The organism is Bacillus sp. TH13 (assembly GCF_016651175.1).
Lineage (GTDB): Bacteria > Bacillota > Bacilli > Bacillales > Bacillaceae_G > Bacillus_A > Bacillus_A thuringiensis_S.
Genome location: NZ_JAEKEJ010000025.1, coordinates 576717 through 634387, shown reverse-complemented (window position 1 = coordinate 634387; position 57671 = coordinate 576717). Strand labels below are relative to the sequence as shown.

Genomic DNA, 57671 nt, shown 5'->3' with positions numbered 1-57671 from the left:
TTCAAAGCTAGATTACTTAAAAGAGTTAGGGATTGATGTGATTTGGTTATCACCAGTCTATGAATCTCCAAATGATGATAATGGTTACGATATAAGTGATTATTGTAAAATTATGAACGAGTTCGGAACAATGGAAGATTGGGATGAACTATTACATGAAATGCATGAACGTAATATGAAATTGATGATGGATTTAGTTGTTAATCATACATCTGATGAACATAATTGGTTTATTGAATCACGTAAATCAAAAGATAATAAATATAGAGATTACTATATATGGCGTCCTGGAAAAGAAGGGAAAGAACCGAACAACTGGGGAGCTGCTTTTAGTGGATCTGCATGGAAGTATGATGAAATGACGGATGAATATTATTTACATCTGTTTTCTAAAAAACAACCGGATTTAAACTGGGATAATGAAAAGGTAAGACAAGATGTTTATGAGATGATGAAGTTTTGGTTAGAAAAAGGAATTGATGGATTCCGCATGGATGTTATCAATTTTATTTCTAAAGAAGAAGGGTTACCAACAGTTGAAACAGATGAAGATGGTTATGTTTCAGGTCATAAACATTTTATGAACGGTCCAAACATTCATAAATATTTGCATGAAATGAATGAGGAAGTATTATCGAATTATGATATTATGACGGTTGGTGAAATGCCTGGTGTAACGACAGAAGAAGCCAAATTGTATACTGGAGAAGAACGAAAAGAGTTGCAAATGGTATTCCAATTTGAACATATGGATTTAGATTCAGGAGAAGGTGGAAAGTGGGATGTAAAACCATGTTCACTTCTTACTTTAAAAGAGAATTTAACAAAGTGGCAAAAAGCATTAGAGCATACCGGATGGAATAGCCTTTATTGGAATAACCATGATCAGCCCCGCGTTGTATCTCGTTTTGGTAATGATGGAATGTATCGCATTGAATCTGCGAAAATGTTAGCGACAGTTCTTCATATGATGAAAGGAACGCCATATATTTATCAAGGTGAAGAAATCGGAATGACGAATGTTCGATTCCAATCAATTGATGAATATCGAGATATTGAAACGTTAAATATGTATAAAGAAAAAGTGATAGACCATGGTGAAGATATAGAAAAAGTAATGGATTCTATTTATATAAAGGGTCGTGATAATGCTAGAACTCCAATGCAGTGGGATGATCAGAATCACGCTGGATTTACAACAGGTGAGCCTTGGATTACTGTAAATCCTAACTATAAAGAGATTAATGTGAAACAAGCAATCCAAGATGAAGGTTCAATTTTTTATTACTATAAGAAATTAATTGAGCTACGCAAAAATAATGAAATAGTTGTATATGGATCATATGATTTAATATTAGAGAATAATCCTTCTATTTTTGCTTATGTAAGAACATATGGAGACGAAAAACTACTTGTTATTGCAAACTTTACTGCGGATGAAAGTGTATTTGAAATGCCTGAGGATATTAGTTATAGTGAATCAGAATTATTCATACACAATTACGATGTAGAAATCGGATCGATAGATAACATTACATTACGTCCGTATGAAGCGATGGTATTCAAATTGAAATAAGAAAAATCCTTATGCCACCTTGGCATAAGGATTTTTTGGGTTACCATTTTAATATGGAGAATCCATATGGAGGAAGTGTAACTTGTAATACACTTGCTTCTGCTGAAAATTCTTCATTTGTATAAATGTTAATTATTTTCTTACCAGTAACATGAAGAGGGAGTGAAACTGTAACTTCACTATTAGTAGGGTTTAAAACGAAAAAGATAGTTTCATCCTCATATGTTTTCGTATAAGAAATATAATTATGTTCATCATTTGCTTCGATGAATTGAAAAGTACCATGTCCTCCAAAAGCTGCATGTTGTTTTCGTAATGAAATCAATGTTTGTATATGTGTAAATAATGCATGATCTTGTTCTTTAGTATCCCAAATCATACATTTACGGCAATCGGGGTCCATACCACCATCCATGCCGATTTCATCTCCGTAATAAATACATGGAGAGCCGATGAAAGAAAGATGGAATACATAGAGCAATTTCAACTTATTTTTATCTCCATTGCATGTTGTTAAAATTCTTGGAGTATCATGGCTATCTAATAAATGAAAGGCTGCTTCATTTACATTCATAGAGTAGGAATGTAGAGATTCTGTAATTTGCTTCATGAATTCACTTGCTTTAATGGAATCGTTAGCAAAGTAAGAAAGTAGAGCGTTTGTAACAGGGTAGCTCATGACAGCATCAAATTGATCGCCTTGTAGCCACGGAAGGGCATCGTGCCAAATTTCTCCCAAAATATATACTTCAGGATTTAATGTCTTTATTTCAGTTCGGAATTCTCTCCAAAAGTTGTGATCGACTTCATTTGCGACATCAAGACGCCAGCCATCTATATTGAATTCTCGTACCCAATAACGTCCTACTTCAAGTAAGTATTCTTTTACATCTGGATGAGCTGTATTTAATTTAGGCATATACGGTGTAAAGGCGAAAGTATCATAATTTGGAAGTGGCTTGGTTATAATCGGGAATTCATGAATGTGGAACCACTCTTTATATGCGGACTTCTCACCGTTCTCTAGAACGTCTTGAAATTTCTCGAAAAAGTATCCACTATGATTAAACACAGCATCGAGCATTACTTTTATACCGTGCTTATGACATTCTTCAACGAGCTCTTTGAAAGTTTCTTTCGTCCCAAATTGTGGATCAATTTCCATATAGTCAATTGTGTCATATTTATGGTTTGAATGAGCTTTGAAAATAGGTGTGAAATATATTCCGGAAATGCCAAGCTTAACAAGGTAATCAAGGTTTTGAATAACACCAGCAAAATCTCCACCGAAAAAATTAGTTGGAGTTGGATTCGTACTTCCCCAAGGAAGAGTGTTTTCTGGATTCAGCGTACTATCGCCATTAGCGAATCGTTCAGGGAAAATCTGATACCAAACGGTGTCTTTAATCCAGGATGGTGCTTTGAATACATCATCTGCATGAATAAATGGAAAACAGAAAAAGTTACCAACATCATCATTTGGAATGTTAGAAAAGAATCCTCGCTCTGTATAAATAAGAGTGTCTGTTTCAGATTTTAATTCAAATCCATAACGTAAGCGCTTAAATTTTGGTTCGATTGAAATGGACCAATAATCAAATAATGCAGTAGAACCCGTTTTTTTCATTGGTGTACTTAATGAAATCCATTTCCCGTCTTTCCATTCGTAAGGATCACCGTAAATAAGATCGGCGTTTTGAATATCATCTTTCTTAGTACGTATGCGGATGTGAATTGTTTGTTCATTGTAAGCGTATGCATAATTATCTTTCGGCCTATGATAAATGGCTTCTTTAAACATATAGAAAATCCCCCTTCAATATCTCTATACATAGTATTCCCTTAAGTGTAATAATAAAGCCTATATTGCAAACGATTGCCTTTCTCGTAGCTTTAATATTGCTTATAAGAGTAGTATTCATTTCATATAAAGTCAATGCATAAAGAGTATAATGACATAATTTTTAAATTAATATTTGCAAAATGAATAAAAGAATGTATAATGATAGACAAATAGCGCAAACGTTTTCATAAATTTGAAATATTGTTTGCGCTTCAATTAAACTATTAAATGCAAACGTTTTCAGTTACTAAGGTACATAGACAATTTAGGGAGGTTTTTGGGATGAAGAAAGCATTATCATTATTAACGGTTTCCGCATTATCTATTGGTATGTTATCTGCATGTGGACCGAAAGATTCAGGGAAAAAAGAGGAAAGTAAAGCGAAAAAAGACTATGACCTTCTTGTTTGGGAAGATGAGAAAAAAGGTGTGGGTCTAGAGCCAGCGGTGAAAAGTTTTGAAAAGAAATATAATGTGAAAGTAAAAGTTGAAGAGGTTCAGATGACGAAACAAATAGAAAAACTTCGTCTCGACGGTCCAGCTGGCACAGGGCCAGATGTTGTAACATTGCCACATGATCATATTGGTAATGCGGTAACAGAAGGGCTACTTTCAGAAGTGAAAGTAGATGATACAGTAAAAAGTAAATTTACAGATTTATCAATAGAAGCACAAACATATAACGGAAAAATATACGGTTTACCAAAAGCGATTGAAACACCAATCTTTATTTATAATAAAAAAATGATGCAAAAAGCACCCGAAACGATGGATGAACTGTTTAACTTCTCAAAAGACTTTACGAAAGATGGAAAATACGGATTTTTAGCACTAGGAGATAACTTCTACTTCGCTAATGCATTTATGGCAGGTATGGGTGGTTATGTATTTGGTGAAAAAGATGGAAAGCCAAATGCAAATGATATTGGATTAAATAATAGCGGTGCGGTACAAGGTGCTGAATATATTCAAAAATGGTACAAAGAAAAGTTATTCCCGAAAGGTATTATCGGTGAATCTGGTGGTTCAGCTGCAGATGGATTGTTTAATGAAGGAAAAGCAGCATCTATTATGAATGGTCCATGGGCATTCCAAGCGATGGAAAAGGCTGGAATAGATTATGGTGTTGCTCCAATGCCGAAATTACCAAATGGTCAACCGATGAAAACGTTCGTTGGCGTAAAAGGATGGCATGTAACAAGCTTCTCTAAACAAAATGATTTAGCTACAAAATTTACTGAGTGGGTTACAAATGAAGAAAATGCTAAAATTCGCTTTGAGAAAACGAAAGAAATTCCACCAGTAAAATCAGTAATGGAAGATCCAATCATTAAAGAAAATGAGGCTGCAAAAGCGGTTGCGACGCAATCGGAAAATGGAATTCCAATGCCGAATATTCCAGAAATGCAGGAAGTTTGGAAACCAGCTGGGGATGCGCTTCAATTAGTTGTATCAGATAAAGAAGCACCAAAATCCGCACTTGATAGTGCAGTGAAACAAATTAAAGGTAATATTGAGGCAAATCATAGTAAGAAAAAATAAGGTGAAATTCGTGCCTCTAATATGAGGGGCACGAATTCTCTCCCTTCCATGTGGGAAGAAAAAAGGGGGAAGGAACATGCAAACATCTATGGAACCTGCAAAGGGGTTAAACCATTCAAAGCATAGGAAAATGGCAACCGTGTTATCAATCATTCCGGGCATGGGCCAAATATATAATAAACAATTTGTAAAAGGTCTTATTTTTCTAGTATTAACAGGTTCATTTATTGTAGCCTTTGCTGATTTATTAAATATGGGATTATGGGGCATTGTAACGCTCGGTACAGAAGTTCCACGTGACCATTCTGTCTTTCTATTAGTAGAAGGGATCTTGGCACTTATCGTTATCGCGTTTGGGCTCGGCATATATGCATTTAACTTATATGATGCATATCAAAATGGAAAGAAACGTGATATAGGAACACCGTTAAATTCTGTAAAAGAGCAATACCGTAATTTGTTAGATCAAGGCTTTCCTTATTTAATGGTTTCACCAGGTTTTCTACTACTTATCTTTGTTGTCGTATTTCCAATCATCTTCGTAATTTTAATTGGATTTACAAACTATGATTTATATCATTCTCCTCCAGCTAAATTAGTAGATTGGGTGGGTTTTAAAAACTTTATTGATATTTTCACATTACCGATGTGGAGAGATACATTTTTAAGTGTATTTTCTTGGACTGTCATTTGGACATTCGTTGCAACAACATTACAAGTTGCACTTGGTATTTTTTTAGCGATTATCGTAAATCAGCCTGGTATTAAAGGTAAGGCAATTATTCGAACAATCTTTATTTTACCGTGGGCTGTTCCAGCATTCGTATCTATTCTTGTATTTGCTGGTATGTTTAATGAAACATTTGGAGCAATTAATAACCAAGTATTAGCTTTATTCGGGATTGAAAAGATTGCTTGGATGACAGACCCGTTTTGGTCAAAGATTGCTTTAATTATGATTCAAACATGGCTTGGTTTCCCGTTCGTCTTTGCAATGACAACAGGTATATTGCAATCGATTCCAGGAGAATTATATGAAGCGGCTACAGTAGATGGAGCAACTGCTTGGCAACAGTTCCGCAAAATTACATTGCCACTTGTGTTATATGCAACAGCGCCAATATTAATTACGCAATATACGTTTAACTTTAATAATTTTAGTATTATTTATCTATTTAATAACGGAGGACCTGCTGTGTCTGGACAAAATGCAGGTGGAACGGATATTTTAATTTCATGGATCTATAAGTTAACGATGACTTCGGCTCAGTACGGAAAAGCAGCAGCTCTTACAATGATTTTATCGTTAATTGTTATTACAGTTGCGTTATGGCAATTTAAGAGAACAAAATCATTCCAAGAAGAGGATATGATGTAAATGAATATTAAACGACAAAAGATGCTACGTCTTTCATTAAGTTATTTAGTTATCTTCATAATGTGTGCGATTATTTTCTATCCATTACTATGGATAATTGGCTCATCGTTTAATCCAGGGGATAGTTTATCTGGGTCAAGTATTATTCCGAAAAATGCCACATTAGATCATTATCGCAAGCTACTTGATCTCGATTCAAGTAATTACTTACTTTGGTATAAAAATACTTTGAAAGTTAGCGTAATGACGATGATTTTCTCTGTACTAGCCATTAGTTTTACTGCTTATGCATTTTCGAGATATCGTTTTGTTGGAAGAAAGAATGGTTTATTAACATTTTTAATTTTGCAAATGATCCCGAATTTTGCAGCGTTAATCGCACTATATATATTAGCTCAGTTAACAGGATTACTTGATACACATCTTGCATTAATTTTAATTTATGTGGGCGGAGCAATTCCGATGAATACATGGCTTATGAAAGGGTATTTTGATACGATTCCGAAAGAGTTGGATGAATCAGCTCGAATGGATGGAGCAGGGCATTTCCGTATTTTCTGGCAAATCATTATGCCACTTGCAAAGCCAATCGTAGCGGTTGTAGCGTTATTTACTTTCATTGGTCCATTTACAGATTTCATTTTAGCGAGTATTATTTTGCGAACACCAGAAAATTATACTTTGGCAGTTGGATTATATGAAATGGTTGCGAAGAAATTCGGTAATGAATTTACAACGTTTGCAGCGGGTTCTGTGTTAATTGCGATCCCGATTTCAATTTTATTCCTATCACTACAAAAATATTTTGTTTCCGGTTTAACAGCTGGAGGTACGAAAGGATGAAAAATGGGACATTACGTCCCATTTTTCTTTTCATCTCCCTATAAATAACTTTATAGGGAGATGAAAAGAGATTTGACATCACATGTGAAAAGATGTCAAATAAATAGTATATTATAGTATAGGAAAAAATAGCTATATCCCTTACAATACATGAAGAGGGAGAATAGGATTAGTTTTGCAAGATATAAGAAATAAAAGTTTATGACTTGCAATGAGTGCGAGATAAAATATATGAAAAATGGCAGAGAAATGAGAGGAGGGGGATTTTTATGACAGTTACAATTAAAGATGTGGCGAAGCAAGCGAATGTTGCACCATCAACAGTTTCTCGTGTAATTGCTGATAATCCAAGTATAAGTGAAAAGACAAAGCGCCGTGTTAGGAAAGTAATGAGTGAATTAGGGTATCATCCTAATTTAAATGCGAGAAATCTTGCGAACCAAACGACGAAAACACTTGGTCTTGTTATGCCAAGTTCTGCAAGTAAAGCTTTTCAAAATCCATTTTTCCCAGAAGTTATAAGAGGGATTAGTTCATTTGCACACGTAGAAGGTTATGCGCTTTACATGTCGACAGGTGAAACGGAAGAAGAAATTTTTAATGGTGTCGTAAAGATGGTACAGGGACGCCAAATTGGTGGCATTATTCTTTTATATTCAAGAGAGAATGATCGGATTATTCAATATTTACATGAACAAAATTTCCCGTTTGTTTTAATAGGAAAACCATATGATCGAAAAGATGAAATTACATATGTAGATAATGACAATTATACAGCTGCAAGAGAAGTGGCAGAATATTTAATTTCATTAGGGCATAAGCAAATCGCGTTCATTGGTGGTGGTTCAGATTTACTTGTAACGAGAGATCGTTTAGCTGGTATGAGTGATGCCTTGAAATTAGCAGACATTGTATTACCAAAAGAATATATTTTACATTTTGATTTTTCGAGGGAAAGTGGTCAACAAGCGGTTGAGGAATTAATGGGACTGCAGCAACCGCCGACGGCAATTATGGCAACGGATGACTTAATTGGACTTGGTGTGTTAAGTGCTCTTTCTAAAAAAGGATTCGTTGTACCGAAGGATGTTTCTATTGTAAGCTTTAATAATGCTTTATTATCAGAAATTGCGAGCCCTCCACTTTCGACAGTTGATGTGAATATTTATCAGCTAGGATATGAGGGAGCAAAAGCTTTAGTTGATAAAGTAGAGAATGCAGAATCCACTGCAAAGTGTATCATTATTCCTCATAAATTACTAAAACGTCAAACTTGTGATCATTATGCATAAAAAAAAGCTAAGAGTTTAACTCTTAGCTTTTTTCTTTAGAAAGGCTTCTAATCGGTCGCAGCCTTCTTTTAAAGTTTCAATACTATACGCATAGGACAAGCGAAGGTAGCCTTCACCGTATTCAGAGAATGCTGTTCCAGGAACTACAGCTAGTCCAGCTTCTTTGACAAGATCAAGTGCAAAATCAAATGATGAAGATGTCAAATGACCAACATATGGGAATAAGTAAAATGCACCTGTTGGCTTTTCAACTGTTAATCCCATTTGAGTGAGTCTATTATATACGTAATCACGGCGTTTTTTATATTGGTGGCGCATCATTTTGGGTGCGTCTTTAGCTGCTGTTAATGCTTCAATTGCAGCGTATTGAGCGATTGAAGTAGCACACGTTACATTGTATTGATGAACTTTTAATATGTGTCCAGCTAAATAGCTTGGTGCAAATAAAAGTCCAACACGCCAGCCAGTCATAGAATGTGATTTAGATAAACCGTTAATGACAATTGTCTTTTCACGCATTTCTGGGAAATGAGCGATAGATGTGTGCTTTTGTTCATATACCAGCTCGCTATAAATTTCATCTGAAAGGACGAAAATATTTTTGTCTTTTAAAACATCTACAATATCTTTTAGTTCTTCTGTTGATAAAGTTACACCGGTCGGGTTAGAAGGATACGGTAGTACGATACATCTTGTTTTTTCTGTAATAGCATTTTTAAGCGCTTCAGCTGTTAAACGGAATCCAGTTTTACGAACATCTACAAAAATAGGTGTTGCACCGCATAATCGAATAATAGGTTCGTAACCTGGATAAATAGGAGCAGGTAAAATTACTTCTGTTCCTGGCTCTAAAATCGTTCGAAATGTAACATCAATTGCTTCGCTAGCACCGATTGTAACGATGGTTTCGTTTTCAGGTGAGTAATGTAAATCGTAGTTATCTTTTACGAAGTTACAAGCTGCCTTGCGTAATTCTAGTAAACCAGCGTTATGTGTATAGCTTGTATAGTTTTCTGTAATAGCCCGTTTTGCAGCTTCTTTTACGAGAGAAGGTGTAGGGAAATCGGGTTGTCCGATTGTTAAAGAAATCAAATTATCATAGTTTTGAATCATGTTAGAGAATTGACGGATTCCAGAAATTTGGATGTCCTTCACTCTAGGGTTAATGAATTGTTCCATTGTATCTCCCTTTCTTCCGTTTGAAAATTAAGTTCATTTTATCATATTTTCTATGATCGCGCTTTGTATATGTAATTTAGAAAGAGAGAGAAAAGAGAAAAAAGCCGCTATAAGCGACTTTTTAATATCCGTATTCCCAATCTATTTCATCTTCATTCCAGAGTACAGAGGATACCTTGCCAAGGTGAACAACTGATTCGTTCACAGCACATGTGCAATTTTCATCTCCTGCTTTATGCTGTAATTCTTCATATACTGATTTTTCAACATTTTCTAGAACAACCAAATTTTCTTCTTTTAAAACAAGCGTAGTACCCGCCATATTTATCTTCCTCCTACTAAAGTAATGATCACTTATTTGTAAACATAGATAGTATGGATTATATGCTGTATTTTGCTATAGTTGTCCGTCTAAAAAAGTATTTTTATATTTTCTTTGTAATCCGTATTCATTGTATACTGCACGAAGGAAATTTGGTACAGGGTTTACAATCATTTCGAAAATCTGTAACAATTATGATGAGTTGTTAACAAAGAATTAACAAATATGTTAAGAAAAATCAAAATTTTAAAACAAATACACCTATAAAATGATATAATCATATCAAAATACATATAGGGGATGAGAGGTTATGGAGCTTATCCGTGATTTATTGATTCAAATTGCCATCATAATTTTGCCACTATTTTTATATGAAGCGATTCGTTTAAATCGCTATCAAGAAATGCCTCCGAAGCCAAATCGTTACTTTATTATGTTTTTATCTAGCGTTACGCTCGTTCTCTCCATGACATACTCTATTTGTTTTGGCAATGTGTGTGGGTATAACTTTCACCCCATTCCAATTGTCAGTGGTTTTTTATATGGTGGGATTGTTGGTTTAATCCCAGCGGTTATTTTTGTTGCATATGAATGGTTACTAAAGGGAATGAGCTTTCTTCCAGTTTTAGAAGTAATATTTCTATTGATAGTTCCGCTGTTTTTATCAAAGAAATGGTCTCTTTTTTCAAGGGATAAGAAATTAATTTTAGCATTTATGATTTCATCATTTTATGTGTTTGTTTCTTTAGTATTAGGCATGATTAATGTTCTTTTGGAAACAGGATTTACACCGTATATTTCGCAAATATATAGCGGATTTATATTTGCCTCGCTTATCATGGTCATGACAATGGTATTTCAGGTGTATTTAACTGAATATTTAAACGAAAATGCATTGCTACGTACAGAGATGCAAAAATCAGAAAAGCTTAATATTGTAAGTGAGTTAGCAGCAAGTGTGGCACATGAAGTTCGAAATCCACTTACTGTTGTTCGTGGATTTATCCAATTGTTAGAAAGTACGGAAGATGTGAAGAATAAGGATTATATGCGCCTCGTATTAGCTGAATTGGATCGGGCGGAACAAATTATTTCAGATTACTTGAATTTAGCAAGGCCGCAAATTGAGAAAAAAGAACACATTTGTTTATCAGCCCAATTAATAGAAATGACCACTCTCATGTCGTCATTTGCAGCGATGCAAGGTGTATATTTACAAGTTGAAATTTCAGAAAGTCTTTATACGATTGGTGATAAGACAAAATTGAAGCAAGCTATTATGAATGTTGTTAAAAATGGTATTGAAGCAATTCAAGGAAATAAAGGATATTTAAAAGTAACAGCTATTCAAAAAGACGAAACAATCATAATAAGAGTTAAAGATAGTGGTGTTGGTATGACAAAAGAACAGTTAGCAAGACTGGGACAACCATATTATTCTTTAAAAGAAAAAGGGACAGGATTAGGGCTTATGGTAACATTTAGTATTTTACAAGCGCATAATGGTACATTGGAATATAAGAGTGAAAGTGGAAAAGGCACTGAAGCAATTATTATATTACCAAGCTGTACAAAATAAGGAATAAAAGTTACCGATGGAAGGTAACTTTTTATTTTATATTGTTTATTCATTTGTTTTTTCTTGTTTTGCTCGGTTAAATAAACTTTTAAATGATTGAAAGAAGCTTTGCTCTTTTGAGGCAGCAACCATTCTTTTTGTTTCTTGAATTTCTCGAATAACTTGCATAAGCTGTGCATCACGGTTACTGTCCTTGTTATAAATTTGACTAACAAGTTTATTCATTTTTTCTTCCTGTTTGGATTCTCGTTTATACATATGATTCATTAATAAGTCCATCTTTTCTTTTTGCAATGCATCTGTTTGAGCGGCGTGATCGACTAACTCTTGGAGCATTTTTTCTTGAGAGCCTTCTTTTACATAAACTTGTTGCATCAATTCGTCTAGTTTCTCATCCTTTAAACGATTTTGTGTAATTAGAGTAGAATTTTGATGAATAATTGCCTCATTTAATTGAGCTAGCATTTCAAGTTTTAACATGAACTCCTCAAAGTTACGCCCATCTTCTTTTTCTTTCGGTTGTATCTCTTGTTTATCTTGTATAACTGGTACAGGTGGGGCCTCTTTTTCTTTTAAAATAATCGGTATCGTTTCTGAAATATCTTCTTGTAATGTAGCAGCTCTTTCATGTATAGATTTCAATAGTTTTAAATCATCAAGTTTATAAATACGAGCATCAGCTGTTTTGGAAATCATATAACCATGTTCCTCTAACAGTTGACTATATTTGCGGACTATATGTTTTGGGATGCCTGTTTTATTCGTAACATCTTTCGTTTTATAGGTAGCTTCCATGATATTTCCTCCCCAAAAAGTATCGTATATATCATTTCAATCTTTTATGAGGACTTCCTTTGAAAAAGAATGTCGGAAGTCTATTAGTTTTCTACAGCATTAGTGAAAAAATGAAAGTTTTTGGCGGAATGGCAAGGAATAACTAAGATAATGTCTGAAAACATATACAGGAGAAGTTTGTTATAATAACGGAGGAAAAAAGAAACTGGTAGAAACATGGAGGTATACATGAAGCAATTAAAAGGTATTATCATTTCAATTATCGCAATTCTGTCTATTGTAGTAGCAGTTTATGAAGTACTTGTGCCAGAGGAAACAAGTGTAAAGAAAACGAATACGTATGATCAAGTGTTAGAATTTCCGAAAGAACGTTATCCAGAGACAGGAAAACATATTACGGATGCTATAAAAGAAGGGCATTCAGAAGTTTGTACAATCGATCGTGGTGGTGCTGCAGATAGAAGGAAATTGTCGTTAGCACCATATCCTTCAAAAAAAGGGTATGATCGTGATGAATGGCCAATGGCGATGTGCAAGGAAGGCGGAAAAGGAGCACATATTGAATATATAAGTCCGGCGGATAACCGCGGAGCAGGCTCTTGGGTAGGGAATAAGTTAGATAAATATCCAGATGGTACGCGTGTGAAATTTGAAGTGAAGTAGTAGTTGTACATTTCATAATGAAGGAGAATGGGAACTATGGAGTTAACAATTTCTTATTCGCAATTAATGTTGATGAACTATGACGGTGAGCAGCCTTATGTAGACTGGACGGATGAAGATTTTGAAAGAGGTTATGCTCAGGCAGAGGGAACTGTTATTTTTGAAGCACTTTCTGATTATACTTGTGAAGTGAAAGTGACTTGCGAGAAACATATTGAAAAAGAAGAAGTGGTTAGAACGATTACGGTTCCTTTTACAGTTGAAAATGAAAGTATCGTTATAACGAGTATTCTTTCAAATAAATTTCAAATACCTATTCCAAATGGTGAGTATACAGTGGTCTTACAAGCAATTCCTCTTGAAGAGCCAACGGATGATGAATTATATAAAATACAATACGAATTCTTTTTTGAAAGTAAAGAATAAAAAATGGGTTATCCTGAGAAAAGGATAACCCATTTTTGTTATGCGTTTGTTTTTAAAAGGGAACGAGCATCTTTCGCTGCTTGCACCATATGTTCTAAAGCTGGAATAACTTCTTCTGTTCTTCTCGTTTTTAAACCACAATCAGGATTAATCCAGAAATATTTAGGATCGCATACTTCTAAAGATTGTTCTACAATTTTATACATTTCATCTTTACTCGGTACACGTGGGCTATGAATATCATATACACCTAGGCCGATGCCTTTTTCATATGTTGTATGTTTTAAAGTATCAATAAATTCTCCGTGACTTCTTGATGTTTCAATAGAAATCACATCTGCATCTAATGCGCGAATCGCGTCAACAATATCTTCGAAGTTACTGTAACACATATGAGTATGAATTTGTGTTTCATTTGCTACAGAAGAAGTTGCTAAAAGGAAGGATTGTACTGCCCATGTAATATAAGCATCCCAATCTTTTTCTTTTAGTGGCATTCCTTCACGAAGTGCGGGCTCATCGACTTGGATTACTCTAATTCCGGAAGATTCAAGTAGTTCAATTTCGTGACGAAGAGCTAGTGCAATTTGATACGAAACTTCTTTTCTTGGAATGTCATTTCGAACGAAGGACCAATTTAAAATTGTAACAGGGCCAGTTAACATTCCTTTTACAACTTTCTCCGTTAAGCTTTGTGCATAAACTGTTTCCTTAATAGTCATTCCGTTAATAAAGGCTACATCACCATAGATAACAGGTGGTTTTACGCAACGGGAACCGTATGATTGTACCCAACCGTTTTTAGTGAATGAGAAACCAGCAAGGCGCTCACCAAAATATTCGACCATGTCAGTTCTTTCAAATTCACCATGTACAAGGACATCAAGCCCAATTTCTTCTTGGTAACGAATCCATTTTTCTGTCTCTTTTTCAATAAATTGTTCATATTGTTCATTTGAAATAACACCGTTACGCCATTCTTTTCGCGTTTGACGAACTTCAGTTGTTTGCGGGAAGCTACCAATAGTCGTTGTTGGTAATAGCGGTAACTCCAGGGCAACTTGTTGTAATTCGTATCGTTTTTCAAATGGAAGAGGACGTGAAAAATCTTCTTCTTTTAGTGCTGTTCGTGCTGCTTTGACATCTTCACGGTTACGTGCAGCAGATGAACGAATTGTATGATGTACATTTCGGTATGTTTCCAGCTCATTACTAATGCTTTCTGTACCTTGAGTGAGAGCGGAATGAATAAGAACTAACTCTTCTAATTTTTGATTTGCAAATGCTAACGCATCAAACAGCTCACTCGATAAGTGAGTTTCTTCTGTTTTATCGATTGGTGTATGCAATAAGCTACAAGAAGGCTGAACGATGAAATCTTTCGTTTGGACTTGTTTTTGTAACGTTGTAAATAACGCAAGAACTTCATCAAGGTCAGCTCTCCAAATGTTACGGCCGTCTATACAACCGACAGCTAAAGTTTTATCAGCTGGGAATCCATATTTTGAAATAGCATGTAAATTACCTTCTTTACCATGAATGAAATCTAATCCAATACCGGATACCGGGAATGTAATAATTTCTTCATAGTTTTCTTCTACGCTATCAAAATATGTTTGTAAAAGAAGAGTCGCATTTGGAACTTCTTTACGAATAGCTTCATAAATTTCTTTTGCTTGTTGAACTTCTTCTTTAGTTAAAGAAGCGAAAATCGGTTCATCAACTTGAATGGCTTGTGCACCAGCTGCATGTAGTTCTGAAAGCAGTTGTACGTAAGGTGCAACTAACTGTTTTAAAATGGTAGAAAATTGTTCTTGTGTATAGCCTTTTGCTAATTTTAAGAAAGTATATGGTCCTAAAATAACAGGCTTGCCATCTACTCCTAATTCTTGTTTTGCCTCTTCGTATAAGCGAAGTGGACGATTATCTTTTAAAGAGATTTGTAATCCCTCTTCATATTCAGGAACGATATAGTGATAGTTTGTGTTAAACCATTTTGTCATTTCGGAAGCTACGTGATCTTTAGAGCCACGCGCCATTGCGAAATATACATCAAGGTAAGATGTAAACTCAGAAAAACGTGATGGGATAAATCCTAGCATATAGGCAGTATCCAAAACGTGATCATAATATGTAAAGTCGCCAATTGGAATGAGTTCAATCCCTTTTTCTTGCTGTACTTTTACGTGTTGAAGGCGAATTTCTTTCATTGTTGTTAAAAATTGTTCTTCATCGATTTTATTGGACCAAAAAGCTTCCAATGTTTTTTTCCACTCTCGTTGTAGTCCGATACGTGGATAACCTAAGTTACTTGTTTGAATTGCCATTTTAAATTCCTCCCTAATTGAAAGTAAGCATTTCCGTTTACTAGGAAATACCTATAACAAAAAGTACAAAGACATAGAAAATAAGCCTTCCTTTTTGTTTTAACACCTCATCATCATCCGTGAATCTATCAGTGTTGTTAAAACAGGCAGGTCTCCTGACTTATGCTTCATATAATTTCTTTCACCTTCCCGTTTTCACAGTGGCACTAAAAAGAAATCTCAGCATTTACAGTGGCGGGACCGTGTTGGAGTTTCACCAAGCTTCCCTTTTAAACACGAAACGAAACTTTCGTGTACCTATTTTCCTTTTGAAAGGAATTTAACAAGCGATATGATATTGAAACAAATTCTAACACAATTTTTGGAATTTTGTCTACTGTTTTAAAATAAGAAAATTCCAAAGTTTTTATTTCTTATTATTCTGACTTTTTTATTCTGAAGTAACTAATAATATTACAGTATAAAAAGAGAAATTGAGCTATGAAAGAAGTAGGGATGTCTTCTTTCATAGCTCAATTTTCATCTATAGCAACTTCTGAAAGTCGGCCTGCTATAGCATCTTTAAGGAGGGTGTTTAGCCATTTTAATTCAACTGTAATATGCTCAATTACACTTTGTAAAATATATAGTTGTGCACGTGGAACTTTTCCTTTATTACAATCATATATCGTTTGCATAGTATGTAAATATTGAAGAGTATCGTTTTTCTTTTTTTCTAAAATAGGAACTAATTCGTGATCATTGCTAAAGTGAGCGAAAGATAAGGCTGAATAAATAGGTTTATATATTTGGTTTTTTGCTTCGAATTGTTTTAATAGTAAAGTGTGGAATAGTTTTTTGCCTTCTTCTGTTATATGAAAAATCGTTTTGTCAGGTCGATTTGTGTCTCTAATTACATTTGTAATATGAATTGCGCTTTGCTTTTCTAATTGCTCGAAGGCGTAATAAAGTGATCCTTTAGCATATTTAATGTAACAATCCATTTGTCGTTCTTTCATAATATGCTGCACTTCATATGGATGTTTATCTCCTTCGAGTAGCAAGCCGAGAATGACTAATTTCATGCTCATGCTGTCTCAACTCCTGTATATAAAAACTTTATCCGGCATTAACGGGCAGCAAGACACCCACCCAAAAATTCAGCAGAACCAAAGAAGTTAGGTGGGGGGGCGGGCTGTCCATAAAAGCCCGATTGGTTCAATTAATAATCAGTGGGGGATGAACAAAACCGCCACTGATTAAAGATTCACTTTATACATATTATAAACGGCATATCCTTTTTCATAAAGGGATATGCCGCTTCTTTTTTATATTAACTGACTTGCTTTTGTTTTTCTTTCTTTTTAGGGCCTGTAAAGAGGCGTTCATTTCCCATAAGTAAAATACAAATAATACTTAGTACAGCCGGAATAAGTGCCCAGAAGAATGTGTTCGCAATAGATGTAGCGAGAGCTTCTTTAATACCCGCTAATATTTCAGCAGGAATTTTTGCGGTAGCGCCTGGTGATAATAAGAAACTTGTGTCTCCACCTTTTGGAGCTAATTTTGCTAGTTCAGGGGGGAACACAGAGTTTAGTTTATCTGTAAAAATATGATTTTGAATTGTACCGAAAATCGTTACACCAAGAGTCATACCGAGTGATCGGAAGAATGAGTTTGTTGATGTCGCCGAACCACGGTCTCGCATTTCTAACTTGTGAATAGAAGACATACTTAATACTGAGAATGAGAAGCCAACACCAAGCCCAGCGAGAATCATAAATAGTGTTACGAGTAAACGAGGTGTGTCCATTGTTAAAGTACTTAATAAATAAATACCAAGAACGAAGAAGACGCCAGATACCATCATAATGTTACGATAGCTTGTTCGAGAAGCTAATTGTCCTCCTGTTTGACTTCCAATTACAGAACCAACCATCATTGGTGTTAAAATTAATCCAGCATTAGAGGCGGAACCTCCAAGAACGCCTTGAATGAAGATTGGAATATAAACTGTACAGATAATAAAAGCGGCACCATAGAAAAAGGCAACTCCTTGACTAGCTGCGAATAAAGGTTTTTTAAATAGATGGAACGAAATAATAGGCTCGGTTGCTTTTCGTTCTACAAAGAAGAAAATAATAAGCGTAATAACTACTGTTGTAAATAAGCCAATAATTACATTGGAATTCCAGGCATACTCCTTACCACCAAGTTCTAATGCGAACATTAAGCAAACGATACTTATGACAAGTGTAATAGCACCAGCCCAATCAATTTTTTGTTTTCTAAATTCTAGAGACTCACTGTAGTATTTAGTAATGAAGAAAAAGGAGATAAGTCCTAATGGAATATTGATATAGAAGACCCAATGCCAACTTATATAGTCTGTAATATAAGCGCCTAATAAAGGACCGAATACACTAGAGGTCCCGAAAACAGCACCGAATAGTCCTGTCATCTTCCCGCGTTTTTCTGGTGGGAAGATATCGTACATAATTGTGAAGGCGATAGGCATAAGAGCACCACCACCGATACCTTGAATAGCTCTATAAATACTTAATTGCTCAATACTTGAAGCTGTTCCGCAGAGCGCAGAACCGAATAAGAAAAGAATGAGGCCACCAATATAAAAACGTTTCCGCCCATACATATCAGAAAGTTTCCCGAAGATAGGCATCCCTGCCATTGTTGCTACCATATAAGCTGATGTGACCCAAACAAACTTATCAAATCCTCCTAAGTCTCCAACAATTGTTGCCATTGCGGTTGCAACGATTGTATTATCCATTGCGGCCATTAATATACCAAGCAGTAAACCAGCAACAACAAATTTTGTCTTGTTGGCGTCTTTTTTTAATGGTTGAGTTTCCAAATATAACCCTCCTTTAGAAATAAGTAAACTATATTAAGTTTTGAGTGCAGTGGATAAAAAATTTAAATGTATAGTTGATTTTAATTTCTTTTCCATAAGTGCACTGATATGCCATAAAGAATATTATAGTCAAATTTGACTATAAGGCAAACTTTTTCTTCCGTCAAAATATTCTTTCGTATGAGTAGAGAACGAGTGAGCCATACTGAATATTGCCATAAAGTAAATTGTAAAAAAATTTCATTAAGAACACCTTCTGTTAATAGATGAAAAATGGTTTTTTCTTCATATTGTCGAATAGGATAAAAGGAAGAGAAATATTAAACATTGCTTGTAGTAAGCTTTAGTAATTTGGGGAATTCATTGTGTGTATGATACATCTGAAATGAGGTGAATATATATTATGAAAATATGGGGGCGAATTTCGGATACAGGAAAGTATTCAATACCGCTACAACCAGTATTGTGGATTGACGGATCGAAAAAGGAAAATGAATTTCCTCAAGTAGCCGTTACATTAAAAATTGGTAGTATGTATACAGAACAATTTTCGTATGAATTGACCTACGATGTAAACGACATACTTATTATGAGAATTGAAGTGGAAAATAAAGGGGTAGAAATGATTTCGAGAGTTGTTGTAAGTCATATGATTCGAGATTACTTTGCTTATATTCCTAATTCTTTAAAAGTTGATAAGGGGATAAGTGAGTTTTTATTCCAGCTTGTAAGGTGGCGAATTGATGATTTGTTACCGAATGAAAAGGTGGAACTACGTTGTAAAATAAAAGCTAATAAAGATAAAGCTCTTAAACAAGCATTCTTTCAGGCTACATATACATTTCAAGATAAAGAGATATCATATGGTCCACTGCAAACAAATGAAGTTGTTGTGCGTCAATAATAAAAAGGAACCTGTACAAAAGGTTCCTTTTTTTAGTGAAGGTTGTGTTTTTTGAGTATTTTCTTTTGCTCCATTCCTTTTTTCCTACATAGTTATTTTTGTAGCCAAAGTATAGAATAAATAAAAATGAAACAACATTAACAATAGCGTCGATTTGATCGTTTGTAATAAAGTGTATGCCGAAAGAGGTAAATAATAATTTTAATGATAATAGAAAACCAGCTAGTAAACGCATAGCATCTGATAGATTCTCTTTTTGTAGCATATAGATTACTCCTTTCTATAAAAGTTATATATTATATATATGAAATAGAGTAGAAAAGGTATACAAGCTTAAGCAGAAATGTACATTGGATATGTACATTTTTTATTTTGTAGAAAAACATTATTGATATAGAAACATATATTGGTATAAAAGGGGGAGAAGTATGAAACATAAAGGGAAAATTAGTGGATTATTACTTGGAAATACAGTGGCAGTTACAGAATGGATTGCACTTCAGGATGTAATTGCAAAACTGGATTCACGATCATTTTATACCGTCTTTATTATTTATATATTGCAAATGATACTAAGTTATTATTTTGGACATTGGTACGATAAAAGAGCGAACAAGCGTATGAATGTAGAAGTAGGAGGAATGGCAAGCAACGATTTTGTTGTTGATTTTTTTGGGAAAGTAGCCGCTTTATCTGAAAGAGCTTCCCGTAATATTACAGTTTACATTCTTTCTGTAAAAGAATGGGAAGGATTAAAAGACGCGTTGCAAGAAAAAAAATTGGGAGTGTTAGTACAAAAATTAGAGAGTACCATTGTAAAGTCAATTCGGAAGGGAGATGTTGTTACAAAGTGGGATGAAAATAAGTATGTTATTGTAGCAATTGATAATGGTCATGAAACATCAACAATAACAAACAGATTAATGAAAAATATTGAAAGTGAAATAGAAGGTGATTTACTCAGTGTCACTCTTTTATTTGGAGCAGCTAGCTATCCAGTAGAAGGAAAAACGTTTGAAGAACTGTTGAGAAAGTCGCAAAATCAATTGTACCAGTATAGAAATTTGCAAGAAAATGAGTGAAGCTTTGATTTGAAGATATTTGATAGGAAGAAGTTTTATTTGTAACATTTTTTTGACTTTTATTACAAAAAACGCTTCGTTTGTAATAAAAGTCTTTAAAAATATATGAAATAAGCATATAATTATGATGGTAGTGCCAATGCAATTTGCACAATGTGTTTTATTTTAAAAGTGTAGAGGAAAGCAAGCTCTACACTTTTCCTTTTAGGAAATGAAAAGAATATTTGTAAGTTGTTGCGAGATATCGATTGTACTGTGTAAAATGAACAAAGAGATTATTTGATAGAAAGCTGGAAAGGGAATGATAGACGTGAGAGCGGAACGATCACCTTTTATCAGGTGAACTATTATAGTCTTATTAAGACTGAGGTGAAATTCTGTGGCCATTAAGGTAATACATAGTGTGAACAGGTTTTAAAAAACACGAAGTACTATACTTAAAGATGGAGATGGAACTGCTAAATACTTCAAAAAGAATAATGTAATATTAAGTAATAATTTGTACAAACAATATTAATGATCTTCGTAAAAAAGATGCGAGTGTATAGAACAATTACATATTTTATAACTTTTTTATATTACACGATGGTCGTTTATAAGTAGGAGGAAGAGATGTTGAAATATAGTAAATTAGCAATTATAACTGCATTATCAATGACTTTATTAGCTGGTTGTTTTGGACCGAAACCAGAAGAAGAATTATATGTAGCGTTTGAAAACGCTGCTAAACAAGAAAAAACAATGTTTGAAGATGCAAAAAAACTTGAGGCTTTAGAGAAAGAAGGACAAGAATTATATAACCAGATTGTGCAAGAAGGAAAAGATAATAATCAAACTGTTAAAGAAAAACTGAATCAAGCAGAAAAGAATACAACTGAACGAGAAAAAGTACTTACAAAAGAAAAAGAGGCCTTAAATAAAGCGCAAGAAGAAGTGAAGTCAGCTGATAAGTATGTGAAGAAAATTGAAGATAATAAGTTGAAAGATCAAGCTGATAAAGTGAAAAGTATGTATGAGAAACGACACGATTCATTTAATAAAATGTATGACAGCTATAATAAATCTTTAAAACAAGAAAAAGAGTTATATACAATGTTACAAGATAAAGGTACTAAATTAAAAGATATTAGTGAAAAAGTAAAAGTAGTAAATCAATCTTATAAGGATATTGAGTCAGAAAAAGATAAATTTAATGAATTCACAAAGTCTTATAATACAGAAAAAGTAGCTTTTTATAAACAAGCAAATATTAAAATTAAAGAAGAGAAAAAATAAAACAGTTTGGCCTACACTTGGCCAAACTGTTTTATTTTTTTGTATAAGTACGACTATACCATGGAACCGGTTCACTTAATTTTTTTTCTTGTTTCAATGCTTCAGGCCCAATATAATCTTGAAGTGTTTTTTTTGCTACTGTTAAAGATAAGGTTGTTTTCGGATTTCGATAGGAGGATTCAAGATGACCAAGATGCGGTAGAATTCGAAAATCTTCTTTCGTAGGAGGGATGTGGAAAAAATAATCGCCTAAACGTATAAGGACATCAGATTGTTGTTGGCTAAAACGTGGGTTTCTAGAAAAATGTAATCCTTCTTTAATTGCTTTTTTTTCAGCAATCAAACGCTCTAAAGCTGTCTTTTTTAACCAGTATAAATATTTAGGATTAGTAGCTGCTTTAGCATGACGATTCACAACGAAAATAGATTGAGCTAGTCGATTAATAGAATGTTGGTTTTGTAATTGAGATTGTGGTTGTGAAGGTTTCATATTGAATCTCCTTTCAATTTTTCATTATTATAGCATAAATAAAATAGGTTTTTATTATATGCAAAAAGTGATTGTATATATTTTCAATATTAAAGCAATATTGTTACAAAAAACAACTATTTTGTATAATAGTAATAGAATATGTTTTTGAAATTTGATAATGAAAGAGTGAGAAGTTTGAAAGAAATATTAAAACAACAGTATGCCATTATAGATATTGGATCTAATACAATGCGTTTAGTTATTTATGAAAAGCAAAATGGAGGTTTTTATAAAGAGATTGAAAATACGAAAGTGGTTGCTAGGTTAAGAAATTACTTAATTGATGGTGTGTTGAATGAAGAGGGAATAGAAGTATTATTACAGACATTATTTCAATTTCAAGAAAGTACAAGGTTCCATCAGTTGCATCATGTACTTTGTGTTGCAACAGCAACAATTAGACAGTCTGAGAATCAAGAGGAAATTAAGAAGCTTATTGAAGGACAAACGGACTTTACTCTTAGAGTATTATCAGAATATGAGGAAGCGCGTTACGGATACTTGGCGGTTATGAATTCTACATCGTTTTCAGAAGGAATAACGGTAGATATTGGTGGGGGAAGTACGGAAGTTACATACTTTAGAAATAGAGAGATTTTAGAGTACCATAGTTTTCCTTTTGGGGCACTTTCTTTAAAGCAACAATTTATTAAAGGTGATATTCCTACTAAAGATGAGTTAGAGGGAATGCAACAGTATTTAGAATTTCAATTTCAAACGTTACCATGGTTAATCAATAAGAAATTGCCTCTTATTGCAATTGGTGGTAGTGCGAGGAACTTAGTAAAAATCCATCAAAATTTAATATGTTATCCTATAGCAGGATTACATTTATACAAGATGAAAGAAGAAGATATTGAAAATGTAAAAGATGAATTGGAAAAATTGTCGTTCATAGAACTTCAGAAATTGGAAGGATTGGCAAAAGATCGAGCGGATACGATTATTCCAGCGGTTGAAGTATTTCATACACTTGCTAATGTTATAGAGGCACCGGCATTTGTATTAAGTAGAAAAGGGTTAAGAGAAGGTGTTTTCTATGAAGAGTTGACAAAAGATTTGGGGATTTCATATTATCCGAACGTAGTTGAAGAAAGTTTGCATTTATTATCACATGAATACGAAATGGATATGGAATTTGTTATTCAACTTATTAAACATGGAAGACTAATTTGCAAACAACTTGAGGAAATAGGGCTTATTTCTATGTCAGTAAAAGACTGGGAAGTGTTCCATCAAGCAGCGAAAGTATTTAATATAGGCAAATATATAGACGAAGAAGCGAGCCGTTTACATACGTTTTATTTATTGGCGAATAAAACAATTGATGGCATGATGCATAAAGATAGAGTGAGGTTAGCGCTTATTGCATCTTATAAATCAAAAATGCTATTTAAACAACATTTATCTCCATTTGAAGGTTGGTTTGATAAAAGTGAACAAAAAAAAATCCGCCTATTAGGAGCTGTTTTACAATTTTCAGCTGCTTTAAATGCAAGGCAACGATCGCTTGTTGAAACCATATCTATAACAGAAAGCAAAGAGGCATTAACGTTTAAAGTTTTATGTGAACAGTCTGCATTAGCAGAAAAAGTGCAAGCTGAAAAACAAAAAAAACAGTTAGAAAGAGTATTAAAAACGAATATTAACTTGTTATTTGAACTAAAACATTAGGTCGTACGGATGTCTTTACGAAAAATTTACACTTTGTAATATTGTAATTTGATAAAATAAAATTAACTAAATTATAGTAAAAAAGTTTCAAGGGGAAGTGTGAAGAGAATGGAATTATCGAAGGGGAATGCAGTAAATTTAAATGATACAGCTTATTACAATAATCGAGAGTTAAGCTGGCTAGCATTTAATGAACGTGTACTACAAGAAGCGCAAGATGGAAATAATCCACTTTTGGAAAGATTGAAATTTATTAGTATTTTTAGTTCGAATTTAGATGAATTCTTTATGGTACGTGTAGCTGGATTAAAGGATCAAGTGAGTGCTGGATTTAATCAGCCAGAAAATAAAGCTGGCTTAACACCAAAAAAGCAACTAAATAAAATTGCGATAAAAGCCCATGAACTAATGACAGTACAATATGATACATTTAAAAATTATGTATTGCCAGCGCTTGAGTTAGAGGGAATTGAACGTTTAACATTCCATGATTTGACGAAAGAGCAGCGAGAATTTATAGAAGAGTATTTTGATGAGCAAATTTTTCCGGTGTTAACCCCTGTAGCTATTGATGCATATCGCCCATTTCCAATGTTATTAAATAAAAGTTTGAATTTAGCTACTCTTTTATATGATGAGAAGCAAGCGGAGGAAGAGAATCGGACGAAGCTAGGAATTGTACAAGTTCCTTCATTACTTGAGCGCTTCATATTTTTACCGAGCGAAGGGCAAAAGTATAAATTTATTTTATTAGAAGACGTAATTAGTAGTTTTACTCATAAATTATTTACGGGATATACAGTATCATCTGTTACTCGTTTCCGTATTACACGCAATGCAGATTTAACGATTCATGAAGAAGGTGCGAGAGATTTATTAAAGGTAATTGAAAAAGAATTAAAAAAGCGTAAGTGGGGGGCTGTACGTTTAGAAGTTGGGAAAGAACACATTGATGAAAGAGTATTAGCGTTATTATATGAGGTTCTGGAAGTAAAAGATGAAGATGTATATATAATGGATGGGCCATTAGATTTAACATGTTTGTTTTCTTTATATAAAAAACTAGCTCCTTTATATGAACATCTTGTATATCCGGCTCTTATTCCGCAACCGCCTCAAGATTTAGGTGATGAAGAAGATGTATTTGAAAAAGCAATTGAGCATGATATTTTATTACATCATCCTTTTGAATCATTTCAGCCGGTAGTTGATTTTGTCCGTGATGCGGCAGACGATCCGAATGTACTTGCGATTAAACAAACGTTATATCGAGTAAGTGGTGATTCACCAATTATTCAGGCGTTAAAGATAGCGGCTGAAAAGGGAAAACAAGTGACGGTATTAGTTGAATTAAAGGCAAGATTTGATGAAGAAAACAATGTTCATTGGGCTAAAGAATTGGAACAGGCAGGCTGTCATGTTATTTACGGTGTAAGTCACTTGAAAACACATAGTAAAATTACGTTAGTTGTAAGAAGAAAAAACGGAAAAATTGAAAGGTTCGTACATCTTGGAACTGGAAACTATAATGATGCAACAGCGAAGTTATATACTGATTTTGGATATATTACATCAAGAAAAGACTTTGGGGTTGATGCAACCAATTTCTTTAATTATTTAAGTGGTTATACAACAAAGCCACATTTTCATCATTTATCGGTTGCTCCATTTGATATAAGAGAACAATTTATGGATTTAATAGATGAAGAAATCCGTTATCATAGGCAATATGGAAATGGATATATTATCGCTAAGATGAATTCATTAACAGATAAACCATTAATTAAAAAAATGTACGAAGCATCACAAGCTGGAGTAAAGGTAGAGCTCATTGTTCGAGGAACATGTTGTTTAAGACCTGGTATTCCAAATGTAAGTGAAAATATTCGTGTAGTTAGTGTTGTTGGAAGATATTTAGAACATAGCCGTATTTATTATTTCCATCATAATGGGGAGGAGAAAATATATTTATCTTCAGCTGATTGGATGACGCGAAATATGGAGAAGCGAGTGGAAATATCTTTCCCGATATTAGATATTGAAATGAAGGCACGAATTAAGGCGATTTTACAGCTTACATTAGCTGATAATGTGAAAACACGTGAACAAAATAAAGATGGTGATTACTATTATGTTATTAATGGTAGTACAGAAGAAATTGATAGCCAAGTGAAGTTGTTTAAGATGGCGTATCAAAATACAGATGCTGAATAATGAAAAAAGTAAAAACCTCTTATGTCTATAAGAGGTTTTTACTTTTTTCTACTCATATGCTCCCAAAATGGAAGGATGAGTAGAAACAATAGTTTTATTATAAGCGTGTAATAAGATGGCTCGTTGAGAGAATAACATTTGAAATAATCGTTATTTTAACTTAGTAATAGTATGGTTGTTGACATGGTCCACCGTAACAAGGATAAGGTGCTGGCGGCGGGAAAGGTGGTGGATAAGGTGGGTAAAATGGTCGAGGGCCGAAAGCTAATGCTCCGCCGAGTAATCCACCAGCAATTCCAGCTAGAAAGGGAACGCCAAAAAACGGGAAGAAGCGTGAGTCGCCTACTGGACCAATAGGTGCTGAACGGACTGGGATTGGTTGATAATATGGATACATGAACATACCTCCTTTATTGGACTCACTTTCATCATATGGTAAATGAAACGTGGATGAGCGCGTACAAGAAAGGATGTGCAAGAAAATAGGCGAATTATTACGAATGTTGGAGTGTAAAAAGTGTAATTTCAGGTTTTGACATAAAACGAAATGGGACACGTGTTCTTCCCAGGCCTCGATTAACATAGAGAGTTAAATCCTGAATTGTATAGAAGCCTTCAATATAGTCTTTGGCGAGTGAAGGTGTAATAATAGCTCCTAAAAAAGGAATTTGTACTTGTCCGCCGTGACTATGACCAGAAAGTTGCAAGTTGATTGGATATCTAGAAACTTGGGGCGCGATATCTGGTTCGTGAACAAGAACAATGTTATAAGTATTTTGCCGTGCATGCGCTAATGTTTTCTCTATTTTTGGTTTGCCTAGTAGTATATCATCGAGACCGAAAATAGAAATTTCACTATTATCCATTAGACGAATTCTTTTTTCACTATTTAGCAATAGTTCAAATCCTGATTCACGCATGATGTGCTCATAGTATTCAGTTCCATATCCACCGTGATCATGGTTACCATAAATAGCGAATTTACCGAAGGGGGCTTGTATATTTTTTAAAATGGATGCAACGAAAGGAGTGTCAGTATACGTTTGATAATTATCAATGAGATCTCCAGTAAAAAGGACAATATCTGGATTTACAGCATTAATTTTAGAAACAACTTGAGATAAATGTTGAAGCGAGAAATAGTATCCGAGATGTAAATCGCTGAATTGAAGAATTTTCATCCCATGAAAACTTTTTGGGATGAGTTGTGATTTTAATGTGTGCTGTGTAAAAGAAATGAAATGGGGCTCTATATATTTAGCATAGTAGTATCCGATGCTACTGGTTATAAATGAATAGAGACAAGTACGCATACCAATTTTTAAAAAATTTCTTCTTGTAATGTGCTTCATAAAAATATGAGTATACCTCAATGTTTTCATTCTATTTATAGGCTACTCAAATCTCCTTTCAGTTTATTTAAAATATACTTTACATAATAAAAAGTAGTATAGATTACGAAAAAAATGAGTAAAAAGAAAGTTCTTTACGCTAAAATATCAGAAAAGTTTAAAAATATAAAGATTTCTATTAAATAAAGTGATAAAATGAATGTGTATTCATTTTTTGGAGGGGATGTATGTGAAAGAAAAGGTAGTTATTATAACAGGTGGATCGAGTGGAATGGGAAAAGGAATGGCGACTCGTTTTGCAAAAGAAGGGGCACGAGTTGTTATTACAGGACGTACAAAGGAAAAACTAGAGGAAACAAAGTTGGAAATTGAACAATTTCCAGGGCAAGTATTACCTGTACAAATGGATGTAAGAAATACGGATGACATTCAGAAAATGATTGAACAGATTGATGAGAAGTTTGGTAGAATTGATGTTTTAATAAATAATGCAGCTGGAAACTTTATTTGTCCGGCAGAAGATTTATCTGTGAATGGCTGGAATTCAGTCATTAATATTGTATTAAACGGTACGTTTTACTGTAGTCATGCTGTCGGAAAATATTGGATTGAAAAAGGTATAAAAGGGAATATCATTAACATGGTAGCAACATATGCATGGGATGCTGGTCCAGGAGTTATTCATTCGGCTGCAGCGAAGGCAGGAGTATTAGCGATGACGAAGACGCTCGCTGTTGAGTGGGGACGTAAATATGGAATACGAGTTAACGCTATCGCGCCAGGACCAATTGAACGTACGGGCGGTGCTGATAAATTATGGATTTCAGAAGAAATGGCTAAACGTACGATACAAAGTGTTCCGCTTGGAAGGCTGGGTACGCCAGAAGAAATCGCTGGTCTAGCTTATTATTTATGTTCAGATGAAGCTGCGTACATAAATGGAACTTGCATGACAATGGATGGAGGACAACATTTACATCAATATCCATTTTAAAAGGGATAAAAAAATGAATATTTGATTCATTTTTTTATGGCTAAATGTGACGGAATTGTGACATATGAAAGAAAAGTGTTTACAAGAGGTCATATATACGTTATATTTAAGACCTCTTTTTTCTTCATAGTAGAATTGCTAATTCCCCTTAGCATTTTACCCCTCTAATCCCTTCAGGAAAACTGAAGGGATTTTTTATTATTTTTCCGTAAATATCATGTTATAATTTTGAAAAGTAAAGGGAGGGAAGCACGTTGATAGATGCATTAGATGTAATGAGTAACTTGGATAAAGTCCTTCCTTATTATCAAGCTATTTTTAGTGCTGATGAGCATACTGTAATTGGATACGAAGTAGTAGGACGTATTCAAACAGAAGAGGGCATACAAAGTTTAGCTTCTTTCTTTCACGATGATTCGATTCCAAGTGAATTTCAACTGGAAGCGGATAATATTATAGTAGAAAAAGCTTTAAATCGTTATTTAGAAAGCAATCAAAAATTATTATTATTTATACATCGGAATGCTAATGTATTAATGAATGATGATGATGAAAGCTTGCTTCAACTTTTATTGAGGTATGAAGAACAAGGTTTAAATTTAAAACAAATTGTTTTAGAGATTACAGAGCATGAATGTAAAGAAGATATAGAGCAATTTAATCATTTGCTTATGTATTATCGTACATATGGTATTCAAATTTCGATTAATAAAGTCGGAACGGGCACAAGTAATTTAGAGCGTATTAGCGTGTTAGCACCTGATATTTTAAAAGTAGATTTAACGAACTTAAGGCAAACAGCACTTTTACAATCTTATCAAGATATTTTATATTCTTTATCATTACTTGCTAGAAGAATTGGTGCAACTTTGTTATATGAAGAAATAGATGCTTTTTATCAACTGCAATATGCTTGGAAGAACGGCGGAAGATATTATCAAGGTAATTATTTGAAAGAATGTTTACCTGATTTTATTGAAACGAATGTTTTGAAAGAGCGACTTGGTAATGAATGTCATCAGTTTATTCAGCATGAAAAGAAGAAGTTACAAAAAATTTATAATTTAACAGAGATGTTACGCGATCGCATTGGCGATGTTTTATCAAAACAAAAAAAGAATGAAGATATAAATGATTGGTTATTACAATTTAGTCAAAGTGTATCACAGTGTAGTTTTCGTATATTTATTTGTAATGAAGATGGTTTCCAACAATCAGGAAATGTTATGAAAAAAGATGGAGAATGGATTGTGATGCCGGATTATTATATGAAGAACTGGAGTTGGCGCCCGTATTTTCTCGAGAATATCATGAAAATGCGTTTTGAGAATAAGGCGAGGCTTTCAGATTTATATGCAGATATTGAAACGGGAGAAATGGTACGAACATTTTCTTTCCCGATTGATGATGACAACTTTTTATTTATAGATTTATCTTATGAATATTTATATGAAGAAGATGTTTTATTTTAATGCACGAAGAGATTCGTGCATTTTTTGTTTGTTTTTATCATAAATTGGTAATAGTGAAAATGGTGATGAAAATGCTGTCTATCGTTGTAAAGATTTTACGAACGAAATCTGTCCTGTCTTTGCATAATCATTGTTACAATGAATACTACAAAGACAAGTTCTTTTAAAAGGAAGGTGAAAAAATGAGGAAATATGGAATATGGCTTGTTCTATTTGTATGTGTTGCCTTTCTAGTTGGTTATAGTGTTACGACTGTTTTAGGAAAAGAGGAAGTGGAAGTCGATCGGAAAGAAGTATTTACAACGATACAAAAAGGCTATGAAACCCAGTTTTCAATTCGTGGGAAGCATTTGCCGATGAATAAGATGATAGAGACGTTATCACCGTATTTTACAGATAATTTCCTTCAAGTATTTACAGATGAAAATAGCAGAAGTGATAAACAAAGTGGTGAATATTTACTTCCGGCAAAAGAAGCACCGTTTTCTTTTAATTCAGAAACGAAAATGTCGTATGATGAAGAACATAAAAATTTATATGTATATGAGCGGACAAAAAGTGGACAATATCAAATTGTAACATTGAAAAGGGATCAAGATAAATGGAAGTTAGCAGGATATCATGAAAGTCAGGAACTCTTAACTGAAATAAAAAGGTTGCAACAATTATAAAGTGAAACTTTTAACCAGTGGGAGGGATTACTAGCCCATCTAACTCCTTTGCTTTAGCTAAATTTTTTGGGTTTTACTACCTACAAATAGCGGGATAAGAATAGGAATAGGCATTTACCTATTCCTATTCTATATTGAGTAGTTTTTGTAACTTTTCAATTTGAAAACCTGCAACTACTTCGCCATCAATTACGACTGTTGGAGTTGAATAAGAATCATAGTCGTTTAAAAGACGATTGCGAGCAGCAGCGTCTTTTTTTACGTCAAATTCTTCATATGCAACGTTATTATGCTTCAAAAATTCTTTAACAATAACACATGGCGGACAATCAGGTTGTGTATAAACCTCAATTTTTTTCATTGTAATTCCTCCTTTTTTCTGTTTTTTATTATATTCTTCCAGTATAAAAACCGCAATAAAGAAGGGGAAATATGTTCTTTCTGTTTTTTCCTTCGCATTTCGACAAATTTTTAGTTGAGTTTCTGGCCAATAACCTTTATCCTAGAGTGTGGAACATTTTTTCTGTTATGACGGATAGAATGAGTATAGCTGTAAAACCTATTGGTAGGAAGATCAGAGAAAGGAGAGATTTCATGTCTCTACTCCAAGGAATTTTAACTCGACTTGTTAGTCTACAAGAACAAGCTGAAAGCGGTGAAGTAGCACAACGCTATTTTGAAGTGAACGGTGAGCGCAAATGTAGCGTGAAATTTTTCGATAAAAGTGAAATGTATGAGTTAGAAGTGTATCAACAAGGTGAAAAACCTCAAGTGTACCAATTCGATAATATCGACATGGTTGCAATTGAGATTTACGATATCATTTCTTGATACATATAAAAAAGGTACTGCCATGTGGCAGTACCTTTTTTAGTTCTATTACTTTCCAGCGTAATGTATAGAAGTTTTTTATTTTTCCTACAATGGTATTAAAATGAAAATTTAATCTGTGTAAGTTTGCCTATCTATGTGGATAAGTAGTCCCGCTAACCGGATGAATATGTGAAGCTAAACTTCTCACAATTGCTGGGTTCTGCAAATAGTGGGAGAAATATAACTAGGAGGTTATCGTATGGAACATTTACCAATTGTGATTTGTCCTAATTGTCAAAGTTCTGCTGAGATTATTCATGTATTAACGGCTCAATCTAATCAAAATGTAATTTATACGTGCCAAGTTTGTCACTTTGTAATTCGAAATATTGAAACGAATAAAGGATAGGAAGTTATAATTTTAGTTTTTGTCCCATACAATGAGAATACGAAAAGTCTGTCTAATTGAAAGGACGTGACTCTGTGGACGGTGCACATAAATTTTACAATGTTTCAGAGAGACATTTAAATTTTGATATGGTCTTTAACCGTATTTGTAGTTTCATTGAAAAGGATCCACGAAATTTATATCGATTATCCATTGGGACAGACTCGCAAGCACATCAAAAGGATACGAGGTTTATTACAGCAATCCATATTCATCGTGTTGGAAAAGGTGCCTGGGGTTGTTTACACCATAGATCAGTAAAAGATAAGCCAGCAACCTTACGTGAGAAAATATATTTAGAAACGCAGTTTAGTCAAGAAATCGCATGTCTATTTACACCTACTCATATACAAACAATATGGGAGTTATTGCATCCTTATGCTCAAGATGGGGCTGGATTCATAATGGAAATTCATTTAGACATTGGGAATGATGGTTTAACAAAGGAATTTATTTTAGATATGACAGAAAAAATTCGAGCGATGGGATTAACTGCAAAAATTAAGCCGGATGCTTATGCGGCGTTTAGCTATGCAAATCGATATACGAAATGATTTTTTGTATGTTTACAATTGCTACATATCTTTTGGTAAAAACTGAATATTACATCTATTAAATAGGTTAAATTTTTTATATAATAAGAGTAACGATGCGATTGTAAGGAGAGGGGTATATGCAAAGGGAAGTTGTTTTAACGAAGGAAGAAGAAAGTTTACTACTAGATATTTTATTTCAGCAAAATTATGCAAGTGAAATTTTAGCTGTGGAACTTACAGATATTGAGAATGGTTTGAAACAGACGGATGTGATGCAATATAAAAAAATCACAAGGTTATTTTACAGATTAAAAAATAAAGGGTATTAAGCGCTACCGGAATGGTAGTCTTTTTTTTGTGCTGTATGCTAAAATAGCTGTGTGATTGTATTTTTATTGAAATAAATTTAGGACAAAATAATAATATGAAAACGCTGTCATAAAATGTGAATAGAGTTATGAACATAAGCAGGAAAAAGGGAAAATGGGGGATGTAATATGATTAGTATTCCGAAAGACGAATTTCAACAAATTCTTGTGAAGGATTTAATGATTTCATCGGAAAAAGTAGCTCATGTCCAAATTGGAAATGGTTTAGAACATGCTTTACTCGTTCTTGTGAAATCTGGATATTCGGCGATACCTGTCTTAGATCCAATGTATAAATTACATGGTTTGATTAGTACTGCCATGATATTAGATGGTATGTTAGGATTAGAGCGTATTGAGTTTGAAAGACTTGATGATATGAAAGTAGAGCAGGTGATGAAGGAAGATATACCTTTTCTTAAATTAGAAGATTCATTTGCAAAAGCTTTAGAAATGACAATTGATCATCCTTTTATTTGTGCTGTTAATGAAGAAGGCTATTTTGAGGGGATTTTAACACGTCGTGCTATTTTAAAATTGTTGAATAAGAAAGTAAGGCAACATAATCGATAACGTGAGAAAAGTGACTTCATGGAAACGAAGAAGTCACTTTTTTTCGTGCATATCACTTGTGTATGTATTATATTTAAAAAGACATAAAACATAAGGAAAGTTTGCGCTGGAAAATTGTATTTTCTGAATGAAAGCTTGTTGAAATAAGGTGTATGGAAGCTAAGGAAAGAGGGAGAAAGTTGCAAATTGATGATTTTCAAATGATGGTTGTGTTAGCTCAGGAATCAAATATGAGAAAAGCGGCGGAACGTTTATTTGTTTCCCAACCTGCGCTGAGTCAACGATTACAATCTATGGAGAAACAATGGGGAATGAAGTTTTTTATTCGCTCACAAAAAGGATTGACAATTACACCTGAAGGGGAAAAAGTTGCAAATTATGCCAAAGAAATGTTGCAAAAGGAAGAGGATATAAAAAGTGAGCTAGCTGTTTTTAGAACGGAAACTCATGGAACGTTAAAAATAGCTGTTGCATCAGTTATTGGTCAATATTGGCTTCCTCCTGTTTTGAAAAAGTTTGTGCATAAATATCCTTCTGTAAAGATATCACTGTTTACTGGTTGGAGTAGTGAAGTGCAAAAGCAGTTTTATGAAGGAGACGTTCATGTTGCTATACTGAGGGGAACACAAGAATATAAAGGTCAAAAGCAAAAATTATTTGAAGATGAACTGTATTTAGTTGATAAAGAAATAAAAGATATTTCGATGCTAAAAGAAACAAATAGGCCGTTCATTCAATTTAAAAGTGACTCGACTTATTATGGACAAATACAAAATTGGTGGTATGGTTTATTTTCTAATCCGCCTAAGCGAACGATTGTAGTTGACCAAATTGAAACATGCAAACAACTTGTTTTAAATGGTATAGGTTATGCCCTTTTACCTTCTACTGTTTTAAAGGAAGTACAGGAAAATATGTATAAAACACCTGTTCAATTGACGAGAGAAACATGGTTGTTAACAAGTGACTCAGCAAGGCAGTTGAAGCAAGTACAAGCATTTTTAGAAATTATAGAAGAAATTCAAAGGGAAAAATAAGATTATTATCTTGCTACTCGCTCTTTCGTTTGGTAGAGTAACATTATAAATGGATTTAGGAGGCAACAAGAATGAAAATGATGGACGCTAACGAAATTATTTCGTTTATTCAAAAAAGTGAAAAGAAAACTCCTGTAAAGGTATACATAAAAGGGGATTTAAAAGAAGTAACATTCCCTGAAACAGTACAAGCATTTGTGAATAAAAAATCAGGTGTATTATTCGGAGAATGGTCTGAAATTAAGACAATTCTTGATGAGAATAATAAGCACATCGTTGACTACGTTGTAGAAAACGATCGTCGTAATTCTGCAATCCCAATGCTTGATTTAAAAGGTATTAAAGCTCGCATCGAGCCAGGTGCTATTATTCGTGACCATGTTGAAATTGGTGACAACGCTGTAATTATGATGAATGCAACAATTAACATTGGTGCTGTAATTGGTGAAGGTTCTATGATCGACATGAACGCAGTACTTGGTGGACGTGCAACAGTCGGTAAAAACTGTCACGTAGGTGCAGGTGCTGTACTTGCAGGTGTTATTGAGCCACCTTCTGCGAAACCAGTTATCGTTGAAGATGATGTAGTAATCGGTGCAAACGTAGTTGTTTTAGAGGGTGTTACAGTAGGTAAAGGTGCAGTTGTAGCAGCGGGAGCTGTTGTAACAGAAGATGTGCCTCCATACACAGTTGTTGCAGGTACTCCAGCACGTGTAATTAAAGAAATTGATGAGAAGACAAAAGCAAAAACAGAAATTAAACAAGAGCTTCGTCAATTAAACCCAGAGAAATAAAAAGCAAAAAAAGCGTAAGAGCGTAAATGGGCTCTTACGCTTTTTATAGATAGAGGTGCAAAAATGACAGTAAGCAAATTTGTCCAAATTCGTAGAGATCTACATAGAATTCCAGAAATCGGATTTAAGGAATGGAAAACACAACAGTATATTTTAGATTATATAGGAACGCTTTCTCATGAATTTGTGGAAGTGAAGACATGGAAAACGGGTGTAATCGTTAAAGTAAATGGAAAAAATCCAGAAAAAATAATAGGTTATCGTGCAGATATAGACGGTTTACCAATTACAGAGGAAACTGGATATGAGTTTGCTTCTATTCATGAAGGAATGATGCATGCATGTGGCCATGATGTACATACAACAATCGGTTTAGGCCTTCTAACGAAAGCTGTGAGCGAAAGAATAGATGATGACCTTGTATTTCTATTCCAGCCAGCAGAAGAAGGACCAGGCGGTGCTCTTCCTATGTTAGAAAGTGAAGAGTTAAAAGGATGGAAACCAAATATAATTCTTGGTCTTCATATTGCACCAGAATACGCTGTAGGGACAATTGCAACGAAAGAAGGACTGTTATTTGCCAATACTTCAGAATTATATATTGATTTAAAAGGGAAAGGTGGCCATGCTGCCTATCCGCATACTGCAAATGATATGATTGTTGCAGCGAGTCATCTTGTTACACAGCTTCAATCCGTTATTAGCCGCAATGTAAATCCTCTTGATAGTGCAGTAATTACAATCGGGAAAATTACAGGTGGTACGGTTCAAAATATTATTGCAGAAAAATCTCGTTTAGAAGGAACGATTCGAACATTATCAGTAGAATCAATGAAGCGTGTGAAAAGCAGAATTGAGGCAATTGTTGCAGGTATCGAAGCTTCTTTCCAGTGTGAGGCGATTATAGATTACGGAGCAATGTATCATCAAGTATATAACCATGAAGAGTTAACGAGAGAGTTTATGCAATTTGTACATAAACAAACAGATATGAATGTTATTACATGTACTGAGGCAATGACAGGTGAAGATTTTGGTTATATGCTTCGAGAAATCCCTGGATTTATGTTTTGGCTTGGAGTAAATTCAGAATATGGTTTACATCATGCGAAATTAAAGCCAGATGAAGAAGTGATTGAAAAGGCAATTACATTTTTAAGCCAATATGTAAAGTGGAAAGGGAATAGAAAATAAAACTTCCGCTTTCTTGAAGTTTCCAAAATTTTTTTTGTTCTGAGGTGTAAGTAACGCTCGTATAGATTGATTTTAGACATTTACATACAAATGAAAGAATAAAGTTAATTGGACTGTTTTAATAATGAGCAGGGGGTTTTTAGCCACTGCTCATTATTAATTATTTGACTAACTTATATATGTTTACTTTTAGTATGAAAAGTGTGTAAAATCAATGTGAAACATAGAAAAAAGGGTGGGGAATTACGTGCAAATTAGCAGTGCGATTTTATGTTTCGTCTTATATGCGTATGTTATTATTGCGGCGGTTTATTTTGGGATAAGTTTTTATGCCTATCGTCTAGTAGATAATAATGAATATGACGAAACATACAAATGGGTGAAGAGATATTTATCACCTGTACTAGAAATTATGAATGGGTTTGTGCTCTTTTTATTTATTGGATTAATTGCTTTCTCAACGAGTTTAGTAGGGAATAAAACTACGTTATTTGTATTGGGTATCATTATTTTTATGCTGTTAGGAATAAGGATTGGTAATACGGTCTTTTGGAATGAAAGAAAAGTAGATGGTTGGACGGGAATGTTAATTCCGTGTATGTTAGCTGCAATCGTGACAAATATAGAACATGAATATTATCAATTACATTTTTGGCTCATTATCGTTTTAACAATTCTTTCTGTTTTGTATATAAGCACAGTAGTACTAACATATATTGCACATGAAAAAGGAGATGTTAAAGGCACTCGTTTCTTTAGAGGACGGGCATTATTTTGGAGTGTGCCGACGATGGCAGTTATCGCGCTTATTGCGATATTAGTAAATGGATATCAATTTACTAATTGGCAACTATTTTTAGAAAATTGGTGGATCTTTATCTTTTCGTTTATTGCTTTTTTAGGTGCAACGCATTATTTATTTCATCAACATCATTACATATGGGCGTTGTTATTTGCATTCACACAGCTGCTATTTGCCTTTTTTGGTCAAGAAACATTATTATTCGTTTTTGAAACATTTAGTTCGTTTGGAAATATATTTGTATTTGCTATGTTACTTGTTGGTATCGCTTTTTACTTGCAACAATATTTTTATATACAAAAACAGAAATAAGAGCTAATTACAGTTTTTGTGACGCATATAAAGTGTGTTACACTGAAAATAAATAGTACTTGAAGTTATTGGAGGAATTCCTGTGGGTGAGAAAGAAAAAGAATTTGCTGTCATTGGACTTGGTCGCTTTGGTGGAAGTATTTGCCGAGAACTAGCTCAATTAGGTATGGAAGTAATGGCAATCGATTCAGATGAGGATAAAATTAATGAATTTGCAAATATAGCTTCGCATGCTGTAATTGCAGATTCAACAGATGAGATGGTATTAAAAAGCCTTGGTATTCGAAATTTTGATCATGTAGTCGTTGCTATTGGAGATAATTTAAATTCAAGTATTTTAACGACTTTGATTTTGAAAGAGTTGGGTGTAAAAAATATTACTGTAAAAGCTCAAAATGATTATCATGAAAAAGTGTTAAGTAAAATAGGTGCAGATCATATTGTGCATCCAGAACGTGATATGGGAAAAAGGATTGCTAATAATATTGCATCAAGCAATGTGTTAGATTACCTTGAGCTTTCAGATGAGCATAGTATTGTAGAGATTATTGCGAATAAAAAAATTGATGGGCACTCTTTAATTGAATTAGATATTCGTGCGAAGTTTGGATTGAATATTGTAGCAATTAAACGAGGTAAAGAAGTTATCGTATCCCCTCGGGCTACGGAGAATATTCAAGCAGGAGATATATTAATTGTCATTGGTCATGACGATGAAGTGGATCGATTTAAACACTTTTTAAGATAAGAGAAAAGAAAAGGACAATGCCTTCATAGCATTGTCCTTTTTCTTATATTTCCATAATGATTGGTAAAATCATTGGACGGCGTTTCGTTTTCTCATATAGGAATGGAGCTAATGTGTCTGTAATTTCATTTTTAATTTCAGACCATTGTGTTGTTTTACGCTCCATTACTTTTTCTAAATGAGTTGTAATTAATGTTTGTGCATCATTGATTAAATCACTGCTTTCACGCATGTAAACGAAACCGCGTGAGATGATATCAGGTCCTGCTGCAACTTTAAATTCTTTCATATCAATGCTTACAACTACAATTACAAGTCCTTCTTCAGAAAGGATACGACGATCTCGTAATACGATATTGCCGATATCTCCAATACCGTTTCCATCAATGTAGACCGAACCAGATGGGATTTTTCCAGCTACGCTAGCTTCATCCGAACGTAAAGCAAGAACATCGCCATTATCCATAATGAAGCAATTTTCTTCAGGGATACCACAATCATTTGCTATGTTCATATGCATACGCTGCATACGATATTCACCATGAATTGGCATGAAGTACTTCGGTTTAATTAGACGTAACATTAACTTTTGTTCTTCTTGCCCACCGTGTCCACTTGTATGGATATTTGAAAGTTTCCCGTGAATTACATCAGCGCCAGCGCGGTACAACATGTTAATTGTACGACTTACGCTAATTGTATTTCCTGGAATTGGTGAAGAAGAGAAAACAACTGTATCTCCAGGAATAATTTGAATTTGGCGGTGTGTACCGTTTGCAATACGTGAAAGTGCTGCCATCGGTTCACCTTGACTACCTGTACATAAAATAACAACTTTATTAGCTGGTAAGCGGTTTAGTTGAGATGCATCTATGAATGTATCTTTCGGGCAACGAATATAACCAAGGTTTTGTCCGATTTCAATCGCTGCTTCCATACTTCGACCAAACACAGCTACTTTACGGTTGTTTTCAACAGCAGCTTCAATAACTTGTTGTAAGCGGTGAATATTTGATGCAAAGGTTGCGAATATAATCCGTCCGTCTACTTTACGGAAAATGTCTTGAATGCTATCACCAACGCGACGCTCAGACATAGTAAAGTTTGGAACTTCACTGTTCGTACTATCAGATAATAGACATAGCACGCCATCTTTACCGATTTCAGCCATTTTTGTTAAATCAGCTGGTTCACCAACTGGTGTGAAATCAAATTTGAAATCACCTGTATGAACAACTTGACCTTGAGGTGTTTTCACAACAACGCCGTACGAATCTGGAATACTGTGAGTTGTACGGAAGAAGGATACAGACGTTTTTTTGAATTTAATAACGTCATCTTCTTGAATTTCGTAAAGTTTTGCTTTACGAAGTAAGCCGTGTTCTTCTAATTTATTTTTGATGAGTGCAATTGCTAATTTTCCGCCGTAAATCGGAATGTTCACTTGACGTAATAGATAAGGAATTCCGCCGATATGATCTTCGTGACCATGTGTAATGAATAACCCTTTAATTTTATCTTCGTTTCGCACAAAATAAGTGTAGTCTGGTATTACATAATCGATTCCGAGGAGTTCGTCCTCTGGAAATTTAATTCCAGCATCAATTATAATAATTTCATCTTGAAATTGAACAGCGTATGTATTTTTACCGATTTCACCAAGCCCACCGAGAGCAAATACAGCAACTTGGTCGTTTTTTAGAAATTTCATATCGCTATACGATTTCCGCTAATGTTAAATCAGCGTTTTCTTTTTCATATTCAAGATGAGCGCCAGTAACAGACTGAACAAACTCGATATTATATGCGAACTTATTTAATTTTGTACGAACATCTTTTTCAGACGTAGCCTCTAAATATAAAACTTTTGTATTTTCACGTACTGGAACCTCAGTTAATTTTTCTTGATAAAATACTTTAAAAATCATTTGGAAAACCTCTCCTTGTCTATGTTTTGCATTATCTGTTACTTATTATAAAGCAAACAGTCACGATTTTCATGTTTTTTCGAATGAGAATGAAGAAAAAGCCCGAAATGGGCACAAGTTAAGCGATTGTCTTTTTACGGACTAGACCGTTTAAATAACGCTTGAGCTTTTTCTTCAGCTTCTTCAGCATGATTACTCCTTCCTTTCCTTATTTTAAACATGCCTATTACTAGTGAAAACTCTATCTCTGATATAAGAGATAGGACAAAAGTGAATGGTGAATCTTGTCCTTTCCCATACAGTGAAAGTTATTCTATAGTAACGATTAGTAGCCGTTAGTTATAGGTATAGTATGAGGAAGAATGGAAAAGAAAATTCATCCGAACAAGTATCCACATGTTTTACTAATATATATATGCAAAGTTTATAAATAAGGTCAGAAAGGGAACGCTTTCTTCACAGATGTTTAATATGTTATACTTTTTTTTAGAATTTGAAAAGCGATATTCAAAATAGGAATATAGAGTGCCAGAAAGGATTTTGACAAATGAATGATAAAATTGTTTTTTTTGATATTGATGGAACATTATTAGATCATGATAAAAAAATTCCGCAATCTACACGAGATGCAGTAAAACAGTTACAAGAAAAAGGTGTACATGTAGCAATTGCGACAGGGCGCGCGCCATTTATGTTCGAAGATATTCGCAAGGAACTTAATATACATAATTATGTTAGTTTTAATGGACAATATGTTGTCTTTGAAGATGAGGTAATATTTAATAATCCGTTACATCCAGATGCTTTACATAAGTTTACTCAGTTTGCAAAACAAGAAGGATATCCACTTGTATACCTTGACCATCAAGATATGAGAGCATCAGTGGAATATCATGATTATGTGAAAGAAGGCTTTGGAAGCTTAAACTTCGAGCATCCCGCATATGAGCCTAATTTTTATGAGGAACGTAATATTTATCAAACACTACTTTTTTGTGAAGTAAATGAAGAGGAAAAGTTTATTAATCATTATCCAGATTTTCATTTTATTCGTTGGCATGCATATTCAATGGATATCATTCCGAATGGTGGTTCTAAGGCAAAAGGAATTGAGAAATATATTGAAAAGTTAGGTTTTAATCGTAATCAAGTGTATGCATTTGGAGATGGCTTAAATGATTTAGAAATGATCGAAGCCGTTGGCACAGGTATTGTGATGGGAAATGGCCATGAAGACTTGAAAAAACTTGCAAATCATGTGACAAAGGACGTTAGTGAAGACGGTATATATCATGGACTAAAGTGGGCTGGATTGCTGTAAGTGAATATGGAACCCATTTCATAATAAAAAGGCGGAAGATTAACTTCCGCCTTTTTATCCCGCTATTTGCCGGGTAGTAAGACCCCCACCTCAAAATTCAGCGAAAGCAAAGAAGTTAGGTGGGGGGGCTGCTGCCCGTAAAAGCCCGATTGGTGAGGGCTAATAATCAGTGGGGGATGAACAAAACCCCCACTGATTAAAGTTTCACTTTATTATTATCGCTCTAGAGGTTTGGAATCATCAGGAGCGACAAATGGATTTTCTTTATTAATATGGTCATAGAACATAACGCCATTTAAATGGTCAATCTCGTGCTGGAATACGATTGCTGGTAAACCTTTTAAACGTAATTTTACTTCTTCCCCGTTAATAGAAGTTGCTTTTACTGTAATTCTTGTATAACGAGGAACATAACCAGGTACTTCGCGGTCTACAGATAGACAGCCTTCACCGCCCTGTAAATATGTACGTTCAACAGAATGGCTAATGATTTTTGGATTGAATAATGCATGGCTATATAATGTACCGTCCGCATCGGTTACATGAACTGCAATCATTTTTTTTGAAACACCGATTTGCGGAGCCGCTAATCCGATTCCAGGGCGTAAACTATATTTTTCAGCCATTTCAGGATCTTGGCTATTTATTACAAATTCAATCATTTCTTTTAAGGTAGTTGTATCTTCTTCGCTTGCCGGTAATGACACCTCTTCTGCAACGTTGCGCAAAATAGGATCTCCTTCGCGAATAACATCTTTCATTGTAAGCATATGTAATCTCTCCTTTCCTCTTTAGTCTACCAAAGGAGATGGAAAAAGTCATCGGCAAGAAAGGGAAGGCATTTTGGAAATCGTTCTATTATAGAGTAGTTATGTATGTAATAAAAAGAAAAAGACGGCAAAGCCGTCTTTTTCTTTCCATAGTTGTTTCGTTTTACATTAGCGAATGCAAGCAGCACCAACGATAATTAAAAGAATAAACAACACAACGATTAAGGCGAAGCCGCGTCCAGATCCGCCACAAGAACCGCCATAACCGTAGGAAGGATATGAACAAGTTGGATAGCAATATGAGTATCCGTACATGAGATGACCTCCTTTATCATTTCCCGCTAATACTGCGGTTATTATAATGTATGGAAGAGAGGGTAGGAATGTATAGGTATTTACCTAAAAAAGGAAGAGTAGTTTGTATATTTTTGTTACGAAGAGAGAAAAACTAAAGAGAATTAAATCGTTTACATATTATTCTAAGAGAAAAAATAAGTGAAAAAGGGAATAATATAACAGTAGGTCAATGCTTACTAATACAGATGTAAAAAATAAAAACACGTTTGTGTAGTAGAAACCTGCATATTATTTATAAAAAAACGTATTCAAAGTAATTGACATCGTAATTAGAATAGTTGTAAACTAAAAAACGTGATCAAGATTGTATTAATATGTTTCTGAAAAAACATTAGTACAGATTGTTAGGTACACAAAATTATTCTCAACCGACAGACAAACATGTTGGTTTACATCGTTGCGCTTTTTAAACTGGAAAATAGCCAGTGAAAGCGTTTCAGAATATGGTTCAAGAGAGGAAGAGGTGAACGGAATGGGTACTAAAACAAAAAAGACCCTATTTAATGTTGATGAGCAAATGAAAGCTATCGCAGCTCAATTTGAAACATTACAAATTTTAAATGAAAACGGTGAAGTTGTGAATGAAGCAGCTATGCCTGAATTATCTGATGATCAATTAAAAGAATTAATGCGTCGTATGGTGTATACTCGCGTATTAGATCAACGTTCTATTTCTTTAAACCGTCAAGGACGTTTAGGTTTTTACGCACCTACAGCTGGACAAGAAGCTTCTCAATTAGCGAGTCATTTCGCACTTGAAGCAGAAGACTTCATCTTACCAGGATACCGTGATGTACCACAATTAGTATGGCACGGATTACCATTATACCAAGCATTCTTATTCTCTCGTGGACACTTCATGGGTAACCAAATGCCTGAGAATGTAAATGCATTAGCTCCACAAATCATTATCGGTGCGCAAATCATCCAAACTGCTGGTGTTGCGTTAGGTATGAAACTACGTGGTAAAAAATCTGTTGCAATTACTTACACTGGTGACGGTGGTGCTTCACAAGGTGACTTCTACGAAGGTATGAACTTTGCAGGTGCATTCAAAGCTCCAGCGATCTTCGTTGTTCAAAACAACCGTTATGCAATCTCTACTCCAGTAGAAAAGCAATCTGCAGCTAAAACTGTAGCACAAAAAGCAGTAGCAGCAGGTATTTACGGAATTCAAGTAGACGGTATGGATCCATTAGCTGTATATGCAGCAACTGCTTTCGCTCGTGAGCGCGCAGTAAATGGCGAAGGCCCTACTTTAATCGAGACTTTAACATTCCGTTACGGTCCACATACAATGGCTGGTGATGACCCAACTCGTTACCGTACAAAAGATATCGAAAACGAATGGGAACAAAAAGACCCAATCGTACGCTTCCGTAAGTTCTTAGAAGCTAAAGGCCTATGGTCTCAAGAAGTTGAAGAGACAGTAATCGAAGAAGCAAAAGAAGATATCAAACAAGCAATTGCTAAGGCTGACCAAGCTCCAAAACAAAAAGTAACTGATTTAATGGAAATCATGTACGAAAAAATGCCTTACAACTTAGCTGAACAATATGAAATCTACAAAGAAAAGGAGTCGAAGTAAGCCATGGCTCAAATGACAATGATTCAAGCAATCACTGATGCTTTACGCGTTGAAATGAAAAATGATCCTAACGTACTTGTATTTGGTGAAGACGTTGGTGTAAACGGCGGTGTATTCCGTGCTACTGAAGGTTTACAAGCTGAATTTGGTGAAGATCGTGTAATGGATACTCCACTTGCAGAGTCTGGTATTGGTGGACTTGCAGTTGGTCTTGCACTTGAAGGATTCCGTCCAGTTCCAGAAATCCAATTCTTCGGTTTCGTTTTTGAAGTAATGGATTCAATTTCTGGTCAATTGGCTCGTATGCGTTACCGTTCTGGTGGACGTTGGACTGCTCCAGTAACAGTTCGTTCTCCATTCGGTGGTGGTGTTCATACTCCTGAACTACATGCTGATAGCTTAGAAGGATTAGTGGCTCAACAACCTGGTCTAAAAGTTGTTATTCCATCTACTCCATACGATGCTAAAGGTCTTTTAATCTCTGCGATTCGTGACAACGATCCAGTAATCTACTTAGAGCATATGAAATTGTATCGTTCATTCCGTCAAGATGTACCAGAAGGCGAATACACAATTGATTTAGGTAAAGCTGATATCAAACGTGAAGGTACAGATGTATCTGTTATCGCTTACGGTGCTATGGTTCACGCTGCATTAAAAGCTGCTGAAGAACTTGAAAAAGAAGGTATCTCTTTAGAGGTTGTTGACTTACGTACAGTTCAACCATTAGATATTGAAACAATCATCGCTTCTGTTGAAAAAACAGGTCGCGTAGTTGTAGTTCAAGAAGCTCAAAAACAAGCTGGTATTGCAGCTAACGTTGTAGCGGAAATTAACGACCGTGCAATCTTAAACTTAGAAGCTCCAGTTGTACGTGTTGCAGCTGCTGACACAGTATTCCCATTCTCTCAAGCAGAGAGCGTATGGTTACCAAACCACAAAGATATTGTTGAAGCTGTAAACAAAGTAATGAACTTCTAATTTTTAGCTTTTCATGTGCAAAAGAAATCAGCACATGCTGGTTTCTTTTGTACATATTCCATAATAATGAAATGAATCAGGGGGCTGAATTCCGTGGCATTTGAATTTAAACTACCAGATATCGGTGAAGGTATCCACGAAGGTGAAATCGTAAAATGGTTTATTAAACCAGGCGATGAAGTAAACGAAGACGATGTACTTCTTGAAGTACAAAATGATAAAGCAGTAGTAGAAATCCCTTCTCCTGTTAAAGGTAAAGTACTTGAAGTACTTGTAGAAGAAGGAACAGTTGCAATCGTAGGAGATACATTAATTAAATTTGATGCTCCTGGATACGAAAACCTTAAATTTAAAGGTGACGATCATGATGAAGCTCCAAAAGCTGAAGAAGCAGCAGTAGAAGCTCCAGCAGCGGAAGCTACTCCAGCAGCAACTGCAGAAGTAGTAAATGAGCGCGTAATCGCTATGCCATCTGTTCGTAAATACGCTCGTGAAAAAGGTGTAGACATTCATAAAGTAGCTGGTACTGGTAAGAATGGCCGTATCGTAAAAGCTGACATCGATGCATTTGCAAATGGTGGACAAACTGTAGCAGCAACTGAGGCTCCAGCAGCAGTAGAAGCTACTCCAGCAGCAGCGAAAGAAGAAGCACCAAAAGCACAACCAATTCCAGCTGGTGAATATCCAGAAACTCGTGAGAAAATGAGTGGTATCCGTAAAGCGATTGCGAAAGCAATGGTTAACTCTAAGCATACAGCTCCTCACGTAACATTAATGGATGAAGTTGATGTAACTGAGCTTGTTGCTCACCGTAAGAAGTTCAAAGCAGTAGCAGCTGACAAAGGTATTAAATTAACTTACCTTCCATACGTTGTTAAAGCTTTAACATCTGCATTACGTGAATACCCAATGTTAAACACTTCTTTAGACGATGCATCTCAAGAAGTAGTTCATAAACATTACTTCAACATCGGTATCGCAGCTGATACAGACAAAGGTCTATTAGTACCAGTTGTTAAAGATACAGATCGCAAGTCTATCTTCACTATTTCTAACGAGATCAATGATCTTGCTGGTAAAGCACGTGAAGGTCGTCTAGCTCCAACTGAAATGAAAGGTGCTTCTTGCACAATTACAAACATTGGTTCTGCAGGTGGACAATGGTTCACTCCAGTTATCAATCACCCAGAAGTAGCAATCCTTGGTATCGGCCGTATCGCTGAAAAACCAGTTGTGAAAAATGGTGAAATCGTTGCAGCTCCAGTATTAGCATTATCTCTAAGCTTTGACCATCGTTTAATTGACGGCGCAACTGCTCAAAAAGCGTTAAACCAAATTAAACGTCTATTGAATGACCCACAATTATTAGTAATGGAGGCGTAATAACAATGGTAGTAGGAGATTTCCCAATTGAATTAGATACAGTCGTTGTTGGTGCAGGTCCTGGTGGATACGTTGCGGCAATTCGTGCAGCACAATTAGGTCAAAAGGTAGCAATCATTGAAAAAGCTAACCTTGGTGGCGTATGCTTAAACGTTGGATGTATTCCTTCAAAAGCGTTAATCAATGCAGGTCATCGTTATGAGAATGCAATGCATTCTGATGACATGGGTATCACTGCAGAGAACGTAAAAGTTGACTTTACAAAAGTTCAAGAATGGAAAAACGGCGTAGTTAAGAAATTAACTGGCGGTGTTGAAGGCCTTCTTAAAGGTAACAAAGTTGAAATCATTCGCGGTGAAGCTTACTTCGTAGATGCTAATACATTACGCGTTATGACTGAAGATGCAGCTCAAACTTATACGTTTAAAAATGCTGTTCTTGCAACTGGTTCTACACCAATCGAAATTCCAGGATTCAAATACTCTAAACGTGTTATCAACTCTACAGGTGCTTTAAGCTTACCTGAAATTCCTAAAAAACTTGTTGTAATCGGCGGCGGTTACATCGGTATGGAATTAGGTACTGCATATGCTAACTTCGGTACAGAAGTTACTGTAGTAGAAGCTGGCGACGAAATCTTAGCTGGTTTCGAAAAAGCTATGAGCTCTGTTGTTAAACGTGCTCTACAGAAAAAAGGTAACGTAAATATCCATACAAAAGCTATGGCTAAAGGCGTTGAAGAAACAGAAACTGGCGTAAAAGTTAGCTTTGAAGTTAAAGGTGAAATCCAAACTGTAGAAGCAGATTACGTATTAGTAACTGTAGGTCGTCGTCCAAACACTCAAGAAATCGGTCTTGAGCAAGTTGGAGTTAAAATGACAGACCGCGGCATCATCGAAATCGATGAGCAATGTCGTACAAATGTACCAAACATATATGCAATCGGTGATATCGTTCCTGGACCACCATTAGCTCACAAAGCTTCTTACGAAGGTAAAGTAGCTGTAGAAGCAATTAGTGGCCATGCATCAGCTATCGATTACATCGGAATTCCTGCAGTATGCTTCACTGATCCAGAATTAGCATCTGTTGGTTACACTAAAAAACAAGCTGAAGAAGCTGGAATGACTGTAACTGTATCTAAGTTCCCATTCGCTGCTAACGGTCGTGCATTATCATTAAACAGCACTGACGGTTTCCTACAACTTGTAACACGTAAAGAAGATGGCCTTCTTGTAGGTGCTCAAGTTGCAGGTGCAGGTGCTTCTGATATTATCTCTGAGATTGGTTTAGCTATCGAAGCTGGAATGACAGCTGAAGATATCGCTCAAACAATCCATGCTCACCCAACATTAGGTGAAATCACAATGGAAGCAGCTGAAGTTGCTCTTGGAATGCCAATTCACATTGTAAAATAATTTAATTAATAAAAATAGCCCCTCTCTTATTGTAAGAGAGGGGCTATTTTTATTTTCATCAAATGACTTGCAAGGTCTTTAAACGTACTTGTCGAATGAATATATAATACTTTAACAAATGATTCATGCGTAATTTACTTCAAAGGTAATATGTATCATCCTATAATATGTAATTGATTCAAACTTAACCCCATATATTAATAAAATAGAGCATGTCAAAGGAGAAGGTTCCATGAAAATATTACATGTTATATTTTATCATTTACTACTATGGAGTGGCTTTTCCACTGTGTTAACATTATCGAATGGTGATAAGCTTCATTATAAAGTCATTCTTTTTTTCGTATTCCTGTATTTAGCCTATGTAATAGCATATTTTGTATTACACGTAAGAAAGCAAGCTTTATTTCTTACATGTTCGAATTGTATACTATTTTTAATCATATTATCTATTTTTTAAATTAACGTTTATAAAAATACATTGTTCTTCCATTAAATAATTGTAACTCTCCTTCTAATTTCTTCGCTAAAAAACGGCAAAATTCATTTGCTTTCCCTTTGTCACCATATGTTGCATTAGGTGGTAAAGAAACTTGGATGAAAGATTGTTCATTTTCTATACCAACACCAATATAAATTGAGTCATACCGGTCGTGATTGGATTGAAGTTTTAATGTTGTTGTAGATGTATCTAAAATTTCATAAGGAAAAGCGGTATTTGTATACGTGTAATTAATTTGGGCCCCAGTTTTATAAGTAACTGTTTTATAATAATGAAAAAGTTGTTTTATATCATCTATTGAAACAGATTGTTGATTGGATTTAGGTACAAGCGTAATAAAGGCATGTTGCATAGAACTTCCCCCTAACTTAGTAGAATACTATCATTCTACATCCTACTGAATTTTTTGACAATTAAAAGGAGTATTACATGTTTTGTTTAATATACTAGTAATGAAACGTGATGTAGAAAGGTGGAAACCAATGTTTGAAAAATTGTATGATGAGCATGAAAGTGTGAAGGTACGATTTTTAGGGTTTATGACACATGATACACGTTATGATTTTGGTGTTATTTATACAAATATGTTTTTTGGAAAGCCGCTCATTGTTTGTATGCAAACAGGAAGGTCTACTTTACTCGGACGAGATGATGTAGAGAATGTTCAATATATACAGGAGATTTTTAAATTAGGATCAGAAGAGGAAGCAAAGGAGTTAGCTCAGTTTTTCAAATTTCTAGTTCCGTCAACTTCTTTACATGCGGAATATGAAGAATAATTAATGTGAAACAGTCGTACTTATAAATATGGCTGTTTTTTTATTTTAATATCGCATACTAATTTAAATTTAAAATATTTAATGTGTTATACTAAAAACCTATTGACGTAAAAAGTATAACATATTAAAATGAAGACAGAAAGTTAAGCGGTTACAAAAAAGTTTTTGGGATTATAAACTTAGGGGAAATGAAAAATGGGAACAATCGTATGTCAAGATTGTGAAGGTACAATTGCACACTTCGAAGATGAGAAAGTAACGGTACTTTACGGGAAATGTGGATCTTGCGGATGTGATCACACAGAGCATACAAAAGCCCAATAATTGATAGGAAATGGACAGCTAAAAGTTTTTAGGACCATAAACTTAGGAGGAAATGAAAAATGGGAACAATCGTATGCCAAGTATGTGAAGGAACAATCGGACATTTTGAAGATGAGAAAACGACGGTACTTTACGGAAAATGTGGAACAAATTGTGACTGTGCTAGAAAAGATAATGCGAAAGCTTAATGATAAATAAATAGATTACTATTAAAACTCAGGGGGAAATGAAAATGGGAACAATCGTATGCCAAGTATGTGAAGGAACAATTGGACATTTTGAAGATGAAAAATCAACAGTACTATACGGGAAATGTGGATCTCATTGCGAATGTGACCATAAAGAACATACAAAAGCTTAATAATAAGAAAAAGCGCCTACATGTGTAGGCGCTTTTTTTAATAAATTGTAGTTGTATGGCCAACTGTTGCAACGATTGCATCATCTCTAATTGGAATAAAGCTTATGGATGTCTGTGGTGTACTAGAAGAAGCGTATTGGCTCATTATACGGCTATCGATACGGGTAATAGTATCGGTCAAGAAAGCTGAAATAAAAGCGTAAGGGACTCGTCGTTCATTTAATGAATAAATAATTTCTTCTTTTGTTTTTACACCTACGCCATGTCCGTAAAAAAAGAAATTTCCTAAATAGATTGTGTTTTCTCCTTGCCACTCAATCGTAGCTGGATTCACTTGTGGGTTTTTAAAGTAAACGAGGTCACCTGGAACAAGATCGCCACCGGTTTTTGTTATGAGCCTTAGATCTTGATCGTAGTCCCATGTATAAAGTAAAAGGTTTGCAAATAGACGATTGAAAGTTTCTTCCTCATACAATGATAATAAAGCTTTATAAAAAATAATGATCATAGCGGTTGCGCATTCAGTTCCATATAGTTTTCCGTTTTTGAAAATATCTTGTATGGCAATAGAAGGTGGTATGTTTGGAAGAAGCTCGAATCCTCCAAGGGACGTTCTTTTCCAATACTGGGGGTTGCAAAAGGATTGTTGAAATGTGCGAAACTGAAATCCACTTTGAAAAAGTTCTAGTGCAGAGATAATAATATTAACTCGTAAATTGAGATCAAAGCTGAGTTCATCAGCTGTTCGGAAGGAATAAACTTCTTGATTTCCTGCCATTATTGATAAAATTTGTTGTTTCTCTGCTGCAAATGGCTCATATTCATTTGTAATATAAGGATGTACAATAGAACGGCCTATTACAATCATAATAGTATCCCCACCTATACGTTACATTCTTTAGTATCGTATGAAGAATAGGAAAAAAGGTGAAAAAAAAGCCTATCAACTGATAGGCTTGTACTCTTTAATAACACGTAATGTTTGTAATGTCATATCTTCAGGACCTTGTACAGGTAAACCTGCTTCTAAGTTTTTACGAATATACTCTAAGTTTTCTTGTGTAATAATTTCCCCCGGAGTAAAGATTGGAATCCCTGGCGGATAAACCATAACAAAATCAGCTATAATACGACCCGCTGCATTTTCAAATGGAATGACTTCTGTTTCCGAATAAAAAGCATCTCGAGGAGAAAGTGCTAGCACTGGAATTTCTGGAATCTCTACTTGTACTTGAACACCTTTATCTGCCCTATTTCTAAATGTTGCTGCTAAATCTTGTAATGCTGCAATAAGTGTATTTGTATCACTTTCTGTATCTCCCAAAGTGATAAGACATAGTATGTTGTATAGATCTGAGAGTTCTACTTCAATGTTATATTTCTCTCTAAGCCATACTTCAGCTTGGTGGCCGGTAATACCTAAATCTTTTACAGATACAATTATCTTTGTAGGATCATAGTTAAAGGTAGCATCTGTACCTAACATTTCTTTTCCAGGACAGTAAAGATGCTCAATAGAATTTATAGCATCACGAACATGTTCAGCTAATTGTATTGTTTGTGCTATGAGTGCTGTTCCTTCTGTAGCAAGACGTTTTCTGGCAACATCAAGGGATGCTAACAAGATGTAAGAAGTTGATGTAGTCGTAAGCATGCTAATAATAGATTGGACATGCTTTACATTCACCAAGCCTTCTTTCACATTAAGAATAGAACTTTGAGTTAAAGAGCCTCCTAATTTGTGAACACTTGTTGCTGCCATATCTGCACCCGCTTGCATCGCTGACATCGGCAATTCATCGTGAAAATGAATATGAACACCATGAGCCTCGTCGACTAGTACAGGGATGTCATAAGAATGTGCTAATTGTACAATCTGTTCTAAGTCTGCAGCAAACCCAAAGTACGTTGGATTAATAACAAGTAAGCCCTTTGCATCTGAGTGCTCTTCAAGTGCTTTTTTGACAGATTGAATTGTGATTCCATGAGAAATACCGAGCTTCGGATCGATTTCAGGATGCATGAAAATCGGTTTTGCACCTGAGAAAATAATAGCTGACATTACTGATTTATGCACGTTTCGTGGTACTAGGATTTTGTCACCAGGACCGCAAACGCTCATCACCATTGTCATAATAGCGCCACTTGTACCTTGAATAGAAAAGAAAGTATGATCTGCACCGAATGCAGCGGCTGCTAAATCCTGTGCTTCTTTAATCATACCTTTTGGATGATGTAAATCATCGAGTGGCGCAATATTAATTAAGTCAATTGCTAATGCATTATGCCCAATAAATTCGCGAAATGTAGGATCCATGCCCTGTCCTTTTTTATGACCAGGAATATGGAATTGAATTGGATTTCGCTTACTGTGCTCAACTAAAGCGGTAAACAATGGTGTTTCGTATTGGGACAATCTATACACCCCTTCTTCTTCATAATATTTAGTATAATTTGTTTTATATAATCCTGCTCTAAAAAAGGTAAGTCTTTTTTTAGAATGAGGCTTGTTTTTCTGCCATTCAAAAAATCGTTTTTGAGATGGTAGCTTCACTTTATTTTCTATAAAACAAAAGCATTATATCACCAATAATTATAGATGTATAGAAAAAAATGTTTTTAAGGTGAGTATGTTTAATAGTTAGCCTCAACTAATGAATAGAGGAAGACAATTCCATTAAAATGAATAAATAGTGTATAATGCAGAGTGGCTATAATGAATAATAAAATATTCTCTTTAAGATAGCATAATGAAACAAGAAGAAATGATAAATGGGGTGCGAAATGGAATATCAATATCCGTTAGATTATGATTGGTCAAATGAGGAAATGGTTATAATTGTGAAGTTTTATGAAGCAATTGAGAAAGCTTATGAAAAAGGAATTATAAGAGAAGAATTAATGGGTTTATATCGTCGCTTTAAAGAGATTGTTCCATCGAAAGCAGAAGAAAAGAAAATTGATAAAGAGTTTCAAGAAGTAAGTGGATACTCTATATATCGTGCTATTCAAAGAGCAAAGGAAGTCGAAGAACAAAAGGTTGTAAAAATGTAAAAAATATTTTGAAAAATAAAAACTGAAGTGATATAATGTGATAACAACTAAAAACGGACAATATAAATTGTCCGTTTTCTACTATCGATTACAAAGTGCATATAAAGGAAGGAGTGATTGCATCGTAGATTCAATCTTAGCAAGGAATTGTTCGTTGGTCATTGCTGAAAACTCCTCTGGTGATATATGAATACCAACTAATAATTCTGCTTTTTTTACAGTAGCTAGTCGTTCAATCATCTTTTGTAAGTCTTCGGTTTCAAGTGTTTTATGTAATTTCACACTTGGTTTAGTATGGTCAATGGACCAAACGAAGTCATTTGGAATATTTGTTTTTAAATCATTTAAATGTTCTAAGAAGGCATGAGCCGTCTCAACTTTTTGTGGACACTCATAGATTAAACCAAAGTATATGAAGGCATGAGTACCCCATAAGCCGATTTGGAAATGCGGTAGCATTTTATATCCTCGTTTATTTGTTGAAAAAGCAACCCAAGTATCGTTTGGTGGATTGACTTTGCGACGTGCGTGTTTTGCAACATGATAAAAAAAGTTCTCATCAGTGTGTTGGGATAAGTATTCTGCAAATTGTTCCCCTAAAGCTTCTAGCTTAGGATGAATGTTCGTTTTAATTGCACTCATTCGTTCTTCGAGACCATCAACTGTAAAGACATCAAAATCAGTTGACTTGAATGTTTGTATTGTCATGATTGTTCCTCCAACTCCTATTTTGCTTTTATTTTAGCATAGCTTGTACTATTCATAAAAAAAACAGCACAAAAAAATTTAAATAAAAAAATATAATTTTGTTGCATAGATGATTTATCCAACATAGTATAGTATAAAACAAAAAATCAGAAAATTTAATTAATTCTAGTCCGAGGGCAGACGAATATTGGGAGGAGGCAAATAATATGAGACAGGTGATTAATGCGTTAAAGAGAACAGATGCCGAAAAGAGAATACCGGTGCTACGTTTGGAGCTAGATTATGAATTAGCAACTTTATATGATGCGATGATGGAAGATGATAAACAGAAAAAAGAAGAGTGTGTACAAAAGTTAGAAGTGTTAAGACTTGAAATGATTCGTTTAGAAGCGTAATAATAGTATATGTATAAAAAATTAGTTGGTGCGAACCTTATAAAGGGTTCGTTTTTTCTGTGAACAGTAAAGATCGGAGTGTTTAAACATGCAAGAAGTATGGAAAGACATCGATGCACACGCCAAACGGTGGATTCGGGATGCAGGAGAGCATTTAATGGCATCCATGAAAAAAGCACTTATTATAGAAACAAAATCCAATGCAGCTGACTTAGTGACAGATATGGACCGAGAGATAGAACAGTTTTTAATTGGGAAAATTAAAGAAACATTCCCGAATCATAATATTTTAGGAGAAGAGGGTTATGGAGACGAGATAACGTCTTCTGACGGGGTTGTTTGGTTAATTGATCCAATTGACGGCACGATGAACTTTGTTCATCAAAAAAGAAATTTTGCAATTTCAATGGGGATTTATGAGAACGGTATCGGAAAGATTGGACTTATTTATGATCCAGTACATGATGAACTATATCATGCAGTCAAGGGATCTGGAGCTTTTTGTAATGATATATCAATTCCTCCATTGGAAAAAGGAACTGTAGAGCAAGGTATTGTAGCTTTAAATGCGATATGGCTTACAGATAATCCATTGCTTAATATGGAAAGTATGATGGCACTTGTTAAGAAAGCAAGGGGCACGAGATCGTATGGCTGTGCAGCGTTAGAGATGGTGTACGTTGCAACAGGAAGAATAGATGCATATGTAACGCCGAGATTATCACCATGGGATTTTGGCGGAGGACAGATAATTGTAGAAGAAGTTGGAGGGAAGGTAACGACATTCTCTGGAGCGCCACTTTCTATCATAGAGAAGAGCAGTGTGTTAGTTGCAAAACCAGGAGTGTATGAAGAAGTGTTATCTTTTATATCAGAGCCACAAAAAAAGTAAGAGGCTATGTATAAGCTTCTTACTTTTTAGCGTTATTGTGATTTGCGCATTTTTCTTTTTGTTACAAAACCGTATCCAACTGCAACAAATGTACCGATAATGCAAATAATAATACCGATTGGACTATTTTCAGCAATCATAATGCCGATACCGATTAAGAAAATAACACCGATAATTGCGGTTAATAAAAAGCGATATTGAATGTGTTCCATTTCTTCACCCTCCAATCTCATTTTACTTTCACAAAAGTAAGAATACAACTATATTTTCATTCTTGCTTTTATTTTAATTGCTATTGTATCCCCTTCGCTCTTATAATAGAGAAGGATTAAAAAGACATTAGGAGTTGGACATGTTGAAAAAACGACAAGATTTACGTAATATAGCAATTATTGCCCACGTTGACCATGGTAAAACAACACTTGTTGACCAGTTATTACGTCAAGCGGGGACATTCCGTGCGAATGAACATATTGAAGAACGCGCAATGGATTCAAATGATCTAGAGAGAGAACGCGGTATTACAATTTTAGCGAAGAATACAGCGATTCACTATGAAGATAAAAGAATTAATATTTTAGATACACCAGGTCACGCTGACTTCGGTGGAGAAGTAGAACGTATCATGAAAATGGTTGATGGTGTTCTACTTGTTGTTGATGCATATGAAGGTTGTATGCCACAAACACGATTTGTTTTAAAGAAAGCTCTTGAGCAAAACTTAACTCCAATCGTTGTTGTAAACAAAATTGACCGTGACTTCGCTCGCCCTGATGAAGTAGTTGATGAAGTAGTTGACTTATTCATCGAACTTGGTGCAAACGAAGATCAATTAGAGTTCCCAGTTGTATTTGCATCAGCAATGAACGGAACAGCAAGCTTGGATTCAAATCCGGCAAATCAAGAAGAGAATATGAAATCATTATTCGATACAATTATCGAACATATTCCAGCACCAGTTGATAACAGTGAAGAGCCACTTCAATTCCAAGTAGCACTTCTTGATTACAACGACTACGTTGGACGTATTGGAGTTGGACGCGTATTCCGCGGTACAATGAAGGTTGGGCAACAAGTTGCTTTAATGAAAGTTGACGGAAGTGTAAAACAATTCCGCGTAACGAAATTATTCGGTTACATTGGATTAAAACGTCAAGAAATTGAAGAAGCAAAAGCTGGAGATTTAGTAGCTGTTTCAGGTATGGAAGACATCAACGTAGGTGAAACGGTATGTCCGGTTGAGCATGAAGAGGCTTTACCATTATTACGTATTGATGAGCCAACGCTACAAATGACATTCCTTGTAAATAACAGCCCATTTGCAGGTCGTGAAGGTAAATTCATTACATCTCGTAAAATTGAAGAGCGTCTTCGTTCACAATTAGAAACAGATGTAAGTTTACGTGTAGATAATACAGATTCTCCTGATGCATGGATCGTATCTGGACGCGGGGAACTGCATTTATCTATCTTAATTGAAAACATGCGTCGTGAAGGTTATGAACTACAAGTATCTAAGCCTGAAGTAATTATTAAAGATATCGATGGCGTAAGATGTGAACCTGTAGAGCGCGTACAAATCGATGTTCCTGAAGAGTACACTGGTTCTATTATGGAATCAATGGGTGCACGTAAAGGTGAAATGTTAGATATGGTGAATAACGGAAACGGTCAAGTTCGCCTTACTTTCATGGTTCCGGCACGTGGTTTAATTGGTTACACAACAGAATTCCTAACATTAACTCGTGGTTACGGTATTTTAAACCATACATTCGATTGCTACCAACCAGTACATGCTGGACAAGTGGGTGGACGTCGCCAAGGTGTTCTAGTTTCACTTGAAACAGGAAAAGCATCACAATACGGCATTATGCAAGTTGAAGACCGTGGTGTAATCTTCGTTGAACCAGGTACAGAAGTATATGCTGGTATGATTGTCGGAGAACATACTCGTGAGAACGACTTAACAGTTAACGTTGTGAAAATGAAACAACAAACTAACATTCGTTCTGCGACGAAAGATCAAACTTCAACAATGAAGAAACCACGCCTAATGACTTTAGAAGAATCATTAGAGTACTTAAACGATGACGAGTTCTGTGAAGTAACTCCAGAATCAATTCGTCTGCGTAAAAAGATTCTTGATAAGAGTGAGCGCGAAAGAGCTGCTAAGAAAAAGAAATCTGTTGAAGCGTAAAAACAAAAAAACAACGACCTTTTATAAAGGTCGTTGTTTTTTATTATGTTTATTTTTTAGAATATTTACTCTTTTTTGTGGACAGTATTTTTTTTGCGAGTTACTCTTGTATTAAGTGTATAAAGAAATTTGTATTTTACTGCTAGGGGGGAAGAGTGTGTTAGAAAGGATGTCTTTTTTTGCGAAATTGTGTAAGGTAGATGAAAATCCAGAGTTAGGAATGTGGTTACTTTATGGGACGATTATTATATTAAGTGCTCTCGTCTATAATTTAGGGTTTGCTAGAAAGTTGTCTGTAC

Annotated in this window: 60 protein-coding genes, 2 pseudogenes and 1 riboswitch (2 of these 63 cut by a window edge); of the genes and pseudogenes, 41 read left to right on the top strand and 21 right to left on the bottom strand. The window is 34.8% G+C overall.

Translation table 11 applies throughout. From position 1 onward, the window contains the following. Positions 1-1576, top strand: partial view of an oligo-1,6-glucosidase gene (gene malL, locus JFU02_RS11390; RefSeq protein ID WP_086407642.1) — the 3' portion only. Its footprint begins 101 nt before the window's first position; 1576 of the gene's 1677 nt are visible here — the last part of the coding sequence; the start codon falls outside the window, past its left edge; its stop codon occupies positions 1574-1576. A 40-nt stretch (positions 1577-1616) separates the two neighbouring features. Here the strand turns inward: malL and JFU02_RS11385 are convergent, their stop codons facing one another. After that, the gene (locus tag JFU02_RS11385) at positions 1617-3377 is read right to left on the bottom strand and encodes an alpha-glycosidase (protein WP_086407641.1); all 1761 of its coding nucleotides are present in this window, start codon (positions 3375-3377) and stop codon (positions 1617-1619) included. 324 nt (positions 3378-3701) lie between these two features. Between JFU02_RS11385 and JFU02_RS11380 the strand changes: the two genes are divergently transcribed. The 4 genes from JFU02_RS11380 (at position 3702) to malR (ending at position 8474) form a co-directional block, all read left to right on the top strand. Next, on the top strand, positions 3702-4961 hold the full coding sequence (locus JFU02_RS11380; protein ID WP_000709931.1) for an extracellular solute-binding protein: 1260 nt from the start codon (positions 3702-3704) through the stop codon (positions 4959-4961). Between the two features lie 76 nt (positions 4962-5037). After that, entirely contained in the window at positions 5038-6339 is a 1302-nt protein-coding gene (malC, locus tag JFU02_RS11375) for a maltosaccharide ABC transporter permease MalC (RefSeq protein WP_001194983.1), read from the top strand. Continuing rightward, positions 6340-7182 (top strand): maltosaccharide ABC transporter permease MalD, encoded by an 843-nt coding sequence (malD, locus tag JFU02_RS11370; RefSeq protein WP_001022600.1) that lies wholly within the window; start codon positions 6340-6342, stop codon positions 7180-7182. It abuts the gene before it with no gap. Between the two features lie 269 nt (positions 7183-7451). Beyond that, positions 7452-8474 (top strand): maltose operon transcriptional repressor MalR, encoded by a 1023-nt coding sequence (malR, locus tag JFU02_RS11365; protein ID WP_000219054.1) that lies wholly within the window; start codon positions 7452-7454, stop codon positions 8472-8474. A 15-nt stretch (positions 8475-8489) separates the two neighbouring features. Here the strand turns inward: malR and JFU02_RS11360 are convergent, their stop codons facing one another. Both JFU02_RS11360 and JFU02_RS11355 read right to left on the bottom strand, forming a co-directional pair. Continuing rightward, on the bottom strand, positions 8490-9653 hold the full coding sequence (locus tag JFU02_RS11360; protein WP_000434586.1) for an aminotransferase A: 1164 nt from the start codon (positions 9651-9653) through the stop codon (positions 8490-8492). Between the two features lie 121 nt (positions 9654-9774). Then, entirely contained in the window at positions 9775-9975 is a 201-nt protein-coding gene (locus JFU02_RS11355; protein WP_000929277.1) for a hypothetical protein, read from the bottom strand. 310 nt (positions 9976-10285) lie between these two features. Between JFU02_RS11355 and kinB the strand changes: the two are divergent. After that, positions 10286-11561, top strand: a pseudogene (kinB, locus tag JFU02_RS11350) (sporulation sensor histidine kinase KinB). 38 nt (positions 11562-11599) lie between these two features. On the opposite strand, the gene JFU02_RS11345 reads toward kinB, so the two are convergent. Further along, the gene (locus JFU02_RS11345) at positions 11600-12349 is read right to left on the bottom strand and encodes a DUF3967 domain-containing protein (protein ID WP_000388465.1); all 750 of its coding nucleotides are present in this window, start codon (positions 12347-12349) and stop codon (positions 11600-11602) included. A gap of 228 nt (positions 12350-12577) precedes the next feature. Between JFU02_RS11345 and nucA the strand changes: the two genes are divergently transcribed. Together nucA and JFU02_RS11335 are read left to right on the top strand one after the other, a co-directional pair. Continuing rightward, complete coding sequence (gene nucA / locus JFU02_RS11340) at positions 12578-13012, top strand: DNA-entry nuclease (protein WP_000811508.1); 435 nt, start codon at positions 12578-12580, stop codon at positions 13010-13012. Positions 13013-13048: 36 nt separating this feature from the next. Continuing rightward, positions 13049-13438: a competence protein ComJ gene (locus JFU02_RS11335; RefSeq protein WP_000424036.1), complete on the top strand. Its 390-nt coding sequence runs from the start codon at positions 13049-13051 to the stop codon at positions 13436-13438. Between the two features lie 38 nt (positions 13439-13476). Here the strand turns inward: JFU02_RS11335 and metE are convergent, their stop codons facing one another. The 3 genes from metE to JFU02_RS11320 all read right to left on the bottom strand — a co-directional run bounded on the left by metE (position 13477) and on the right by JFU02_RS11320 (position 18619). Continuing rightward, the gene (gene metE, locus JFU02_RS11330) at positions 13477-15765 is read right to left on the bottom strand and encodes a 5-methyltetrahydropteroyltriglutamate--homocysteine S-methyltransferase (RefSeq protein WP_001007611.1); all 2289 of its coding nucleotides are present in this window, start codon (positions 15763-15765) and stop codon (positions 13477-13479) included. Between the two features lie 128 nt (positions 15766-15893). Continuing rightward, positions 15894-16081, bottom strand: a riboswitch (cobalamin riboswitch). Between the two features lie 196 nt (positions 16082-16277). Further along, entirely contained in the window at positions 16278-16835 is a 558-nt protein-coding gene (locus JFU02_RS11325) for a PadR family transcriptional regulator (protein ID WP_098867398.1), read from the bottom strand. Positions 16836-17077: 242 nt separating this feature from the next. Then, on the bottom strand, positions 17078-18619 hold the full coding sequence (locus tag JFU02_RS11320) for an MDR family MFS transporter (protein WP_000449897.1): 1542 nt from the start codon (positions 18617-18619) through the stop codon (positions 17078-17080). Between the two features lie 403 nt (positions 18620-19022). Here JFU02_RS11320 and JFU02_RS11315 point away from each other — a divergent pair, with 403 nt between their 5' ends. After that, positions 19023-19523: a hypothetical protein gene (locus JFU02_RS11315; protein ID WP_000708116.1), complete on the top strand. Its 501-nt coding sequence runs from the start codon at positions 19023-19025 to the stop codon at positions 19521-19523. 32 nt (positions 19524-19555) lie between these two features. On the opposite strand, the pseudogene JFU02_RS11310 reads toward JFU02_RS11315, so the two are convergent. Then, positions 19556-19788 (bottom strand): annotated as a pseudogene (locus JFU02_RS11310) (SPP1 phage holin family protein). A 163-nt stretch (positions 19789-19951) separates the two neighbouring features. Between JFU02_RS11310 and JFU02_RS11305 the strand changes: the two are divergent. Together JFU02_RS11305 and JFU02_RS11300 are read left to right on the top strand one after the other, a co-directional pair. Continuing rightward, positions 19952-20605: a diguanylate cyclase domain-containing protein gene (locus JFU02_RS11305; RefSeq protein ID WP_000680817.1), complete on the top strand. Its 654-nt coding sequence runs from the start codon at positions 19952-19954 to the stop codon at positions 20603-20605. A 612-nt stretch (positions 20606-21217) separates the two neighbouring features. Then, positions 21218-21880, top strand: coding sequence for a YkyA family protein (locus JFU02_RS11300; protein WP_086407636.1), 663 nt, complete (start codon positions 21218-21220; stop codon positions 21878-21880). Positions 21881-21911: 31 nt separating this feature from the next. Here the strand turns inward: JFU02_RS11300 and JFU02_RS11295 are convergent, their stop codons facing one another. Next, positions 21912-22370 carry a YkyB family protein gene (locus tag JFU02_RS11295; protein ID WP_000804864.1) on the bottom strand — a complete coding sequence of 153 codons (459 nt, stop codon included), beginning with the start codon at positions 22368-22370 and terminating at the stop codon, positions 21912-21914. A 141-nt stretch (positions 22371-22511) separates the two neighbouring features. Between JFU02_RS11295 and JFU02_RS11290 the strand changes: the two genes are divergently transcribed. Then, positions 22512-24086, top strand: coding sequence for a Ppx/GppA family phosphatase (locus JFU02_RS11290; protein ID WP_061666348.1), 1575 nt, complete (start codon positions 22512-22514; stop codon positions 24084-24086). Between the two features lie 108 nt (positions 24087-24194). Continuing rightward, a complete protein-coding gene (locus tag JFU02_RS11285) occupies positions 24195-26300 on the top strand; it encodes a polyphosphate kinase (RefSeq protein ID WP_201071025.1) in 2106 nt (701 codons plus the stop codon). A 160-nt stretch (positions 26301-26460) separates the two neighbouring features. Here the strand turns inward: JFU02_RS11285 and JFU02_RS11280 are convergent, their stop codons facing one another. Then, the gene (locus tag JFU02_RS11280; protein ID WP_000283738.1) at positions 26461-26697 is read right to left on the bottom strand and encodes a hypothetical protein; all 237 of its coding nucleotides are present in this window, start codon (positions 26695-26697) and stop codon (positions 26461-26463) included. Positions 26698-26794: 97 nt separating this feature from the next. Further along, positions 26795-27652: a metallophosphoesterase gene (locus tag JFU02_RS11275; protein WP_086407653.1), complete on the bottom strand. Its 858-nt coding sequence runs from the start codon at positions 27650-27652 to the stop codon at positions 26795-26797. A gap of 229 nt (positions 27653-27881) precedes the next feature. Between JFU02_RS11275 and fadH the strand changes: the two genes are divergently transcribed. The 3 genes from fadH to JFU02_RS11260 all read left to right on the top strand — a co-directional run bounded on the left by fadH (position 27882) and on the right by JFU02_RS11260 (position 30789). Further along, entirely contained in the window at positions 27882-28646 is a 765-nt protein-coding gene (gene fadH / locus JFU02_RS11270) for a 2,4-dienoyl-CoA reductase (RefSeq protein WP_000660913.1), read from the top strand. Between the two features lie 254 nt (positions 28647-28900). After that, entirely contained in the window at positions 28901-30118 is a 1218-nt protein-coding gene (locus tag JFU02_RS11265; RefSeq protein ID WP_086407633.1) for an EAL domain-containing protein, read from the top strand. A 182-nt stretch (positions 30119-30300) separates the two neighbouring features. Beyond that, positions 30301-30789, top strand: a complete 489-nt coding sequence (locus JFU02_RS11260; protein WP_001233804.1) for a DUF3993 domain-containing protein — start codon at positions 30301-30303, stop codon at positions 30787-30789. Between the two features lie 124 nt (positions 30790-30913). On the opposite strand, the gene JFU02_RS11255 is transcribed toward JFU02_RS11260, so the two are convergent. Continuing rightward, positions 30914-31150, bottom strand: coding sequence for a glutaredoxin family protein (locus JFU02_RS11255; protein ID WP_000717872.1), 237 nt, complete (start codon positions 31148-31150; stop codon positions 30914-30916). Positions 31151-31383: 233 nt separating this feature from the next. On the opposite strand from JFU02_RS11255, the gene JFU02_RS11250 reads away from it, so the two are divergent. The 10 genes from JFU02_RS11250 (at position 31384) to JFU02_RS11205 (ending at position 38414) form a co-directional block, all read left to right on the top strand. Continuing rightward, positions 31384-31620, top strand: a complete 237-nt coding sequence (locus JFU02_RS11250) for a YkuJ family protein (RefSeq protein ID WP_000055151.1) — start codon at positions 31384-31386, stop codon at positions 31618-31620. Positions 31621-31861: 241 nt separating this feature from the next. Continuing rightward, positions 31862-32011: a hypothetical protein gene (locus JFU02_RS11245; RefSeq protein ID WP_000400649.1), complete on the top strand. Its 150-nt coding sequence runs from the start codon at positions 31862-31864 to the stop codon at positions 32009-32011. Between the two features lie 74 nt (positions 32012-32085). Then, positions 32086-32604, top strand: a complete 519-nt coding sequence (locus JFU02_RS11240; RefSeq protein WP_000348489.1) for a ribonuclease H-like YkuK family protein — start codon at positions 32086-32088, stop codon at positions 32602-32604. Between the two features lie 119 nt (positions 32605-32723). Beyond that, a complete protein-coding gene (gene abbA, locus JFU02_RS11235) occupies positions 32724-32915 on the top strand; it encodes an antirepressor AbbA (protein WP_001188692.1) in 192 nt (63 codons plus the stop codon). Between the two features lie 168 nt (positions 32916-33083). Further along, positions 33084-33527 (top strand): cyclic-di-AMP-binding protein CbpB, encoded by a 444-nt coding sequence (gene cbpB, locus JFU02_RS11230; RefSeq protein ID WP_000623573.1) that lies wholly within the window; start codon positions 33084-33086, stop codon positions 33525-33527. 152 nt (positions 33528-33679) lie between these two features. Then, positions 33680-34564 (top strand): LysR family transcriptional regulator, encoded by an 885-nt coding sequence (locus JFU02_RS11225; RefSeq protein ID WP_003261853.1) that lies wholly within the window; start codon positions 33680-33682, stop codon positions 34562-34564. Positions 34565-34635: 71 nt separating this feature from the next. Further along, on the top strand, positions 34636-35358 hold the full coding sequence (gene dapD / locus JFU02_RS11220; protein ID WP_000783241.1) for a 2,3,4,5-tetrahydropyridine-2,6-dicarboxylate N-acetyltransferase: 723 nt from the start codon (positions 34636-34638) through the stop codon (positions 35356-35358). A 63-nt stretch (positions 35359-35421) separates the two neighbouring features. Continuing rightward, on the top strand, positions 35422-36552 hold the full coding sequence (locus tag JFU02_RS11215) for an N-acetyldiaminopimelate deacetylase (protein ID WP_061666351.1): 1131 nt from the start codon (positions 35422-35424) through the stop codon (positions 36550-36552). A 247-nt stretch (positions 36553-36799) separates the two neighbouring features. Beyond that, positions 36800-37666 (top strand): cytochrome c oxidase assembly protein, encoded by an 867-nt coding sequence (locus JFU02_RS11210; RefSeq protein ID WP_001167323.1) that lies wholly within the window; start codon positions 36800-36802, stop codon positions 37664-37666. 82 nt (positions 37667-37748) lie between these two features. Further along, entirely contained in the window at positions 37749-38414 is a 666-nt protein-coding gene (locus JFU02_RS11205; protein ID WP_000504032.1) for a potassium channel family protein, read from the top strand. A gap of 43 nt (positions 38415-38457) precedes the next feature. Here JFU02_RS11205 and rnjA read toward each other — a convergent pair whose 3' ends face one another. Both rnjA and JFU02_RS11195 read right to left on the bottom strand, forming a co-directional pair. Further along, on the bottom strand, positions 38458-40125 hold the full coding sequence (rnjA, locus tag JFU02_RS11200; RefSeq protein ID WP_000670375.1) for a ribonuclease J1: 1668 nt from the start codon (positions 40123-40125) through the stop codon (positions 38458-38460). A gap of 4 nt (positions 40126-40129) precedes the next feature. Beyond that, complete coding sequence (locus JFU02_RS11195; protein ID WP_000576435.1) at positions 40130-40342, bottom strand: DNA-dependent RNA polymerase subunit epsilon; 213 nt, start codon at positions 40340-40342, stop codon at positions 40130-40132. Between the two features lie 547 nt (positions 40343-40889). Here JFU02_RS11195 and JFU02_RS11190 point away from each other — a divergent pair. Further along, positions 40890-41663: a Cof-type HAD-IIB family hydrolase gene (locus tag JFU02_RS11190; RefSeq protein ID WP_000998276.1), complete on the top strand. Its 774-nt coding sequence runs from the start codon at positions 40890-40892 to the stop codon at positions 41661-41663. A 215-nt stretch (positions 41664-41878) separates the two neighbouring features. Here JFU02_RS11190 and def read toward each other — a convergent pair whose 3' ends face one another. Together def and JFU02_RS11180 are read right to left on the bottom strand one after the other, a co-directional pair. Then, the gene (gene def / locus JFU02_RS11185) at positions 41879-42433 is read right to left on the bottom strand and encodes a peptide deformylase (protein ID WP_000957050.1); all 555 of its coding nucleotides are present in this window, start codon (positions 42431-42433) and stop codon (positions 41879-41881) included. A 168-nt stretch (positions 42434-42601) separates the two neighbouring features. Then, the gene (locus tag JFU02_RS11180) at positions 42602-42748 is read right to left on the bottom strand and encodes a YjcZ family sporulation protein (protein WP_000274562.1); all 147 of its coding nucleotides are present in this window, start codon (positions 42746-42748) and stop codon (positions 42602-42604) included. A 514-nt stretch (positions 42749-43262) separates the two neighbouring features. Between JFU02_RS11180 and pdhA the strand changes: the two genes are divergently transcribed. The 5 genes from pdhA to JFU02_RS11155 all read left to right on the top strand — a co-directional run bounded on the left by pdhA (position 43263) and on the right by JFU02_RS11155 (position 48620). Next, complete coding sequence (gene pdhA / locus JFU02_RS11175; protein WP_000536895.1) at positions 43263-44378, top strand: pyruvate dehydrogenase E1 component subunit alpha; 1116 nt, start codon at positions 43263-43265, stop codon at positions 44376-44378. A 3-nt stretch (positions 44379-44381) separates the two neighbouring features. Beyond that, positions 44382-45359, top strand: coding sequence for a pyruvate dehydrogenase complex E1 component subunit beta (pdhB, locus tag JFU02_RS11170; protein WP_000068163.1), 978 nt, complete (start codon positions 44382-44384; stop codon positions 45357-45359). Between the two features lie 93 nt (positions 45360-45452). Further along, positions 45453-46742, top strand: coding sequence for a pyruvate dehydrogenase complex dihydrolipoyllysine-residue acetyltransferase (gene pdhC / locus JFU02_RS11165; protein ID WP_000863420.1), 1290 nt, complete (start codon positions 45453-45455; stop codon positions 46740-46742). 5 nt (positions 46743-46747) lie between these two features. Further along, positions 46748-48160, top strand: coding sequence for a dihydrolipoyl dehydrogenase (lpdA, locus tag JFU02_RS11160; RefSeq protein WP_000260104.1), 1413 nt, complete (start codon positions 46748-46750; stop codon positions 48158-48160). Between the two features lie 232 nt (positions 48161-48392). Further along, positions 48393-48620 (top strand): hypothetical protein, encoded by a 228-nt coding sequence (locus JFU02_RS11155; RefSeq protein WP_000697473.1) that lies wholly within the window; start codon positions 48393-48395, stop codon positions 48618-48620. Position 48621: 1 nt separating this feature from the next. Here JFU02_RS11155 and JFU02_RS11150 read toward each other — a convergent pair whose 3' ends face one another. Further along, a complete protein-coding gene (locus tag JFU02_RS11150; protein WP_061666352.1) occupies positions 48622-49014 on the bottom strand; it encodes a DUF1885 family protein in 393 nt (130 codons plus the stop codon). A gap of 130 nt (positions 49015-49144) precedes the next feature. Here JFU02_RS11150 and JFU02_RS11145 point away from each other — a divergent pair, with 130 nt between their 5' ends. From JFU02_RS11145 to JFU02_RS11130, 4 genes are all read left to right on the top strand, one after another. Next, positions 49145-49441: a DUF3055 domain-containing protein gene (locus JFU02_RS11145; protein ID WP_000462038.1), complete on the top strand. Its 297-nt coding sequence runs from the start codon at positions 49145-49147 to the stop codon at positions 49439-49441. Between the two features lie 195 nt (positions 49442-49636). Then, positions 49637-49765: a GapA-binding peptide SR1P gene (locus tag JFU02_RS11140; protein WP_000536778.1), complete on the top strand. Its 129-nt coding sequence runs from the start codon at positions 49637-49639 to the stop codon at positions 49763-49765. 59 nt (positions 49766-49824) lie between these two features. Further along, entirely contained in the window at positions 49825-49953 is a 129-nt protein-coding gene (locus tag JFU02_RS11135; protein WP_000536803.1) for a GapA-binding peptide SR1P, read from the top strand. A gap of 44 nt (positions 49954-49997) precedes the next feature. After that, positions 49998-50126, top strand: coding sequence for a GapA-binding peptide SR1P (locus tag JFU02_RS11130; RefSeq protein WP_000536796.1), 129 nt, complete (start codon positions 49998-50000; stop codon positions 50124-50126). Between the two features lie 37 nt (positions 50127-50163). On the opposite strand, the gene JFU02_RS11125 is transcribed toward JFU02_RS11130, so the two are convergent. Together JFU02_RS11125 and speA are read right to left on the bottom strand one after the other, a co-directional pair. Next, entirely contained in the window at positions 50164-50994 is an 831-nt protein-coding gene (locus tag JFU02_RS11125) for a protein-glutamine gamma-glutamyltransferase (RefSeq protein WP_000635339.1), read from the bottom strand. Positions 50995-51069: 75 nt separating this feature from the next. Then, complete coding sequence (speA, locus tag JFU02_RS11120) at positions 51070-52542, bottom strand: arginine decarboxylase (RefSeq protein WP_061666353.1); 1473 nt, start codon at positions 52540-52542, stop codon at positions 51070-51072. A 368-nt stretch (positions 52543-52910) separates the two neighbouring features. Here speA and JFU02_RS11115 point away from each other — a divergent pair, with 368 nt between their 5' ends. Further along, positions 52911-53180 (top strand): UPF0223 family protein, encoded by a 270-nt coding sequence (locus JFU02_RS11115; protein ID WP_061666432.1) that lies wholly within the window; start codon positions 52911-52913, stop codon positions 53178-53180. An 81-nt stretch (positions 53181-53261) separates the two neighbouring features. Here JFU02_RS11115 and JFU02_RS11110 read toward each other — a convergent pair whose 3' ends face one another. Beyond that, the gene (locus JFU02_RS11110; RefSeq protein WP_000155318.1) at positions 53262-53888 is read right to left on the bottom strand and encodes a YktB family protein; all 627 of its coding nucleotides are present in this window, start codon (positions 53886-53888) and stop codon (positions 53262-53264) included. Positions 53889-54094: 206 nt separating this feature from the next. Between JFU02_RS11110 and JFU02_RS11105 the strand changes: the two genes are divergently transcribed. Both JFU02_RS11105 and JFU02_RS11100 read left to right on the top strand, forming a co-directional pair. Then, positions 54095-54283, top strand: coding sequence for a hypothetical protein (locus tag JFU02_RS11105; protein WP_001250164.1), 189 nt, complete (start codon positions 54095-54097; stop codon positions 54281-54283). 88 nt (positions 54284-54371) lie between these two features. Then, positions 54372-55175: an inositol monophosphatase family protein gene (locus JFU02_RS11100; protein WP_201071023.1), complete on the top strand. Its 804-nt coding sequence runs from the start codon at positions 54372-54374 to the stop codon at positions 55173-55175. 32 nt (positions 55176-55207) lie between these two features. Here the strand turns inward: JFU02_RS11100 and JFU02_RS11095 are convergent, their stop codons facing one another. Next, positions 55208-55387: a DUF5325 family protein gene (locus tag JFU02_RS11095; RefSeq protein WP_000400123.1), complete on the bottom strand. Its 180-nt coding sequence runs from the start codon at positions 55385-55387 to the stop codon at positions 55208-55210. A gap of 140 nt (positions 55388-55527) precedes the next feature. Here JFU02_RS11095 and typA point away from each other — a divergent pair, with 140 nt between their 5' ends. Together typA and JFU02_RS11085 are read left to right on the top strand one after the other, a co-directional pair. Further along, positions 55528-57372 (top strand): translational GTPase TypA, encoded by a 1845-nt coding sequence (gene typA / locus JFU02_RS11090; RefSeq protein ID WP_000914752.1) that lies wholly within the window; start codon positions 55528-55530, stop codon positions 57370-57372. A 157-nt stretch (positions 57373-57529) separates the two neighbouring features. Next, positions 57530-57671 carry the 5' end (the start) of a YlaH-like family protein gene (locus JFU02_RS11085; protein WP_000893662.1) on the top strand. 161 nt of this gene lie beyond the right edge of the window, so only the first 142 of its 303 coding nucleotides appear in the window; it begins with the start codon at positions 57530-57532; the stop codon falls past the right edge of the window.

Coding starts and splice junctions, on each gene's coding strand:
- pdhA (WP_000536895.1), top strand. CDS start 43,263: ATGGGTACTAAAACAAAAAAGACCCTATTTAATGTTGATGAGCAAATG.
- JFU02_RS11250 (WP_000055151.1), top strand. CDS start 31,384: ATGTCTCTACTCCAAGGAATTTTAACTCGACTTGTTAGTCTACAAGAA.
- JFU02_RS11140 (WP_000536778.1), top strand. CDS start 49,637: ATGGGAACAATCGTATGTCAAGATTGTGAAGGTACAATTGCACACTTC.
- JFU02_RS11150 (WP_061666352.1), bottom strand. CDS start 49,014: ATGCAACATGCCTTTATTACGCTTGTACCTAAATCCAATCAACAATCT.
- JFU02_RS11345 (WP_000388465.1), bottom strand. CDS start 12,349: ATGGAAGCTACCTATAAAACGAAAGATGTTACGAATAAAACAGGCATC.
- JFU02_RS11325 (WP_098867398.1), bottom strand. CDS start 16,835: ATGAGCATGAAATTAGTCATTCTCGGCTTGCTACTCGAAGGAGATAAA.
- JFU02_RS11115 (WP_061666432.1), top strand. CDS start 52,911: ATGGAATATCAATATCCGTTAGATTATGATTGGTCAAATGAGGAAATG.
- pdhB (WP_000068163.1), top strand. CDS start 44,382: ATGGCTCAAATGACAATGATTCAAGCAATCACTGATGCTTTACGCGTT.
- JFU02_RS11255 (WP_000717872.1), bottom strand. CDS start 31,150: ATGAAAAAAATTGAGGTTTATACACAACCTGATTGTCCGCCATGTGTT.
- JFU02_RS11260 (WP_001233804.1), top strand. CDS start 30,301: ATGAGGAAATATGGAATATGGCTTGTTCTATTTGTATGTGTTGCCTTT.
- JFU02_RS11100 (WP_201071023.1), top strand. CDS start 54,372: ATGCAAGAAGTATGGAAAGACATCGATGCACACGCCAAACGGTGGATT.
- dapD (WP_000783241.1), top strand. CDS start 34,636: ATGAAAATGATGGACGCTAACGAAATTATTTCGTTTATTCAAAAAAGT.
- JFU02_RS11360 (WP_000434586.1), bottom strand. CDS start 9,653: ATGGAACAATTCATTAACCCTAGAGTGAAGGACATCCAAATTTCTGGA.
- JFU02_RS11130 (WP_000536796.1), top strand. CDS start 49,998: ATGGGAACAATCGTATGCCAAGTATGTGAAGGAACAATTGGACATTTT.
- JFU02_RS11280 (WP_000283738.1), bottom strand. CDS start 26,697: ATGTATCCATATTATCAACCAATCCCAGTCCGTTCAGCACCTATTGGT.
- JFU02_RS11110 (WP_000155318.1), bottom strand. CDS start 53,888: ATGACAATACAAACATTCAAGTCAACTGATTTTGATGTCTTTACAGTT.
- metE (WP_001007611.1), bottom strand. CDS start 15,765: ATGGCAATTCAAACAAGTAACTTAGGTTATCCACGTATCGGACTACAA.
- JFU02_RS11225 (WP_003261853.1), top strand. CDS start 33,680: ATGGAAGCTAAGGAAAGAGGGAGAAAGTTGCAAATTGATGATTTTCAA.
- malD (WP_001022600.1), top strand. CDS start 6,340: ATGAATATTAAACGACAAAAGATGCTACGTCTTTCATTAAGTTATTTA.
- JFU02_RS11380 (WP_000709931.1), top strand. CDS start 3,702: ATGAAGAAAGCATTATCATTATTAACGGTTTCCGCATTATCTATTGGT.
- JFU02_RS11275 (WP_086407653.1), bottom strand. CDS start 27,652: ATGAAGCACATTACAAGAAGAAATTTTTTAAAAATTGGTATGCGTACT.
- typA (WP_000914752.1), top strand. CDS start 55,528: ATGTTGAAAAAACGACAAGATTTACGTAATATAGCAATTATTGCCCAC.
- JFU02_RS11195 (WP_000576435.1), bottom strand. CDS start 40,342: ATGATTTTTAAAGTATTTTATCAAGAAAAATTAACTGAGGTTCCAGTA.
- JFU02_RS11315 (WP_000708116.1), top strand. CDS start 19,023: ATGAAAATATGGGGGCGAATTTCGGATACAGGAAAGTATTCAATACCG.
- JFU02_RS11300 (WP_086407636.1), top strand. CDS start 21,218: ATGTTGAAATATAGTAAATTAGCAATTATAACTGCATTATCAATGACT.
- JFU02_RS11105 (WP_001250164.1), top strand. CDS start 54,095: ATGAGACAGGTGATTAATGCGTTAAAGAGAACAGATGCCGAAAAGAGA.
- JFU02_RS11135 (WP_000536803.1), top strand. CDS start 49,825: ATGGGAACAATCGTATGCCAAGTATGTGAAGGAACAATCGGACATTTT.
- JFU02_RS11355 (WP_000929277.1), bottom strand. CDS start 9,975: ATGGCGGGTACTACGCTTGTTTTAAAAGAAGAAAATTTGGTTGTTCTA.
- malC (WP_001194983.1), top strand. CDS start 5,038: ATGCAAACATCTATGGAACCTGCAAAGGGGTTAAACCATTCAAAGCAT.
- JFU02_RS11125 (WP_000635339.1), bottom strand. CDS start 50,994: ATGATTGTAATAGGCCGTTCTATTGTACATCCTTATATTACAAATGAA.
- JFU02_RS11190 (WP_000998276.1), top strand. CDS start 40,890: ATGAATGATAAAATTGTTTTTTTTGATATTGATGGAACATTATTAGAT.
- nucA (WP_000811508.1), top strand. CDS start 12,578: ATGAAGCAATTAAAAGGTATTATCATTTCAATTATCGCAATTCTGTCT.
- JFU02_RS11145 (WP_000462038.1), top strand. CDS start 49,145: ATGTTTGAAAAATTGTATGATGAGCATGAAAGTGTGAAGGTACGATTT.
- JFU02_RS11290 (WP_061666348.1), top strand. CDS start 22,512: ATGTTTTTGAAATTTGATAATGAAAGAGTGAGAAGTTTGAAAGAAATA.
- lpdA (WP_000260104.1), top strand. CDS start 46,748: ATGGTAGTAGGAGATTTCCCAATTGAATTAGATACAGTCGTTGTTGGT.
- malR (WP_000219054.1), top strand. CDS start 7,452: ATGACAGTTACAATTAAAGATGTGGCGAAGCAAGCGAATGTTGCACCA.
- JFU02_RS11245 (WP_000400649.1), top strand. CDS start 31,862: ATGGAACATTTACCAATTGTGATTTGTCCTAATTGTCAAAGTTCTGCT.
- JFU02_RS11285 (WP_201071025.1), top strand. CDS start 24,195: ATGGAATTATCGAAGGGGAATGCAGTAAATTTAAATGATACAGCTTAT.
- JFU02_RS11155 (WP_000697473.1), top strand. CDS start 48,393: ATGAAAATATTACATGTTATATTTTATCATTTACTACTATGGAGTGGC.
- JFU02_RS11295 (WP_000804864.1), bottom strand. CDS start 22,370: ATGAAACCTTCACAACCACAATCTCAATTACAAAACCAACATTCTATT.
- def (WP_000957050.1), bottom strand. CDS start 42,433: ATGCTTACAATGAAAGATGTTATTCGCGAAGGAGATCCTATTTTGCGC.
- JFU02_RS11215 (WP_061666351.1), top strand. CDS start 35,422: ATGACAGTAAGCAAATTTGTCCAAATTCGTAGAGATCTACATAGAATT.
- abbA (WP_001188692.1), top strand. CDS start 32,724: ATGCAAAGGGAAGTTGTTTTAACGAAGGAAGAAGAAAGTTTACTACTA.
- JFU02_RS11385 (WP_086407641.1), bottom strand. CDS start 3,377: ATGTTTAAAGAAGCCATTTATCATAGGCCGAAAGATAATTATGCATAC.
- JFU02_RS11305 (WP_000680817.1), top strand. CDS start 19,952: ATGAAACATAAAGGGAAAATTAGTGGATTATTACTTGGAAATACAGTG.
- JFU02_RS11180 (WP_000274562.1), bottom strand. CDS start 42,748: ATGTACGGATACTCATATTGCTATCCAACTTGTTCATATCCTTCCTAC.
- cbpB (WP_000623573.1), top strand. CDS start 33,084: ATGATTAGTATTCCGAAAGACGAATTTCAACAAATTCTTGTGAAGGAT.
- JFU02_RS11095 (WP_000400123.1), bottom strand. CDS start 55,387: ATGGAACACATTCAATATCGCTTTTTATTAACCGCAATTATCGGTGTT.
- rnjA (WP_000670375.1), bottom strand. CDS start 40,125: ATGAAATTTCTAAAAAACGACCAAGTTGCTGTATTTGCTCTCGGTGGG.
- JFU02_RS11335 (WP_000424036.1), top strand. CDS start 13,049: ATGGAGTTAACAATTTCTTATTCGCAATTAATGTTGATGAACTATGAC.